Origin of the sequence: Rhodococcus sp. X156 (genome assembly GCF_004006015.1) — a bacterium.
Taxonomy (GTDB): domain Bacteria; phylum Actinomycetota; class Actinomycetes; order Mycobacteriales; family Mycobacteriaceae; genus X156.
The window spans coordinates 3384054-3441724 of record NZ_CP034766.1; the positions used below are offsets into that span (position 1 = coordinate 3384054).

Genomic DNA, 57671 nt, shown 5'->3' on the forward strand with positions numbered 1-57671 from the left:
GCCGGCGACGAGTTCGCGCTGCTCATGGTGGAGCCGCTGACCACCGAGCAGGCGCTGTCGGTGGCCGAGCGGGTGGTGCGGGCCGCGGCACAGCCGTTCCTGGTGGACACCCACCTCGTCACCATCGGCGCCTCGGTGGGTGTCACCACCGTGCCCACCGCGCACCAGGACCCGCCGCCGCTGGACGTGCTGCTGCACCAGGCGGACCTGGCGATGTACCGGGCCAAGTCGCGCGGCCGCGGACGGGCGGAGGTCTACACCGAGCGCATCAAGCCGCCGGTGAGCTCGCGCAACCGCCGCTGGGCCGACGACCCCGCCGCCGGCCGGCGCCTGCAGGACGCGCTGGACACCGATGCCCTGACGATGCAGTACCAGCCCAGCGTCGACCTGGTCAGCGGCCAGGTGCAGGGCGTGACTGCCGGCGCGTGCTGGCCGCAGCACCCGGGCCAGGCCATGCCCAGCGACCAGCTGGTGCCGCTGGCCGAGCGCACCGGGCTGATCGGCCCGCTGGGCGAGTGGGTGCTGCGCCAGGCCTGCGGCGACATCGCCGCGCGGGCCCGCCTGGACGACACCGAGGCCGCCGTGCTCAGCGTGCGGGTGCGCCCGACCCAGCTGGAGGACCCGGCGCTGCCCGCGCTGGTCATGGCGACGCTGGAGGAGACCGGGCTGCCCGCCGAGCGGTTGTGCCTGCTGGTCTCCGAGACCGGGACCAGCGCGCACCAGGAGACCGTCGCCGACACCCTGCACACGCTGCAGGCCCAGGGCGTGCTGATCGCGGTGGACGGCTACGGCGCCGGTCACTCCTCGGTCACCCTGCTGCGGCACCTGCCCCTGGACTGCGTGCACATCGGCGCCGACCTCGTCTCGCACGTGGACACCAGCCCCACCGACGCGGTGCTGACCCGGCTCATCATCGAGGCCGCCCACGCGCTGGGGCTGCGGGTGTGCGCCGAGGGCGTGGACCGTCACGCCCAGCTGGAGCAGCTGGCGGCGCTGGGCTGCGACGTCGCGCAGGGACACCTGCTCGGCGGGCCGGTCAGCGCCACCCTGCTGGACACGCGTGACCGGGCGGTGCGCCACCTCATCACCGCCGGGCCCACCCAGCGCCACGGTGCCGGCACCCTGACCACCCTGCTGGACGACCACGGCCTGATCACCTACGTCTCCGCCGACTGCGTGGAGCTGCTGGGCTACCAGCCCGCCGAGCTGATGGGCACCCGTGCCCTGGACCTGGTGCCCCAGCCGCACCGCGACCAGCTGGCCTCCGGCGACCTGGCCGCCGCCGAGCGCACCCGCACCCACCCGCTGGTGCGCAAGGACGGCAGCGTGGCCTGGGTGGACGTCGCCTTCCGGCCCATCCGCGAGCCGGGCACCGGCGGGCTGCGCCGGCTGTCCACCACCGCCGTCGACGTCACCGACCGGGTGCACGCCCAGACCGCGCTGGTCAACCGCGCCGAGCTGCTGCGCCGGGCGTTCGACGCCCTGCCGCACGGGGCGCTCGCGCTGTCCCCGCAAGGCACGGTGCTGCAGGCCAACACCGCGCTGGCCAGCCTGCTGGGCCGGGGCGCGGCGGAGCTGGTCGGCCTGCGGCTGCACGAGCTGGTGCACCCGGACACCCACGACGAGGTGGCCGCGCACCTGCGCCAGGCCCGCACCGGCGGCGGCACCGAGATCAGCGTCGGGCTGGTGCTGCTGCACGCCGACGGCAACTCGGTGCACGGCGAGCTGAGCCTGTACCACGTGGCCGACCAGCTGGGGCGGCCCTTCCTCGTGGGGCACCTGCGCCCCAGCGCCCAGGAGGTGAGCCGTGCCCCGCTGGCCTGACTCCGCGAGCGCCTGGCACCGGCGACAGCGCCGACACCCGGTGATCGCCACCCCGATGGTGATGGCCCGCGCCTTCGGCCTGCTCTTCTCCGCCGGTGGCCTGCTGGTCAGCCTGGCCGCGCTCGTCCCGCACAACCAGGCCGCCTCCCTCGGCACCCTGTACGTGGTGGCGGGGGTCGCGGTGGTGGTGGGTACCGCGCTGCTGCTGTGCGGCGACCGGCTGCGCCGAGCAGCGTTCAACCCGCTGGTCTCCCTGGGCGTGCTGCTGCTGGGCGTCGGGGCGCACACCAGCGGCGGCGGTGCACCCGCCATCTCCATCCTGTGCTGCAACGTCTTCGTGGCCGCGGTGGTGTTCTTCTTCTCCCGCTGGTGGGTGGTGGTGCACCTGCTCAGCGCGGTGGCCTCCTGCATCGGGGTGACCTGGGCCGACGGGGACACCCAGCGCTGGGCGGGGCTGGTGGTCGCGGCCATCGTGGTCATCATCGGGTACCTGCAGCACTGGCTGATGCGGCTGGCCGACCAGACCGACGTGGACACCCTCACCGGGTTGCACAACCGCCGCGGCTTCGACCGCTACCTGCGCGCCGCGGTGGACAAGGCCCGGCTCACCGGCCAGCCGCTCACCCTCGCGCTGCTGGACCTGGACCGCTTCTCGCTGGTCAACCTCACCGGTGGGCACGCCGCCGGCGACGCGGTGCTGCAGACCGTTGCGACCGTGCTGCGCGAGGTCGTCGGACCCGACCACGCCATCGCCCGCTTCGGCGGCGACGAGTTCGCCCTGCTGCTCGGCTGCGGCGAGGAGGAGGCCGCCGCGGTGGTCGAGCAGGTCCGCGCTGCACTCCCCCAGCACGCCTGCTCGGCGGGCGTCACCACCTGGCAGGCCGGGGAGTCGGCGTCGCTGCTGGTGGGCCGGGCCGATGCCGGGCTGTACCGGGCCAAGAAGGACGGCGGAAGCCGGGTGGTGGTGGAGCGCACCCGCCGCTCACCGGTGGCGGTGGAGCTGCGCGCCGCGGTGGAGACCGGGGCGCTGGACGTGCACTACCAGCCGGTCGTGGACCTGCGCACCGGCGTGGTGGTGGGCATGGAGGCGCTCGCCCGCTGGCGCAGCAGCAGCTACCCCGGCATCACCCCGGACCAGTTCATCGCCATCGCCGAGCGCGATGACTGCATCCACGCCCTGGGTCACCACGTGCTGCGCAAGTCCTGCTCCGACGCGGCCTGGATGCAGGACGCCACCGGGGTGGCGCTGCGGCTGAACGTCAACGTCTCCGGCCTGGAGCTGATGAGCTCGCGCTACCTGCACGGGGTGCAGGACGTCCTCGCCAGCACGGGCTGGCCGGCCGAGCAGCTGGTGCTGGAGGTGACCGAGAGCGTGCTGGTCCCCGACGCGGTGCACGCGGTCAACCTGCTCAAGCAGCTGCGCGCCCTCGGCGTGCGCGTGGCCATCGACGACTTCGGCACCGGGTACTCCTCGCTGAGCCGCCTGGACGACCTGCCACGGGACTTCCTCAAGCTGGACCGCGCCTTCGTCTCCACGCTGCAGCGCGGCGAGCCCGTCCCCGCCGTGCTCACCGCCATCGCCGCGCTGTCCAAGGCGCTGACGATCGAGGTCATCGCCGAGGGCGTGGAGGACGACTACCAGGCGGAGACGCTGGCGGAGCTGGGCTACCCGATGGCGCAGGGCTACTACTACGGCCGCCCGATGCCCGCCACCGAGCTGGTGGCCCTGCTCGGGCGCACCACCTCGGACGTGGCCACCCCGGTCTGACCTCCCGTGGCGAGCCCCGTCCCGGCCCGGCTGTCCCGGCCGGGTTGTCCGAGGTCATCCGTCGAGTGTGACCTGTCCCACCGAGCGGGAAGCGCCCCAGGCCCGCCCAGGCCCCGGCGTAGCGTCCGCCAGGGCCCGGCGAGCTCGCAGCCGGCACCTGCACCCGCCGTCTCGCGAAAGGTCTACCCCGCATGCCCTCGATGCAGCGCTTCACCGGCAAGGTCGCCTTCATCACCGGAGCCGCCCGCGGCCAGGGACGTGCCGAGGCGGTGCGGCTGGCCGAGGAGGGCGCCGACATCATCGGCATCGACATCTGCGAGAAGCTGCCTTCCACCATCTACGAGGGCGCCACCTCCGCCGACCTCAAGGAGACCGTGCGCCTGGTGGAGGCCACCGGGCGGCGGATGATCGCCACCGAGGCCGACGTCCGGGACTTCGACGGGCTGTCCGCGGCGCTGCAGGCCGGGGTCGCCGAGCTGGGCCGCCTGGACGTGGTGATCGCCAACGCCGGGGTCTGCTCCGCCGCCAACTCCTGGGAGATCACTGCCGAGCAGTGGAAGGAGACCATCGACATCAACCTCACCGGCGTCTTCCACACCGCCAAGGCCGCCATCCCGATCCTGCTCGAGCAGGGCACCGGCGGCAGCATGATCTTCACCAGCTCGGTGGCGGGCCTGCGCGGGCTGCCCTTCGTCGGGCACTACGTGGCCAGCAAGCACGGCATCGTCGGGCTGGCCCGGACCATGGCCAACGAGCTGGGCCAGCACAACATCCGGGTGAACACGGTGCACCCCAACGGCGTGGACAGCGGGATGCGGCCCACCGACATGACGCCCTACATCGCCGAGCACGCGCACACGCTGGCACCGATGTTCATGAACGCGCTGTCCGACCCGATCAGCCAGCCCGAGGACATCGCCAACGCGGTGGCGTGGCTCGCCTCCGACGAGGCCCGGCACGTCACCGGCATCCAGCTGCCCGTCGACCTCGGCCACCTGGTCCGCTAGCCCCGCACGCAGTCGGCCCCGCACCGTGGAGGGTGCGGGGCCGCCGTGCTGAGTAGGTGGTACTTGCAGACGCGCCAAGCGCGGGGATGGGCGTACTTGCAGACGCCCCCAGTCAGCGCTGGGTGCTGACCTTGTGGAAGTTCAGGTACGCCTTGGACGGGGTAGGGCCGCGCTGGTTCTGGTACCGGGAGCCGGCGGCGGCGCTGCCGTAGGGGTCCTGCGCGGCCGAGGACAGCTTGAGCAGGCACAGCTGGCCGATCTTCATGCCCGGCCACAGCGTGATGGGCAGGTTCGCCACGTTGGAGAGCTCCAGGGTGATGTGCCCGCTGAACCCCGGGTCGATGAAACCCGCGGTGGAGTGGGTGAGCAGGCCCAGCCGCCCCAGCGACGACTTGCCCTCCAGCCGCCCGGCCAGGTCGTCGGGCAGCGAGCACGTCTCCAGCGTCGACCCCAGCACGAACTCGCCCGGGTGCAGCACGAAGGGCTCGTCGCCCTCGGCCTCCACCAGCGAGGTCAGCTCGTCCTGCTGCTGGGCGGGATCGATGTGGGTGTACCGGGTGTTGTTGAAGACCCGGAAGAAGCGGTCCAGCCGCACGTCCACGCTGGAGGGCTGGACCATCGCCGGGTCGTAGGGGTCGAGCCCCAGACGCCCTGCGTCGATCTCGGCCCGGATGTCACGATCAGAGAGCAGCACGACGCGAGCGTAGTCGACGCCGGGTATCCCCCGGCCCACCGCCACGGGACCCGCCGTGGTGGCGAAAGTGCCTGGTCGGTGCCATTCTGGGCGCCGAATGCCCGCGGGACGTCGTCCATCCGGGTGCTCACCGTCTCTGGGGGGAGCAACACAGTCGCATGGACCTGATCATGCTCGCGGCACAGATCAGCGCCGAGCCCGACCATCCCGATGCCGAGCGCACCGACGCCGACGCCGGTGCCCCGACCGGGCCAGCCGAGGTGGGGCGGCTGCTGCAGGACTGCCGGGGGGCGGTGCTGGCGGTCAACCCGGCTGGGCGTCGGCTGCTGGGCCTGGCGCAGGGGGGCTCCGCCGAGCACGACCCGTCCACCCTGCTGTTCGCCGTGGTGGACCGCGACGACCAGCCGATCCGGCTGCGCGACCACCCGGCCGCCCAGGTCCTGCGCACGGCGGTGCCCGCCCACGACTTCGTGGTCGGCGTTCGCCGGCGGAGCCTGTCCGGGGAGCCCGAGGAGCTGTGGCTGCACAGCAGCTCCGAGCCGGTGCACGACGAGCACGGCACGCTGGTCGGGGCGCTCAGCACCGTCAGCCCGGTGCGGGGACAGCGCCTGCACCAGCTGCGCCGCCGCCAGACCGAGCGCGCCTCGCAGATGCTGCTGCAGCGGGCCGACAGCGTGGTGGCCCTGCACCTGCCCGACTCCACCATCACCTGGGTGTCCGGCTCGGCCCGCACCCACCTGGGCTACACCCCCGAGCAGCTGCTGGGGGTGCGCGCCATCGAGCTGGTCGAGCCCGGCGACCGCGACAGCCTGGTCGCCTCCTTCCGGCACGCCCGCATCGGCACCCCGGTCACCGAGGTGGTGTGCGCGCGGCACGCCGACGGCCGCCCCGTGTGGGTGGAGATCACCGGCCAGGCGATGTACGACCGCGCCCTGCGCCAGGTGCAGCTGCAGACCGTCACCCGCGAGATCACCGAGCGGGTGCTGGCCGAGCAGGCCCGCGACCAGGCGGTCAGCCTGTTCCACCTGACCATGGCCCACGCCCCCATCGGACTGGCCGTGGTCGACCGCAACGGACACTGGGTGCAGGTCAACCGCGCCCTGTGCGAGCTGACCGGCTACACCGAGGCCGAGCTGATGGCCAGGACCTTTCGCGACATCACCCACCCTGACGACCTCGACGAGTCGCAGTCGTTGTTCGAGGAGATGCTCGACGAGGACGGCACTCCCGGCCCCACCGAGACCGACAAGCGCTACGTGCGCGCCGACGGCACCGTGGTGTGGGTGCACCGGCACGCGGTGCCGGTGTGGGGCCACGACGGCGAGGTCAGCCACCTGGTGGTGCAGGTGCAGGACATCACCGCCCGCAAGCAGGCCCAGGCCGAGCTGGCCCGGCAGGCGTTGTCCGACCCGCTGACCGGGCTGCCCAACCGCCTGGTGCTGCTCGACCGGCTCACCCACGCCCTGGCGCTGGCCGACCGGCAGGGCACCTCGGTGGGAGTGTTGTTCCTGGACCTGGACGGGTTCAAGGAGGTCAACGACACCTACGGGCACGAGCGCGGCGACGAGGTGCTGCGGCAGGTGGCCGCGCGGCTGTCCGGCGCCGTCCGGGAGGGCGACACCGCGGTGCGCCTGGGCGGTGACGAGTTCGTCGTGGTCTGCGAGCAGGTGGCCGAGCCGGAGCAGGTCCGCGCCCTGCGCAAGCGGATCGGCACCCTCTTCCACGAACCGTTCCAGGTGGGCAGCGAGCAGCTCAGCATGCACGCCAGCATCGGCATGGCGGTGGGCAGCGGGGGGCCCGCCGAGGTGCTGCTGAGCCAGGCCGACGCCGCGATGTACCGGGTCAAGCGCCAGCGTGCCGGCGGAGCCGCCGGCGGGGTGCGCACCGACGAGGTCAGCGAGACCGCGGCGGTGGATCGGCTGCACCTCACCGCGGAGCTGGAGAGCGCGGTGCGCGGCGACCAGCTGCGCATCGACTACCAGCCGATCGTGCGGCTGGACGACGAGGAGGTGGTGGCCCGGGAGGCGCTGCTGCGGTGGGAGCACCCACGGCGCGGGCTGCTGCTGCCGGAGGCGTTCCTGTCCGCGGCGGAGAGCAGGCAGCGCGTGCCCGCGGTGGGACGCTGGGTGCTGCAGCGAGCCTGCGCCGACGCGCTCAGCTGGCCCGAGGACGTGCAGCTGTGCGTCAACGTCTCCGCGAACCACTTGGGCCGCAGCGGCTTCGCCGACATGGTGCAGGCCGAGCTGACCCGCAGCGGGCTGGCGCCAACCCGCCTGCGGCTGGAGATCACCGAGCACACGGCGCTGAGCTCCTCGCCGTCCACCCGCGCGGCCGCCACCCGGCTGAGCGCACTGGGAGTGCGGTTCACCCTGGACGACTTCGGCACCCAGCACTCCTCCATCGCCGCGCTGCACCGGCTGCCGATCAGCGCGGTCAAGATCGATCGCAGCGTCATTGCCGGGCTGCCGCACACCGGGGAGGCTCGCACCTTGGTCGACGGGCTGGTGGGGCTCGGCGCCGGCATGGCGCTGGACGTGGTGGCCGAGGGTGTGGAGACCGTCGAGCAGGCTCACTGGCTGCGCGAGCACGGCTGCCCGCAGGCGCAGGGCTTCCTGTTCGGGCGACCCGTGGCCGCACCCAGCCGCAGCGCGGTCGGCTAGCACCCCCTCGGGCGCCGCCCCGTGCAGCGCTAGCGCCCTCGAGCGCCGCCCCGTGCAGCGCTAGGGCCGGACGCCGACCACTGCCGGGTGCGCGTCCCGGACCGGCTCGGCCAGCCCGGCCAGCAGCTCGCCATAGGTGAGCAGCACCTGGCGGGAGCGGGCCGCGTCACCGTCCACCAGCCAGCCCAGCACCGCACCGTCCATGGCGCTGAGCACCATCCGGGCCACCACGTCCACCGGCAGGATCCAGCTGACGTTCGCCGCGCGGGCCACCGCGCCCAGCGTCTGCTCGCACTCCTGGTGGTAGAGCCGGTACTGCCACTGGGCCAGCTCCGCCAGGTCGGGCTCGCGCAGCGCGAACTGGGTGAGCTCGTAGGTGAGCCGCTGCCGCTTGGGCTCGCCCTCCACCACCTGCCACACCGCGTCGAGGTACTCCCGCACCAGCGTGGTCAGATCGCTGGTCTGCCGGGGCGGCTGCCGCACCGCCGTGGCCAGCTGACGCACCAGCGTGGTGATGACCTCGCGCAGCAGCGCCTGCTTGGACTCGAAGCAGTAGTGCACGGTGGCCAGCGTGGCCCCGGCCTCGCCCGCGATCCGGCGGGTGGTGGCCGCGGCCACCCCGTCCTCGACCATCACCCGGATCGTCGCGTCGATCAGCTGCTGACGTCGTTCTGCTACCGCAATGCGTGCCACCTGAGTCCCCCAACGCTGACGACCGCCCCGCGCCAGACTAGCCCTGAACAGCGCCTATGCCGGCCGAACGGCAATGCCCATGGCCGCCGGCCCGCTCGACGCGCTGTTGGACGAGCGACTAACTTTCGGGTCGCGACACGACCGGACGACAGAAGGGCCACGGACGTGACCTGGACGAACTGGGCGGGCAACCAGCACGCCGACCCGCACACGGTGGCCCGGCCCACCAGCACCGCGGAGCTGGCGGAGGTGGTCTGTGCCGCCGCTGCGGCCGGCGAGCGGGTCAAGCCCGTCGGGTCGGGACACTCCTTCACCGGCATCGCGCTGACCGACGGCGTCCAGGTCGACCTCGGCCTGCTGACCGGGCTGGTGTCGGCCGACCCGAGCAGCGGGCTGGTGACGGTGCGGGCCGGCACCACCCTGCGACGGCTGAACACGGTGCTGGCCCAGCTGGGCCTGGCGATGACCAACCTCGGCGACGTGGACGCCCAGACCCTGGCCGGGGCGCTGTCCACCGGCACCCACGGCACCGGCTGCCGCTTCGGTGGGCTGGCCACCCAGGTGCGGGCGCTGGAGCTGGTGCTGGCCGACGGCTCGGTGGTGACCGCCAGCCCCACCGAGAACCCCGAGCTGTTCAGCGCGGCACGAGTGGGTCTGGGCGCGCTGGGCGTGCTGAGCACGGTGACGCTGCAGACCGAGCCCACCTACACCCTGCACGCCCGGGAGGAGCCGATGCCGCTGCGCGAGGTGCTGGACAACCTCCCGGAGCTGGTGCGGGACAACGACCACTTCGAGCTGTACTGGTTCCCGCACACCACGGCCACGCTCACCAAGCGAAACAACCGGCTGCCCGCCGACGCCGTGCCCCAGCCGCTGCCCCGCGGTCGGGCGCTGCTGGAGGACGAGGTGCTCAGCAACGGGCTGTTCCAGCTCACCTGCCGGCTGGGCCGGTCCCGGCCGAGGCTGGTGCCCCGGATCAACCGCGTGGCCTCCCGGGTCCTGGGCGCCCGGGAGTACTCCGACGTCTCCCACCGGGTGCTGGTCTCCCCGCGCCGGGTCCGCTTCGTGGAGATGGAGTACGCGGTGCCCACGGCGGCGGTGGGCGAGGCGCTGGCGGGCATCGAGCGGGTGATCGCCGAGCACCACCTGCGGGTGTCCTTCCCGGTGGAGGTGCGCTTCGCCGCCGCCGACGACGTCCCGCTGTCCACCGCCAGCGGCCGCGACAGCGCCTACCTGGCCGTGCACGTGTTCCGCGGTGAGCCCTTCGAGCGGTACTTCCGCGCCGTGGAGGCGGTGATGGACCGCCTCCACGGCCGTCCGCACTGGGGCAAGATGCACTACCAGGACGCGGCCACCCTGCGGCAGCGCTATCCCCGCTTCGACGAGTTCACCGCGGTGCGCGCCGCGGTGGATCCCGAGCGGCGCTTCGGCAACGACTACCTGGAACGGGTGCTGGGATGAAGATCGACGAGCTGCAGACCCCCGCCCTGCTCGTGGAGCAGAGCGTCCTGCAGGCCAACCTGGACACCATGGCCGCCGCCCACCCCGGGGCGCGGCTGCGCCCGCACGTCAAGGCGCACAAGTGCACCGAGCTGGCCCGGCGCCAGGACGCGGTGGGCCACCACGGCTTCACCTGCGCCACCATCCGCGAGGTGGAGGGCATGGCCGCAGCCGGACTCGGCACGGACCTGCTGCTGGCCAACGAGGTGCTGGACGCCCGGCGCCTGGGGGTGCTGGTGGCGGCCGGGCACCGGGTGACCGTGGCGGTGGACTCCGCCGAGACCGTGGCGGCCGCGGCCGACGGCGGGGTGCGCGAGGTGGTGGTGGACGTCAACGTGGGCCTGCCCCGCTGCGGCTGCACCCCGGCCGAGGCCGGCCGCATCGCCGACCTGGCCCGTGGGCGGGGCCTGGCCGTGCGCGGGGCGATGGGCTACGAGGGCCACCTGATGATGGCCCAGCCCGCGGCGGAGCAGGCCCGGCTCACCGAGGAGGCGATGGCGCTGCTGCTGGCCGCGCACGCCGACGTCGGCGGGGAGCTGGTGAGCGCCGGAGGCACCGGCACCTACGCGGTGAACACCTGGGCCACCGAGATCCAGGCCGGCTCCTACGCGTTGATGGACACCGCCTACGCCGAGCTGGGCCTGCCCTTCGGCCACGCGCTGAGCCTGCTCGCCACCGTCCTGTCCACCGGGACGGCGGGCGAGACGCCGTACGCGGTGGCCGACGTCGGGCTGAAGTCGCTGGGCATGGACCACGGCAACCCCACCATCGCCGACGGGCAGGTGTGGTTCTGCAGCGACGAGCACACCACCTTCGGGGCGGCAGAACTGTCCGGCGCAGAGCTGCCGACCGTCGGCCAGCGGGTGCGGGTGCTGCCCGCGCACGTCGATCCCACGGTCGCTCTGCACGAGGCGATGTGGCTGGTGGACGGCGAGGAGGTGCTGCAGCGCTGGCCGGTGGACCTGCGCGGGTGGTGAGCCGCTATGCTGCCTCTCGACGCTGCCACCCGACCCGGGCCACGGCCTGAGCCAACCGGCAGCGTCACGCGGATGTAGTTCAATGGCAGAACATCAGCTTCCCAAGCTGAACACGCGGGTTCGATTCCCGTCATCCGCTCCACCACTGCCCTGCTAGCCGACGAGCACGTCCTCCGGCTGCGGTTCCGACCACAGGTAGCCCTGCCCGATCATGCAGCCCAGCTCCAGGGCCCGCTCCGCCTGGTCGACGGTCTCCAGCCCCTCCAGCACCACCGTCTTGCCCAGCTCCACGGCCAGCCCGGCGATGGCCCGCACCACCGCGGCGCCGGACCGGGTGTGCAGCGCCGCCGCCGTGCTCCGGTCGATCTTCACGCCGTCACAGGGCAGGTACACCAGGTGCTCCAGGGTGGACACCCCGCTGCCGAAGTCGTCCAGCACGATGCGGAAGCCGAGCGCGCGCAGCTGGTCCAGGAACGCCACGTTGGCCGGGCTGGCGGCGATGGCCGCGGTCTCGGTGAGCTCCAGCGACACTGCGCTGGGCGGCAGGCCGGACGCGGTCACCGCGTCGTGGATGCGGTCCACGCACCCGGGGTGCTCGAAGTGCCGACCGGAGACGTTCACGGTGATCCGCAGCTCCGGTGACGTCTGCCGCCACCGCTGGGCCACCACCGCGGCCTGCCGCAGCACGGCCAGGTCGAGGTCGATGATGAGCTCGCTGTCCTCGGCCAGCGGGATGAACTCCGCGGGCGGCAGCACGCCGCGCGTGGGGTGGTGCCAGCGGGCCAGCGCCTCGTAGGCCACCACCTCGCCGGTGGCCAGGTGCACCAGCGGCTGGAAGTAGGGCAAGATCTGGCCCTCGTCGATGGCCACCGCGAGCTGGTAGACGTCGGTCTGCGGCCGGCTCGGCCCCACCCGGCGCAGCAGGTCCAGCTGCTCCTCCAGCACCGAGCCGAACTGGACCAGTCGCCGCAGTGCCTGCTCGGTCGTGTGCCGCTCGGCCACGTCCACCAGCGCCAGGGTGCCCACCACCAGGCCCTCGCGGCCCACCAGCGGGATGCCGATGTAGGACCGCGCGGCCGCAGTGCCCACGCAGGGCTGCTGGGGGTAGCCGCGGGTCGGGAGGTCGCTGATCGCCAGCGGTTGCCCGGTCCGCACCACCACGTCGCAGGGGGTGGCCGAGCGGGGCTGGGGCGGTGGCGGCGCAGTGCCCACGCTGATCAGCGTGTGCTGCTCGTGCTCGTCCAGGATGTTCACCGCCGCCACCGGGTAGGTGACCGACTCCGCGGCGAGGAACAGCGTGGTGCGCAGGGCCGAGGAGGGAGCAGCGAGGTCGAGGTAGCGCCGGGCGGAGTCACTCTGCCGACGAACATCGAGCTCGCGCATCCGCTGCCTCTCCACCGTCAGCCACCACCAGGGGCTAACAGTATGTACACACCGTCACTCATACGGGCCGATTTGTGGGCGTGGTCGCCCTGGCGGTCAACCTAGGTCGTCCGAGCCAAAAGCCCTGAGCTGGTCCGCTCCGGCCCTCGACCGGTGGGCTCAGCCCACCCAGTACAGGCGCAGCTGCTGGCCGGGGCGCACCTGCGCGGCGCGGTCGACGTCGGCGTCGAGCACCACCGCCACCACCGGGTAGCCGCCGGTCACCGGGTGGTCGGCCAGGAACAGCACCGGCTCCCCACCCGGGGGCACCTGCACCGCCCCGCGCACCAGCCCCTCGCTGGGCAGCTCCTCGGTGCGCGAGCGGGTGAGCCGGTGGCCCTCCAGCCGCATGCCCACCCGGTTGCTGCGCGCCGACGCCGTCCACGCCCGGGTGGTGAGCGCGTCCACGTCGGCCACCCACCCGGCGCGGGGCCCACGCAGCGCCCGCAGCCGCACCAGCCCGCCGCCGGGCACCGCCACCGCGGCCTGGGCCACCTCCGGGTAGGCCTCCGGAGCGGGGCCCACCGGAAGCACCACGCCGACCGCCAGCGGGTCCGGCCCCAGCCCGGAGAGCACGTCGGTGCTGCGCGAGGACAGCACCGCCGGCACGGTGATCCCGCCGCGCACGGCCAGGTAGGTGCGCAGCCCGGCCGCCGGCGCACCCAGCCGCAGCACGCTGCCCGCAGGCAGGCGCAGCACCGCGTGGTGGCCCACCGGGGTGCCGTCCAGCACCGCCGGCGCCGCGGCCCCCGCCAGCGCCACCAGCAGGTCCGCCTCGGCGCGCACCTGCAGCCCACCCAGGGTGGCCTCGATGGCCGCGGCGTCCTCGGGGTTGGCCACCAGCCGGTTGGCCAGGCGCAGGGCGGCGCGGTCGGCGGCGCCGGAACGGCTCACCCCCTGGGCGGCCAGGCCCGGTCGGCCCAGGTCCTGCACCAGCGCCAGCGGTCCGGTGGCGAGCACCCGCAGCGCGGTCACGGCCGCTCCACCGCCACGAACCGCACCTGCCCGCCAGGGTGCAGCAGCGCGGGCGGATCGCGGTCGACGTCCCACAGCACCGCGTCGGTGCGGCCGATCAGCTGCCAGCCGCCGGGCGAGGACCGCGGGTAGACCCCGCTGTGCTCGCCGGCCAGCCCCACCGAGCCCGCCGGGACCCGCTCCCGGGGCTCGTCGCGGCGCGGCACGTGCAGCCGAGGGTCGCCACCCACCAGGTAGGCGAAGCCGGGCGCAAAGCCGCCGAAGCCCACCCGCCACAGCGAGCCGGTGTGCGCAGCCACCACCTCCGCCGGGCTCAGCCCGGTCAGCCGCGCCACCTCCGCCAGGTCGGGCCCGTCGTAGACCGTGGCCAGCTCCACCACGTCGCCGGCACGCGCCTGCGCCAGCGCGGGCTGCACCTGCAGCTGCTCCAGCCGCCCGCGCAGGGCGACCAGGGCGGCGGGACCGCGGGCGTGCAGCACCACCGTGCGCGCGCCGGGCACCACGTCCAGCACGTCGTCGAGCTCGCGCGCCGCGGCGGCGAGGGCGTGCACCACCTCGGCGTCGGCCGGCTCCAGCAGCAGCGCCGTGTCACCGAGGGCGTGCACCTGGAACACCACCGGCCTCCCCCCGCTCACGTCAGCCCCGCACGAAGGCCGCCACGTCGACCCCAGCCTCGCCCAGCGCCGCCCGCACCGCCACCGCCATCGCCACGGCCGCCGCCGAGTCCCCGTGCACGCACACCGACTCCGCGCTCACCCGCACGTCGGTGCCGTCCACCGCCCGCACCACACCCTCCTGCACCACCCGCACCACCCGCTCCGCGACGGCCGTCGGGTCGTCGAGCACCGCGCCCGGCGCGGTCCGCGGCACCAGCTGACCGTCGGGCAGGTAGCCGCGGTCGGCGAAGAACTCCGGCACCGCCCGCATCCCCGCGGCCTCGGCGGCGGCGAGCAGGGCGGAGCCGGGCAGCCCCAGGATCGGCAGGGCGGGGTCGTAGTCGCGGACGGCGGCCACCACCGCGGCGGCCTGGTCGGTGTGGTGCACCACGGCGTGGTAAAGCGCGCCGTGCGGCTTGACGTAGCGCACCTGGGTGCCGCTCACCCGGCACATGCCCTCCAGCGCGCCGATCTGGTAGAGCACGTCGTCGGCCAGCTCGGTGGCCGAGACGTCCATGAATCGGCGGCCGAACCCGGCCAGGTCGCGGTAGGCCACCTGGGCGCCCACCTCGACCCCGGCGGCCGCGGCCAGCGCGGCGGTCTGCCGCAGCGTGGAGGGGTCACCCGCGTGGAAACCGCAGGCGATGTTGGCGCTGGTGACCGCGGCCAGCACTGCCTCGTCGTCGCCCAGCACCCACCGGCCGAACGACTCACCCAGATCGCTGTTGAGGTCCATCCGCCCAGTCTCGCCGACCGTTGGTGTCGTCGACCGTTGGTGTCGCCCTGCTCCTAAGTAGATGCGTCCCGCATCACACGCATGGCACTATCAGGCAGGTGATGTCACTGCGGAAGCTCACCGTCCCCCTGACCGCGGTCCTCTGCGTCGGCCTCGTCGGCTGCGGCTCGAGCAGCGACGACGACGTGGCTCCAGCGCTGCCGCCGGCCTCCTCCACCGCCGCCGCCAGTCCCACCGCGGCCGACCCGGCCGCACCCGCTCCCGCCGCGGCCGACCCCGGAGCACCCGCTCCGGGTGCGCCTGCCCCGGGAGCGGCTCCGAGCGCGGCTCCGGGTGCCCCGGCGGCTCCTGGGGCACCGGCACCGGGCACCGGCGCTGGCGCGCCCACCGCGGCAGCCCCCGCACCAGCGCCCAACGGGGCCGCCCAGCCGCCGGCACAGGCCCCGTCCACGCTGCCCGCACCGGCTCCAGCCGGCGCCGGCGCCCTGCCGCAGGTGGACACCGATCCCGCCAAGGCCCTCGCCAACGCCGGCCCCAAGGGGCAGGCCTACCTGCAGGCCCTCGCGGCCGGTGGCGTTCCCGGCAACGAGGCCATCAACGGCGTCTACATCCTCTTCGCGCAGGCCACCTGCCAAGCCAAGGCGCGTGGCGACTCCCGCCAGTCGATCCTCACCCAGTTCGACCAGATCGGGACCATGCTGGCCCCCACCACCAAGAAGTCCTCCCGGGAGATCTCCGAGCTCTTCGTCGGCTCGGCCGAGCGGACCTACTGCTAGCCCCACCCTGCCGGCACGGGACAGGGCCGGTGGCGCGATAGCGTCGGGGCATGGATGCCGACGCCTGGGACGAGCGCTACGCCGACAGCGACCTGGTGTGGGGCGCTCCGCCCAACCGCTACGTGGTGGAGCACGCCACCGCGCTGCCCCGCGGGCGGGCGCTCGACCTCGCCTGTGGGGAGGGGCGCAACGCCCTGTGGCTGGCCACCCGGGGCTGGGACGTCACCGCGCTGGACTTCTCCCGGGTGGCGCTGACCAAGGCGGCCGAGGTCGCGGCGCGCTCCCCCCGCTCGGTGGTCTCCCGGCTGCACTGGCAGCAGGCCGACGTCACCGCCACGGAGCTGCGCGGTCCCGGCGAGGCGCCCTACGACCTGGTCCTGGTGGTCTACCTGCACCTGCCGCGCGAGCAGCGACGCGCGGTGCTGGCCGCGGCCTGCGCCGCCCTCGCCCCCGGCGGACACCTGCTGGTGGTCGCCCACGACTCCACCAACCTCACCGACGGCTACGGCGGCCCGCAGGACCCAGACATCCTGTTCATCCCCGCCGACGTGGCTGGGGAGCTGCCGGCAGACATGACCCTGGTCACTGCCGCCCAGCCCCACCGCGAGGTGGACACGCCTGACGGCCTGCGGATGGCGATCGATGCCGTGGTGGTCGCGCGCCGGAGCGCCCAGGGTTAGTGGTTGCCGTGGTTACCGGTCGGTAATATCCTCTTGTTACCGGCGGGTAGTGAATGCTGCTCCGTCGACGATCCATCCCACCTGGGCCGACGAAACGGGAAGAGCATCACGATGGGCCACTACAAGAGCAACCTCCGCGACATCGAGTTCAACCTCTTCGAGGTGCTCGGTCTCGGCGACCGTCTCGGCAAGGGGTTGTTCAGCGACCTCGACGAGGAGACCGTGCGCGACATGCTCGGCCAGGTCCGCGAGCTGGCCGAGGGTCCGCTCGGGGAGTCCTTCGCCGACGCCGACCGCAACCCGCCGGTGTTCGACCCGGCCACCCACTCGGTGACCCTGCCCGAGTCGTTCAAGAAGTCCTTCCAGGCGCTGTGGGACGGCGAGTGGTACCGGATGGGCCTGGCCGAGGACATCGGCGGCATCCCCGCTCCGCGCACCGTCGTGTGGGCCATCGGCGAGCTGGTGCTCGGCTCCAACCCCGCCGCCCACATGTACATGGCCGGCCCGAGCTTCGCCCAGGTGCTGTTCGAGGAGGGCACCGAGGAGCAGAAGAAGTGGGCGGCTCTCGCGGTGGACAAGGGCTGGGGCGCCACCATGGTGCTCACCGAGCCCGACGCCGGCTCCGACGTGGGCGCCGGCCGCACCAAGGCCATCCAGCAGGACGACGGCTCCTGGCACATCGAGGGTGTCAAGCGGTTCATCACCTCCGCCGACAACGACCTCTTCGACAACATCTACCACCTGGTCCTGGCGCGCCCCGAGGGCGCGAAGCCGGGCACCAAGGGCCTGTCGCTGTTCTTCGTCCCCAAGTTCCACTTCGACCCCGAGACCGGTGAGCTGGGCGAGCGCAACGGCGTCTACGTCACCAACGTCGAGCACAAGATGGGCCTGAAGGTCTCCGCCACCTGCGAGGTGACCTTCGGCGACACCGACGTGCCCGCCAAGGGCTGGCTGGTCGGCGAGGTGCACAACGGCATCGCGCAGATGTTCAAGGTCATCGAGAACGCCCGCATGATGGTCGGCACCAAGGCCATCGCCACGCTCTCCACCGGCTACCTCAACGCGCTGGACTACGCCAAGGAGCGCGTGCAGGGTGCCGACCTCACCCAGATGAGCAACAAGGCGGCGCCGCGCGTCACCATCACCCACCACCCCGACGTGCGTCGCAGCCTGATGATGCAGAAGGCCTACGCCGAGGGCCTGCGCGCGGTGTACCTCTACGCGGCCTCCTTCCAGGACGAGATCATCGCCGGCGACGGCAACGACACCGACGTCACGCTGGCGGAGCGGGTCAACGACCTGCTGCTGCCGATCGTCAAGGGCGTGGGCTCCGAGCGTGCCTACGAGCAGCTCGCGCAGAGCCTGCAGACCCTGGGTGGCTCCGGCTACCTGCAGGACTACCCGATCGAGCAGTACATCCGGGACGCCAAGATCGACACCCTCTACGAGGGCACCACGGCGATCCAGGCGCAGGACTTCTTCTTCCGCAAGATCATCCGCGACAAGGGCGCCGCGCTGGGCTTCGTCGCCGGGGAGATCCAGAAGTTCATTGAGTCGGAGTCCGGCAACGGCCGCCTCAAGGAGGAGCGGGCGCACCTGGCGACCGCGCTGGCCGACGTCCAGGCGATGCTCGCCGCGATGACGAGCAACCTGATGGCCGCCCAGGACGACGCCAAGAACCTCTACAAGGTGGGCCTGGCCAGCGTCCGGCTGCTCATGAGCGTGGGCGACCTGCTCATCGGCTGGCTGCTGCTGCGCCAGGCCGAGGTGGCCCTGGCCAAGCTGGACGGCACCATCAGCGCCAAGGACACCGCGTTCTACAACGGCAAGGTGGCCGTGGCCTCCTTCTTCGTCAAGAACGTGCTGCCCGAGCTGACCGCCAGCCGGCAGATCGTGGAGAACACCGACAACGACATCATGGAGCTCGACGAGGCCGCGTTCTGATCCCGCGCCTCCGCTAGCCCGCTAGCAAACCGCACTCAGGGCCCGCAACGTCCCGGCAGCCGCCGAAAGGACGTTGCGGGCCCTGAGGGCGTTGGCGACTAGATGCAGCGCTGGACTAGATGCAGCGGCGGATTAAATGCAGCGCACGATCGGGCTGGGGTCGTAGACCACGGTGCGGGTCTTGCGGGAGAGCTCCTTGCCCGTCCTGTCGCGCACCACGCGGGTGTCGGTGGTGGTGAAGCCCTTGGCTCCGGCCGAGGGGGCGCAGTCCTTGCCCTTGGGCAGCTCGATCACCTTGGGGTCGGTGTCGCTGCTCCGGCCGCCGTTGATCGACTCCACGTCCACCGTCTTGGTGCCCCACAGGCGCACCGTGATCGAGCTGGCGTCGCCGAAGGCCTCGATCAGCACGCCGGTGCTGGTGGGCACGCTGAACTTGAGGTCGATGGCGCCCTCGTAGACGGTGGCCTCGCGGCCCGCGGGGTAGCGCGAGATGTAGTAGCTGTGCTCGGTGTGGGCGACGTCGGTCATCCCGGCGAAGTAGGAGGCGTTGTACAGCGTGGTGGCGAACTGGCTGATGCCGCCACCCACCGCGTTGCCGGCGTGGCCGTCGATGATGACGCCGGAGTCGACGTAGCCCTGGGCGGTCCCGCGCGGCCCGGTGTGGCCGTTGAGGGAGAACGTCTCGCCCGGCTTGACCACCGCCCCGGTGACCTCCTTGGCCACCTGGCGGATGTTGACGCCGCTGGCGTAGGAGAAGCCGCCACTGCGGAACTCCCCGATCACCTCCTTGACGCCCAGCCCCTCGGCCTGGGCGGTGGTGAACGACGCCTGCTTGGGGGCGTAGACCGCCTGCAGGGGCTTGCGCTCGCCGACGACGACCTTCTCCAGCCCCGCCAGCGTCTGGGCCCAGTCGATGGCGACGCCGTCCGAGGACGGCACCACCCGCGGAGCCCCGTCGCGCAGCACCACGGTGGCGTCGGTGGGCTTGGTCTCCGTCTTGGCCAGCTGGGGTGCCAGCACCCGGGTGGCGCCCGCCACGTCGACCTTGGGCCGCAGCCCGCCGTCGCCGTCGGCCTCGAAGCTGAGCACGGTGGCGATGCCGTCGGGTCGCAGCGCCGCGCTGGCCCCTCTGCCCTCCACCACGACGCTGGTGGCGACCGCGGTGCGCGCCACGGCGAGGGCACTGTCGACCGCGGCCTGCGACACCGACACCTCCTGGCGCGTCACCGGCAGCGGCACGGGGGGCTCGTCCAGCCACCCGTCGACCAGCGCGGAGGCGGCCCCGGCCGCGTCGAGCTGCTGCCCGGCGCGCGGCGCCTCGGCCACCGGAGTGGCGCCGGCGAAGCGCACACCGCCCTCGGCGACCGGCCGGTCAGTCTGGCCGCGCAGGCCCTGCACCGCCCGGTCGAGCTGGGCCCGATCGGTGGTGGTGACGATGCCGACGTCGATGGTGCCCACCACCGAGCGAACCCGGGTGACGGGGCTGAGCGGCTGGGAGCCGGCCTGCTCCAGGGTGGCCGACCAGTCCACGCTGAGCCCGGCCGTGGTCGGGTCGAGCGTGGCGCTGACGTCCCCGGCCTGCACCGGCACGGGCTGGCCGGAGCGTGGGGTCAGCTCCCGGCGCAGCTTCTCCTCGGCGGCAGCGGTGTCCAGCCCGCCGACCTCGACGCCAGCCACCCGCACGCCGCGAGGCACCTCGCCGCGAGAGCTGAGCAGGTCGGCCGTGTAGGCGATGCCCAGGACCGCCAGCACGACGGCGGCGCCCAGCGCGACCTTGACGGCCACCCTGCCTCGAAGCTCGCTGCTGTCGGACACGCGGTACTCCCCAGATCAAACGGACACTTGACCTGATCAGCGTACGGGGGACAGGGCGCACAGACCGGCGTCCATCTCAGGAACACCGCGGAGCTGGCACTGGAAAGCTCCGCGCTGCTGCCAAGTCGGGGTAGGCAGCAGCGCGGAGCTATCAGGTACATCGAGGGCGGGTCTGCCTGCGTTACACATCAGTTGAATTTTCTTTTGTCGACGCGTGCGTCAGCGTGACGTGCCGGTCTGCGCCCGGTCAGGCAGCCCGGCCGGCCAGGAACCGGCCGAAGTGCGGGACGGTGAACGCGACGAAGCCCCGCTCGGTGGCGTAGACGAGCCCCTTCTTGAGCAGGCTGTCCCGCGCCGGAGACAGCGACGACGCCTTGCGGCCCAGGTGCTCGGCCACCTGCGCCGTGGGCACCGCCTCGTCGGGCGCGCCACGCAGGTCGGCCAGCTCGGCCATCGCGTAGAGGTACTCCCGCTCGGCGGGCGTGGCGCGCTCCAGCCGGGATCCGAAGAACCCGACCGCCAGCTCGGCCTCGGCCTCCGGCCCGGCGATGGCCACGTCGGCGGCGGTGATGCTGGCGCCGGGGGCGGCGTCCCAGGCGGCCTTGCCGTAGGCCTGGACGAAGTAGGGGTAGCCACCGGAGGTCTCGTACAGCGCGGCCAGGGCGTCGTCGTCGATGTCGGCGTCCTCGCGCTGGATGGGCGCGCGGATGGCCTGCTCGGCGGCGGCGGGGTCCAGGCGGTCGATGCGCAGGTAGCGGAACAGCCGCTCGGAGTAGGACTTGCTGGCGGCGAGCACGCTGGGCACGTGCGGCAGGCCCGCACCCACCACCACCAGCGGCGCCCCGGACTGGCTCAGCTCGTGGCAGGCGGCGCACATCGCCGAGACGTCGTCGATGCCCAGGTCCTGCATCTCGTCGAGCAGCAGGACCAGGCCGGTGCCCACGTCGGCGGCCAGCTCGGCCACGCAGGTGAACAGCTCCACCAGGTCGATCTCCATGTCCCCGGAGTCGGCACGCCCGCGGGTGGCGGGCACGTCGATGCCGGGCTGCCACTTGTCCCGCATCCCGGTGCCCTCCGGGTTGGCCTTGAGCGCGAACGCCTTGAGCACCCCGAGCACGTCGTCCACCCGGTCGGGCGCACGGTGGCGCACCGCCAGGTCGCGCACCGCCCGGTGCAGCGCGGCGCTGAGCGGGCGCCGCAACGGCGAGCCCGCCTTGACCTCCACCTTGCCGCTGGCCCAGCCGCGGTTGAGCGCCCGGGAGCGCAGCTCGCCGAGCATCACCGTCTTGCCCACCCCGCGCAGGCCGGTCAGCACCAGGCTGCGCTCGGGCTTGCCCCGCGAGACCCGCTCCAGCAGCACGTCGAAGGCTTGCAGCTCGCGGTCGCGTCCGGCCAGCTCGGGTGGGCGCTGGCCGGCGCCGGGCGCGAAGGGATTGCGTACGGGATCCACGCTCGGACAGTATCGGCCAATCTAGAGGCCCACCGATAGGCGCGCAGAAAGAGCACGCCCTGGACCTGGGGACGCCGAACGGCGCGGGCGGGACGGTGGTCACCGTCCCACCCGCGCCATTGGTGGAGTGGTCGCGCTCAGCGCTCCAGGATCGCGGTGACTCCCTGGCCGCCGGCGGCGCAGATGGAGATCAGGCCGCGGCCCGAGCCCTTCTCCGCCAGCAGCTTGGCCAGGCTGGCCACGATGCGCCCGCCGGTGGCGGCGAACGGGTGGCCCGCCGCCAGCGAGGAGCCGTTGACGTTGAGCTTGGCGCGGTCGATGGATCCGAGCGGACCGTCCAGGCCGAGCTTGGCCTGGCAGTACTCGGGGTCCTCCCAGGCGGCGAGGGTGGCCAGCACCTGCGAGGCGAACGCCTCGTGGATCTCGTAGAAGTCGAAGTCGCCCAGCTTCAGCCCGGCGCGGGCGAGCATCCGCGGCACCGCGTAGGTGGGGGCCATGAGCAGCCCGTCCTCGCCGTGCACGAAGTCCACCGCCGCGGTCTCGGAGTGGGTGATCCACGCCTGCACCGGCAGCGAGCGCGACGTGGCCCACTCCTCGCTGGCCAGCAGCACCGCGGACGCGCCGTCGGTGAGCGGGGTGGAGTTGCCCGCCGTCATCGTCTGCTTGGGCCCGTTGCCGAACACCGGGTTGAGCTTGGCCAGCTTCTCCACGCTGGAGTCCGGGCGCAGGTTCTGGTCGCGGGAGAGCCCCATGAACGGGGTGACCAGGTCGTCGAAGAAACCGCGGTCGTAGGCGGCCGCCATCTTGTGGTGGCTGGCCGCGGCGAGCGCGTCCTGGTCGGCGCGAGAGATGTTGAACTTCAGCGCGGTCTGCGCCGCGTGGTCACCCATCGACAGGCCCGTGCGGGGCTCACCGTTGCGGGGGATCTCCGGCACCACCTGGCCGGGGCGCAGCGAGCCGAGCAGCTTGAGCCGGCCGACCGTGCTGGGGGTGCGGTTGAACTCCAGCAGCACTCGCCGCAGGTCCTCGTTGACGGCGATGGGCGCGTCGCTGGTGGTGTCCACCCCGCCGGCGATGCCCACCTCCTGCTGTCCGAGGGCGATCTTGTTGGCCACCTGGATGGCCGCCTGCAGCCCCGTGCCACAGGCCTGCTGGATGTCGGTGGCCGGGGTCTCCGGCGAGAGCGCGCTGCCCAGCACCGACTCACGGGTGAGGTTGAAGTCGCGGCTGTGCTTGAGCACGGCACCGGCCACCACCTCGCCCAGGCGCTCACCCTGCAGGCCGAAGCGGCTCACCAGGCCGTCCAGGGTGGCGGTGAGCATGTCCTGGTTGGAGGCGCGGGAGTAGACGCCGTTGGAGCGGGCGAAGGGGATGCGGTTGCCGCCGAGCACGGCGACGGGGCGTCCGGCGTTTCCGGCCGGCGCCGTGGGGTTGCTGCGGGCAGGCTGTGTGGCCACGGTTCATCTCCATTGCTCGGCGCTGTGGGGGTTCGGCGCTGTGGGTTCGGCCCTGGTGGACTCGACGCTGTAGCTACTGATGGGTATTCTTACCCGCCAGTAAGTTCCTTGTCGACCCAAGCCTCACCCGAGCGAGAAGGTGCACCCTGTGACCTCGACCCAGTCCAGTCCCCGCCAGCCCTCCGACCGCTACTCGCAGCTGATGGCATCCGGACCGGGCAGCTTCCTCGCCGGCCAGCTCGGGCTGCCGCGCCCGGAGCAGCTGCGTCGTCACGACCCCAGCAAGCCCCCGCTGCCCGGCCCGGTGCTGCTGGGCGGGTCCGGCCGCCTGGTGGAGCCGCTGCGCGAGCTGTTCTCCGGCGCCGACTACGGGCTGGCCACCGACGCCGACAAGTACGGCGCCCTGGTGTTCGACGCCACCGGCATCACCCACATCGACCAGCTTGAGGAGCTCTACAGCTTCTTCCACCCGGTGATGCGCAAGGTCGCCCCGTCGGGTCGCCTGGTGGTCATCGGCACGCCGCCGGAGGAGACCGGCTCCACCCAGGAGCACATCGCCCAGCGCGCGCTGGAGGGCTTCACCCGCTCCGCCGGCAAGGAGGTCAAGCGAGGCGCCACCGTGCAGCTGGTCTACGCCGCACCCCAGGCTGACCCCTCCGCGCTGGAGTCCACCCTGCGCTTCCTGCTCTCGGGCAAGTCGGCCTACGTCTCCGGGCAGGTCATCCGGATCGGCGCGCACGGCTCCACCACCAACGCCGAGGCCGTGCCCCGCAGCTGGGACAGCCCGCTCGCCGGCAAGGTCGCCGTGGTCACCGGGGCCGCCCGGGGCATCGGTGCCGCCATCGCCGAGGTGCTCAGCCGCGACGGCGCGCACGTGGTGTGCGTGGACATGGCCGGCGCGGGCGAGGCGCTGTCCAAGACCGCCAACGCCGTGGGCGGCAGCTCGCTGGCCCTGGACGTCACCGCGGCCGACGCCGGCGCCACCCTGTCCGCGCACCTGCTGGAGCGCCACGGCGGTGCCGACGTCATCGTGCACAACGCGGGCATCACCCGGGACCGGACGCTGGCCAACATGGACGCCGACCGCTGGAACGCCGTCATCGGCGTGAACCTGGCCGCACCGGAGCGCCTCACCGCCGAGCTGCTGGAGTCCGGTGCGCTGAAGGACGGTGGCCGGGTGATCGGCGTGGCCTCCATCGCCGGCATCGCGGGCAACAACGGCCAGACCAACTACGGCACCTCCAAGGCCGGCGTCATCGGCCTGGTGGAGGCGCTGGCCCCGGAGCTGGGCAAGAAGGACATCACCATCAACGCCGTGGCACCGGGGTTCATCGAGACGCAGATGACCGCGGCCATCCCGCTGGTGGTCCGCGAGGCCGGCCGGCGGATGAACTCGATGACCCAGGGCGGGCTGCCCATCGACGTGGCGGAGACCGTGTCGTACTTCGCCAGCCCGGCCTCCTCGGCGGTCACCGGACAGGTCGTGCGCGTGTGCGGCCAGAGCCTGCTGGGGGCCTGACGTGCAGACCGAGACGCTCAGCTCCTCCCCTGGCCTGGCGCAGCCCTACCTCAAGGCCGCGCTGGCCGCGCTGCCGCTGCCCGGTGGTCGCCCGCAGGCCCTGCCCGAGCGAGAGCTTCGGCTGGACGGGGTGACCGTCGACCGCAACCACCTGGCCGAGTACGCGCAGGTGTGCGGCTTCCGGCTGAGCGAGACCCTGCCGGCCACCTACCTGCACATGCTGTCGTTCCCGATGAGCATGAAGCTGATGACGGCCGGTGACTTCCCGTTCCCGCTGCTCGGGCTGGTGCACGTGGCCAACCGCATCGAGACCACCCGGCCCGCGCTGGCCGGGGAGAGCTTCGACCTGAGGGTGCGCGCGACCAACCTGCGTCCGCACCGGCAGGGCCGCCAGCTCGACCTGGTCACCGAGGCCCGGGTGGGCGAGGAGCTGGTCTACACCGGCACCAGCACCTACCTGCGCAAGGGCGCCGGCAAGTCCGACACCGCCGCCCCCGCACCCAAGGTGGGCGTGGACGACGAGGTGGAGCCCTCTGCGATCTGGAAGCTCGACGACGGCCTGGGCCGGCGCTACGCCGCGGTGTCCGGCGACCGCAACCCCATCCACCTGCACGCCCTGAGCGCCAAGGCCTTCGGGTTCCCCCGAGCCATCGCCCACGGCATGTGGAGCGCGGCCCGCTGCCTGTCCGCGCTGGAGGGGCGCCTGCCCGAGGCGATGGACTACACGGTGGCCTTCCGCAAGCCGATCCTGCTGCCCTCCACCGTCGCCTTCGCGGCGGAGCAGACCAAGAACGGCTGGAACGTGGGACTGCGCAACGCCACCAAGGGCACCGCCCACCTGGGCGGGCAGATCACCCAGCGCTAGCGGGGGGCGGCGGCCCCGGTGCGCTCGGCCGGCTCGGTGCGGTCGGCCGACTCGGTGCGCCGCCGCCCGCCCAGGCCGTGCCAGGCGAAGTCCACCAGCAGCTCCGCGGTCACCACCGGATCGGCGGCCGGGTCGTCGAGCATCCGGTCGATCAGCGCCTCTGCGGCGCCGACCAGGGCGACGGCGAGGCTGTCGAAGTGTGCAGCGGGGTGGTTGCCCCACGCGGAGCGCTGCAGCAGCTGGGACACCGCCGCCGCCGCACCGTCGTGCACCTGGGACACCTGGGCGGCGAAGGGCTGCTGCAACCGGGCGCGCCGGTAGAGGACGAGCCAGCTGTCGCGGTGCTCGGCGGCGAAGGTGAACACCGAGGTGATGCCGTTGGCCAGCTGCTCGCGGGGCGGCAGGTCCGGGTCGACCGCGGTGAACACCGCGGCCAGGAAGCGTTCGGCCTCCCGAGTGATGCACGCGGCGAACAGGTCCTCCTTGGAGCCGAGGTAGAGGTAGAGCATGGGCTTGGAGATCGCCGCGGCCTCGGCGATGTCGTCCATGGCAGCATCGTGAAATCCTTTGCGGGCGAACACCGACACCGCAGCGTCGAGCATCTGCTGCTCCCGGACCGCGCGGGGCAGCCGCTTGCTCGCGCTCATCGCTCACCTCTCCCTGCGTGTCGCCAAAGACCTTACCCACAGGTAATGTTACTCCGCAGTAAGGTGTTCTCCGGTGCCGCACCGCTCCATCCCGCTGCCCCGGGTACCGCACGCCTCCGAAGGGACGAACGCCCATGTTCTCGCTCGAGCTCAGCCAGGAACAGACCGAGCTTCGCGACTGGGTGCACGGCTTCGCCGCCGATGTCGTCCGGCCGGCTGCCCACGAGTGGGACGAGCGGGAGGAGACTCCGTGGCCGATCCTGCAGGAGGCGGCCAAGATCGGCCTCTACGGCTACGAGACCATGGGCACCCTGCAGGCCGATCCCACCGGGCTGAGCATGCCGATCTTCAACGAGGAGCTCTTCTGGGGCGACGGCGGCATCGGTCTGGCCATCATGGGCACCGGCCTGGCCGCCGCGGGCATCGTGGCCGCGGGCACCCCCGAGCAGATGATCGAGTGGGTGCCGCAGTGCTTCGGTGACGTCAACGACCCCAAGGTCGGCGCGTTCTGCTCCTCCGAGCCCGAGGCGGGTTCGGACGTGGGCAACATGCGCACCCGCGCGGTCTACGACGCGGCCACCGACGAGTGGGTGCTCAACGGTCTCAAGGCCTGGGCCACCAACGGCGGAGTCGCCAGCGTGTTCGTGGTGCAGGCCGTGGTGGACAAGACCCTCGGCTCCCGCGGGCAGGCGGCGTTCGTGGTGCCCGCCGGCACCAAGGGCCTGGAGGTGGCCAAGAAGCTGAAGAAGCACGGGCTGCGCGCCTCCAACACCGCCGACGTGTTCCTGGACGACGTGCGCATCCCCGGCGCCAACCTGCTGGGCGGCAAGGAGAAGCTCGACGCCAGGCTGGCTCGGGCGCGGGAGGGCAAGAAGGGCGGTGGCCAGGCGGCCATGGCCACCTTCGAGCTCACCCGCCCGACCGTGGGCTCCATGGCGGTGGGCATCGCCCGCGCCGCCTACGACTACGCCCTGGAGTACGCCAAGGGCCGCGTGGTCTTTGGCCGGCCGATCATCGAGAACCAGGCGATCGCGTTCACCCTGGCCGACATGAAGACCGAGATCGACGCCGCTCGCCTGCTGGTGCACCGTGCGGCGTGGATGGCCAAGAACGGTGTGCCCTTCGCCGCGGCCGAGGGCTCGATGAGCAAGCTCAAGGCCGGTCGTGTGGCGGTCTGGTCCACCGAGCGCGCCATCCAGATCCTGGGCGGCGTCGGCTACACCCGCGAGTACCCGGTGGAGCGCATGCACCGCGACGCCAAGATCTTCGACATCTTCGAGGGCACCGAGCAGATCCAGCAGCTGGTGATCGCGCGCGCCATCTCCGGCGTGCACATCCGCTGACCCTCGCTCTCCTCCCCTCTCCTTGCGGGGAGGACGGTGTCCCGCTGGCTGCTGCTGCGGGGTTCAGCGGGTCCGGGCGGCACGGACGTCCGCCCGTCGTGGCACCAGCGCCCCGCATCACGGCCGTGAGGCGGGGCAATAATGGCCGGGTGGCGGATCCGGTGGAGGGCGACCTGCGGGTGACCGCGCGGCTGGCGGTACCTGCGGCCGAGCTCATCTGGCGGTTCTCCCGGTCGCAGGGTCCCGGCGGGCAGGGCGTCAACACCACCGACTCGCGGGTGGAGCTCAGCGTCGACCTGAGCACGCTGAGCACCGTGGACGCCCACCAGCGGGAGCGGCTGCTGCACCGGCTGCACACCCGCACCGTGGACGGCGTGCTCACCATCGCGGCGTCGGAGACCCGCTCCCAGCTGCGCAACCGCGAGGCCGCCCGGGCCCGGATGGCGATGCTGCTGGCGCAGGCGCTCGCCCCCGACGCCCCGCCGCGCCGCCCCACCAAGCCGAGCCGGCGGGCGCGGCAGCGGCGGGTGGACGCGAAGGTGGCGCGGGGACAGACCAAGCGGTTGCGCGGCCGGCCCGACTACTAGCCGCCCCGAGGGCTCAGAGGGCTGCCGTCGGCCGGTCGAACATCGCGTACTCGGCGAGGATCTCGGCACGCTTGTCCTCGCGCAGCAGCGCGTAGCAGTCCTCCTCGCGCACGTAGATCGGGTCGTCCACCAGCCAGCTCTCCCGGCGCAGCCGCATCTTGTCGATCTTGCGGGTGGCGGTCACCGGGACGTCCTCCACCAGCCGCACGTAGGTGGGCGCCCACTTGGTGCCCATGTCGGGCTGCTCGGTGAGGAACTGGTAGAAGGCCGCGGGCGAGAACTGCTCGCCGTCGGCCATGCTCAGCGTGGCCATCACCCGGTCGCCGGTGCGGCTGTCGGGCACGGGGTACACCGCCACCAGCAGCACCCCGGGGAATCGCGCCAGCACGCGCTCGATGGGGGCGCTGGCGAAGTTCTCGCTGTCCACCCGCATCCAGTCGCCGGCGCGACCGGCGAAGTAGAAGAAGCCGCCCTTGTCGCGGTAGCCGAGGTCGCCGGAGCGGTAGGCGGTGCCGTCGATCCGAGCCGCGGTGGCCTCAGGGTTCTTGTAGTAGCCCTCGAACATCATGGCGCCCTGGGTGTTCACGATCTCGCCGATGCACTCGGCGGAGTTCAGCAGCTTGCCGTCGACGTCGAACTCCGCCGGCGGGCACTCGTTGCCGTCGGGGTCCTGGATCTGCACGGGCATCACCGCCGGCGGCGTGCCCAGGGACCCGGGCGGGGCGTCGGGGCCGTGGCTGATCACCACCGCACCCTCGCTGGAGCCGTAGCTCTCCGTCGGCGCCACCCCGAAGCGCCGCTCGAACTCCGCCCGGTCCAGCGGCGCGGCCTCGGTGCCGAACGCGGCGCGCAGCCTGGTGCGCTTCTCGTCGGGGTTCTCGGGCTGGTGGAGGAGGTAGGCGAGCGAGCGGCCCACGTAGTTGAAGAAGGTGACGCCGTAGCGCAGCACGTCGGGCAGGAACCCGGAGGCGGAGAACTTCCGGCGCAGCACGAACGTCCCGCCCACCAGCGCCGCGGGGGCGAAGCAGGCCATGATCGCGTTGCCGTGGAACATCGGCATGGCGTTGTAGGAGACGTCGTCGCGGGTGATGTGCATGACGTTGGCCGACGCCAGCATCGCCATCCGGCCGGTGCTGCAGATGACGGCCTTGGGGTTGCCGGTGGAACCGGAGGTGAACAGCAGCATCAGCAGGGTGCGGGGGTCGCGCGCCTCGGCGGTGGGCTCCAGGGGTGCACCGCGGTGCCGCTCCAGCCGCGCCTGCCAGTCGGCGCCGTCGCACTCCAGCACCCGCTCGCTGGGCAGGCCCAGGTCGAGGCCCGCCAGCAGGGCCGCGCCGTGGGCGTCGGTCACCACCAGGTCGCAGTCGACGCCGCGGATGTCGGCGGCCAGCTCCTCGCCGCGGCGGGTGGAGTTGATCCCCACGACGGTGGCACCGCTGAGCGCGCCCGCGCCGATGAGGAAGAGGAACTCCGGCACGTTCTCCAGCAGCACACCCACGTGGAACGCGCGCTCCGGGCGCCGCAGCTCCTGCAGCACGGCGGAGCGGTCGGCGCACTCCTGCACCAGCTCCCGCCAGCTCCAGCGCGAGTCCTCGAAGAGCAGTCCGTCGTGCTCGTCGTCGGCGCGGCGCAGCAGAACGTCGGCGAAAGTGGCGGGCGTCTCAGTCATGCGCTGAGCGTGGCAACCCGAGGGGCGTGGGCCAACCACGATCCCGCTGACCGGGCGGCGCTGACCAGGGCCGTCACCGCTAGATCCCGGCATGGTCGGCCACCTCGCGGGCCTTGGCCACCAGCTGGTCGATCCGCGCCACGGTGGGCGTGCCGCTCGCGGCCGCGTTCTGCGGCTCGTCCCTGGCCCGCCGCATGACGCCCTCGGCGATGATCGCCACCTTCCACAGCCCCAGCGCGTGCCAGTACGCGAGCGCCGCGGCGTCGCGCCCGGTCTCGGCCAGGTAGATCTCGGCGATCTCCGCGCGGCTGGGGAAGCCCGGCAGCGCGGAGGCGGGGAAGTCACCGCCGGTGTCCTCACCGGGCTCGGGCCAGTAGGCCAGCAGGGTGCCCACGTCGGCCAGGGGCTCACCGAGGGTGCACAGCTCCCAGTCCAGCGCGGCCACCACCTCCCCGGTGTCGGCGGCGGCGATCACGTTGCGCAGGTGGAAGTCGCCGTGCACCAGGGTCAGCTCGTGCTGCTCCGGCACCGCGGCCGCCAGCCGGGCGGTGAGGTCGTCCAGCTCGGGCAGCTCCCGGGTGCGCGACTGCTCCCACTGCCCGCCCCAGCGCTTGAGCTGGCGGGCGGCGTAGGGCTTGTGGCTGGCCAGGTCCGCCAGGCCGGTGGCGTCCAGGTCCACGGCGTGGATCGTGGCCAGGGTGCGCGGCAGCGACACCCCGATGGCACGGCGCTGCTCCGGGGTGAGCGCCTCGGCCACCGACATGCGGTCCACCACCCGGCCGTCGACGAACTCCATCAGCAGCAGCGGCACCTCGCTCACCGCCGGGCCGGAGCCCGCCCCGGGGGTGTACAGCCCGTGCACGCGCGGGGTGGGCACCGCGGTGTCCTGCAGGGCCGAGAGGATGCGCCCCTCCCGGGCCACGTCGTGCGCCGACGCCAGCAGGTGGCCCAGCGGCGGGCGGCGCAGCACCCACCGCCCCCGGCCCTCGTCCTGCACCAGGAACACCAGGTTGGACTGGCCCAGGCCCACCCGCTCGAAGCTCAGCCGTCCCTGCCGCTGCAGGCCCAGGCTGTCGAACCACTCCGTGACCGCGTGGGGGTCCAGCCCCACCACCTGCGCGTTGGTCACTCAGCGCACCACGGCCTCGTGGCCGTTGCTCGCCGCGGTGACGTCGCGGTACTTCCGCAGCTCCTGGCGGGCGATGGCGCGCTGGTGCACCTCGTCGGGGCCGTCGGCCAGGCGCAGGGTGCGCATGTGCGCGTAGGCCATCGCCAGCGGGAAGTCGTCGGTGACGCCGGCTCCACCGTGCACCTGGATGGCGCGGTCGATGATCTTCAGCGCCATCTTGGGGGCAGCGACCTTGATGGCCGCGATCTCGGTGCGTGCCTCCTTGTTGCCCACGGTGTCCATCAGGTGCGCCGCCTTCAGGGTGAGCAGGCGCACCATCTCGATCTCGATGCGCGCCTCGGCGATCCAGTCCTGGATGTTGGCGCGCTCGGACAGCGGCTGGCCGAAGGTCACCCGGGACTGGGCCCGGCGGCACATCAGCTCCAGGGCACGCTCAGCCATGCCGATCGCCCGCATGCAGTGGTGGATGCGGCCCGGGCCCAGCCGGGCCTGGCTGATGGCGAAGCCCTCGCCCTCCCCGGAGAGCAGGTCGCTCACCGGCACGCGCACGTCCTGGAAGTCGATCTCGGCGTGGCCCTCCCGGTCCTGGTAGCCGAACACCGGCAACCCGCGCAGCACGGTCACGCCGGGGGCGTCCATCGGCACCACCATCATCGACTGCTGCTTGTGCGTGGCCGCGGTGGGATCGGTCTTGCCCATCACGATCATCACCTTGCAGTTCTGGTGCAGGGCGTTGGAGGCGAACCACTTGCGGCCGTTGAGCACGTACTCGTCACCGTGGCGCTCCATGCGCAGCTGGATGTTGGTGGCGTCGGAGCTGGCGACGGCCGGCTCGGTCATCGCGAACGCCGAGCGGATCTCCCCGTCCAGCAGTGGCCGCAGCCACTTCTGCTTGTGCTCGTCGGTGCCGAAGAGGGTGAACACCTCCATGTTTCCGGTGTCCGGGGCGTTGCAGTTGCAGGCCTCCGGGGCCAGGTGGCTGCGGCCCATGATCTCTGCCAGCGGCGCGTAGTCGAGGTTGCTCAGCCCCGGGCCCCACTCCGGGTGCGGGTGGAAGAGGTTCCACAGCCCGCGCCGCCTGGCCTCCACCTTGAGCTCCTCCAGCACCGGCGGCTGGAAGTGCGGGTTGCCCGAGGCGCGCATCTGCTCCTCGTACACCGCCTCGGCCGGGTAGACGTGGGAGTCCATGAACGCCAGCAGCTCGTCCTGCAGCTCGAGCGAACGGTCGGAGAAGCTAAACATCGACATGGCTGGTCCTCATCGGTAGGGGCGGGAACTCGGGGGGACGGCGCTGCAGGAAGCTGGAGACGCCCTCGCTGACGTCGGGGCCGCGGAAGGCGTCGAGCATCAGCTCCTCGGAGCGGCGCAGCGCCTCGGCGTAGGGCACGTCGGCCCGCAGCTGCTGCTTCATCACCGCCATGGAGGTGGGCGAGCAGGTGGTGGCCAGGGTGGTGGCGTAGTCGACGGCCGCGGCCAGCACGTCACCGTCCACCAGGTGGTCCACCAGGCCGATGCTGTGGGCTTCGGCGGCGTCCACCATCCGGCTGGACAGCAGCAGGTCGGTGGCCCGGCTGTGGCCGACCAGGCGGGGCAGCAGCACGGAGCTGCCGTACTCCGCGATCAGCCCGCGCTGGGAGAACGCGGCGGTGAACCGGGCAGCGGTCGAGGCGAACCGGACGTCGAAGTACAGCGCCTCCACCAGGCCCAGGCCCGCGGCGACACCGTTGATGGCCCCGACCAGCGGCTTGCGCAGGGTCAGCGGGAGGTCACGGGGCCGGGCGCGGGCGAGGTCCTCGGGCCGGGCATCGCCGACGTTGCGCAGCCCTGCCAGGTCGGCACCGGCGCAGAAGCCGCGGCCGGCGCCGGTGACCACCACGGCGCGCACGTCAGGGTCGTCCTCGGCGGCCAGCAGCAGGTCGAAGTACTCGTCCTCCATGGCGTTGGTCCAGGCGTTGAGCCGCTCCGGCCGGTTGAAGGTGAGCACCGCCACCGCGCCCCGGCGCTCGGCCAGCACCAGCCCGCCCTGGGTGTCCGCAACCGGCACAGCAGCTCCTCGGGGTCTCGCCACCCTGGAGAGATCCGCCGGTACAGGGGCCGGGGCCTGGGTGAACCTATGTATAGGTGAATCCGGCTTCAGTTTCAATAGCAGGCTGGATCAGCCCCGGTCGGGATCCGGCGGCACCGGGATGCCCAGGGCATGCGCCCACAGCTGGGTGAGCGTGTGCACCAGCTCGTCGAAGTCGGTGGGCCGCTCGGCGTCCTCACCCTCCCCGATGGTGAAGACGCTGTAGGCCAGGCGGCTGACCATTCCGGACAGTGCCCGCGAGGCCAGCAGCGGATCCACCCGCGTGGTGGCCACCCCGCGCCGCTGCAGCTCCGCGATCCCCCGAGCGTTGCGCTGGATGAACGCAGCCGCCCGCTCCGCGCGGAAGGCGCGGAACGCCGGGTCGATGTGCGCCACCTGCTCCAGCAGCCCCATCAGCCGGGCGTTGCGCCGGTAGGCCTCCAGGTAGGCCCGGTTGCTCGCCTCCAGCACCGCGTAGGCGTCGTCGCCGTCCACCTCGCGGTCCACGCCGGGGTGCAGCATGTCCTCCTGCGCCACCTCGAGCACCGCGGCGAAGACTTCCTCCTTGTTGGCGAAGTAGGTGTAGAACGAGCCGGTGGCGCAGCCGGCCTCCCGGGTGATGTCCACCAGCCGGGCGTCGAGGTAGCCGGCCCGCTCGAACACCACCCGCGCCGCCTGCACCAGCGCGGCCCGGGTGCGCACGCCGCGACTGGTGGCCGGGGGCTCCCGCCGCGCGGGCGCGGCGGCGGCGTTGGTGGTCATGGGCCGATGTATATCTGAATCCGGTGTCGACTTCAATGAGGTCGTTCGGACAGGGCATCGCTGCCCTGAGCGAGTGGATCCGGGACGGCAAGCTGGTGCTGCGGGTCGGCGCCAGCCAGGAATGAGCACCGACCAGGGCTGACGCGCTAGTCCGCCGCCACGATCCCGAACCGCTCGGCCAGCTGGCGCCGGGTCTCGGCGGCACTGGTGTGCAGCACCCCGGCGATGCCCAGCCGCGCCGCGCCGTCCAGGTTCTGCTGCAGGTCGTCGATCAGCACGGCCGTCTCTGGGGACACCCCGAGCCGCTCGCAGGCCAGCGCGTAGATCTTGCGCGAGGGCTTGCGCACGCCCACCTCGGAGGACACCACCACCTGGTCGGCCATGGACGCCAGGTCGAAGCCTGCGTAGCCACCGCGGCCGAAGGCGTTGGTCACCAGGGCCACCGGGTAACCCGCCGCCCGCAGCCCGGCCACCAGGGCGATGGTGTCCTCGTCGCGGGTCAGGCCCGCCTGCATGCGGGCGATCAGCCCCTCCGCGCTCACCGGTGCACCGTGGGCGGTGAGCCGCTCGGCAAAACCGCGCTCGAACTCCTCGGCGCTGGTGCGACCGGACTCGTGCTCGGAGATCAGCCGTCGGGCCACCTCGTCCTCGCTGAGCAGTCGCAGCGGCAGGCCCGGGTCGCCACCGAGCGTGGCACCGAAGTCCGCGAACGAGCGCATCACGCTGGAGGTGAGCACGCCACCGAAGTCCACCAGCACTGCGTCGCGCCCGGGTTCTGCCACGTCGCTCCTGCCCACTGCGCTCATGGCCCCATCAGACCACCCCGCACCGTCACGGTAGGGACGGGGCCGGTGCCCTGCGCGCGTCGGCAAAGACCTGACAGCGCCCACTCGGATCGTCAGCCTCGAGGACTGACCGCACCGTCCAGCAGATCGTGGACGCGCACGCCTGAGGCCGCGCCGGCAGGGCCTGCGGACTAGAAGCCGAACCAGTGGAACTGGCGGGCCAGGTCGATGAGGTAGTTCAGCAGCAGCTGGAACAGAAACGCGAACGGGTCCTGCGCCGCCACCGGGGGCCGGATGGTGCCGGCGTGCAGCAGGGCGCGGGCCTGCTCGGTGACCACGCCCGCGATCGGCGCACCGTAGCCCGGCCCCTCGGTGAGGATGACGGTCGCGAAGCGGTCACCGGGGCCGACGTAGCCGGTGGAGTTGAAGGTGGGCAGCCCACTGGCGCTGTCGGCACCCCAGCCCTGCTTGACGGCCCAGGTGACCGTGGCGCTGGGTAGGCCGAAGTGCTGGAACGTGCCGTCGGAGCCGTGGACGGTGGTGTTGCGCATGGCGTTGCTCAGCCACGGCCACACCCGGGGGTCGTGCGCCACGGCGTTGTAGAACACCGCCATCCCGTGCGCGGTGATGCGGGTGCCGCCCCACCAACCCGAGCGCGGTGGCGGAGCACCCAGGAACGGGATGTTGTAGTGCTGGGCGGCCCAGGTCACCACGCTGTCGCCGCCGGTTCGGTAGTACAGCGCGTTGGCGGAGGCGTCGTCGGACTGGGTGATCATCTTCCAGGCGGTGGTCTCGTTCCAGCCGCTCATCTGGCCCTGGACGAGCAGTCGCGTGGCGATGAAGACCTTCATCACCGACTCCGAGGCGTACTGCAGGTCGAAGTCACCGCCACCCCAGAACTGGCCGTTGGTGGTGTCCACGACGCCGATCGCCGAGCGGTATCCGCGGGCGTTGGCGTAGCCAACCGCGGCTGCCGCGTCGTCGGCGCCCTCGGCGGCCGCCGAGGGGGCGGTGACGACCGCCCCGAACAACACCTGCGCCAGCAGGACCAGCGACGCAACGACAACTCTGGGGCGCATCGATCTGGGGCGCATGGTGCTCCGAGGGCTCGACCAGTGGTGCGCGTCATCTAACACGAAAACCGTTACGTGTGGTGATCTTTCAACCACTGCACGTAACCACCGGCCTCAGCATCACCGCTCTCAGCGCACCACGAGCCCGGTGACCCAGGTGGCGCCGTCCGCCAGGCGGGACACCGTCACGAGCACGGTCCTGCCGTCGCCGCGGTAGGTGAACACCGGCCCCTCGCCGCCACCGACCGGCGCGTACCCGGCCGTCTGCCGCTGCTGACCGGCCAGGCTGGCCACCAGCTCGGCCGGCACCGCCCCGGGCGCCACGCACTTGCTGGCCTCGGCCACCTGCCCGGCGCTGAGGGAACCCATGAAGGCGTCCGCGGTGTCCTGCGCGCGGTCGGTGGCGGCGCACAGGTTCGGCGGCAGCGACACCGCCGCCGCCCGTGAGGTGGGTGCCGCCGGCGTGGGCGCCGCCGTCGTGGGGGTCACGGGCCGGGTGGTGGCCGAGGGGGCGAGCGTCGGGGGCGCCAGGGTGGTGCGCGGGGCGGGCTCGGCCGGCACCGGCGGCGGTGTGCTCGGCGGCGCGGACACGGAGCTGGCGGGGGGCGCCACGGTCGTCTGCGGGGCCGGTTGCGCGGGAGAACCACCGCAGCCGGCCAGCACGCCGATGGCACCCAGTAGTCCGGCAGTCACCAGGAGTCGCGTCACGGGGTGAGCATGCCAGCCCCGGCCGCCGCTCAGCTCACGCGCAGAGCGGAACCTGCTTGGCCAGCACCACGCGGCGCAGCGACTGCTGCACCTGCGCGGCCGGCAGCCGCCCGTCGGCCACCGCCGCCTCCAGGTAGTCGAGCACCGCGGGCAGCCGAGTGGCGGTGATGAACACCGCCACGTCGCTGCCGGCCCGCAGCGCACGCAGCGACGCCTCTCGCACGTCGAACCGGTCGCTGATGGCGGCCATGCCCGCGAGGTCGTCGCTGAACACCACCCCCTCGAACGGCGGGGCGCCGTAGCCGCTGCCAGCACGCAGCAACCCGACCGCGGCCGGGCTGAGGCTCGCGGGCAGGCCCGGCTCGGTGAGCCCGGGAACGGCCAGGTGACCCACCATCACGCCGGTGCCCGCCGGTGACGACTCCGCGACCAGCGCGCGAAAGGGCACCAGGTCACGCTGCTGCAGGGCAGGCAGGGCGGGCGTGGTCACCGTGCCCCGGTGCGAGTCGCCGCTGGAGGCGCCGTGGCCGGGGAAGTGCTTGAGCACGGGCAGCACACCGGCGGCGCGGAGGCCGTCGGCGAACGCCCGGGCGTAGCTGGTCACCACCTGCGGGTCCGGGCTGAACGAGCGGTCCCCGATGACGGTGGTGCTCGCCTGGGCGGAGACGTCGGTGTCGGGGGCAAAGTCCACGGTGATGCCGTAGCCGCGCAGCTGCTGGCCACGGGTGAGGGCGAGCTGGCGCACCTGGGCGGGGCTCATCCCGGACTGCACCATGGCCCGCGCCGAGGGGATGCTGCCGTCCAGGGCGTCGATGCGCTGCACCCGACCGCCCTCCTCGTCGGCCGCCACCATCACTCCGAGGCCTGCCGGGGACTGGGCGTCGAGCCGGGACAGCGCGCCGCTGGTGAGCAACCCGGTGGCGTTGCCGCCGACGAAGACGCCGCCGACACCCTGGCGGACCACGTCGGTGACCTGACCGGGTCCGGACGAGTCCACCCCGACCATCAGCAGCTGTCCCAGCTGCTGGCGCAGCGGCAGGGTGGCCAGGTAGTCGGTGGGCACACAGCCGGGGACCGGCGCAGCAGCCGGCACCGAGGTGGTTGGTGGCTCGGGAGACGACGGCCCGGGAACGGGTGCGGTGGTGGGTCCGGTCGGCTCGCTCGGACCAGGACTCGACGGGGCGGCACTGGCCGGGGGCAGCGCAGCGCTGGGCGGCGGCCCAGGGGAGCTGCAGCCGACCACCATCGTCGCGCCCAGCACGCCGGCGAGCAGGCCACGACGCACCGACCGGAACGCGCGGGAGCCCGTGCAGTCCGTCTTCACCATCGCGCCAGTCAAGCACGGTGGACCAGGGCGGAGCCACCGGCCTCAGCTGCCGTAGGCGCTGACTCCCGACCTGTCGTCGCAGCGCAGCCGGCCTTGGTGCACAAGCAGATCCAGGTGAGCGGCGGTCTCGCCGATGGCCAGCACCTGGTTGAAGATGTCCAGGTCGGCGTAGCTGCGCTTGTGCCGGGTCCACCGCAGGATGCGGGCCACGTCGAGCACCGTGCTGCCCTGGGTCACCGCGGCGAGCGTGTCGGCCAGCCGGGTGTCGTGGTGCTCCAGCAGCTCGTCGATGCGCTTGTGCGCGCTGTCGGTCACGGCCCCGTGCGCGGGCAGCAGCATCCGGTCGGGCATTGCCCGCACCACGCGCAGCGACTGCAGGTAGTCGCCCAGGGCCAGTCGGGGCGGTCCGGGCTCCACGGCGATGGACGGCGTGATGCTGGGCAGCACGTGGTCGCCGGCGAAGAGCAGGTCGGCGGCGGCGTCGACGAACACCACGTGGCCGCGGGTGTGGCCCGGGGTGGGCACCGAGTCCAGGCTGCGGCTGCCGAGGGCGATGGTGTCGCCCTCCTCCAGCCACTGGTCGGGGGCTTCCCACGGGCCGCCCTCGCTGGGCGGGGCGTTGCGGATGAGGTCGGCCAGCTGCTGCGCCCCGTAGCGGGCCATCCGGTCGGCGTTGAGGACGTTGGCCTCGGCGGCGCGGTGCAGCAGCAGGTCCATGGACGGCTTCTCCCCGGCGCCCAGCGCGACGTCGGAGCCCACTCGGCGGCGGATGGTGACCGCCTGCGTGTAGTGGTCGCGGTGCACGTGGGTGACCAGGATCCGGCTGACGTCGCCGAGGTCCGCGCCCAGCGTGGCCAGGCCGCGCTCCAGCTGCTCCATGGACTCCGGGATCGCCCAGCCGGAATCCACCAGCACCAGCGAGTCGCCGTCGGTGATGGCGTAGACGTTGACCGCGCGCAGCCCGTCGTTGGGCAGGGGCAGCGGGATGCGGTGCACGCCCTCGGCCACGGGGTACACGCCAGGTGTGGTCCAGTCGCTCATCCGTGGGAGTCTGGCACGCAGGTGTGACGGCCGTCTCGCCCGGTCCCACACCGGCACTCGCCGCCAGCAGTGCCGCCGGTGCTGACCCTGCTGCGCAGCCGCGCACCGCCCGGGCGGCCCACCGCCCCGTCGGAGCCAGTGCGCGCCAGCACGGGGTCGGGCAGTCGCGTGCCGGCGATGACGGCGGCCTGCTGGTAGTGCTCCATGCTGCGCGCCAGCATGTGGCCCCAGGTCATCTCCGGCGTGGTGGCCACGTTGTGCTCCCGGATGGCCCGCAGCCGCTCCGGTGCGGTGAGCAGCCCGGCGGTGGCGGCGGCCATGTCGGCGTCGGAGCCCACCAGCAGCCCCTCCACGCCGTCGCGCACGAACTCCACCACCCCGCCGCAGGACATCGCCACCACCGGCAGGCCCGCGCTGCGGGCCTCCAGCGCAGCGATGCCGAAGGACTCCAGCCGCGCCGGCGCCAGGTACACGTCGGCGGTGCGGTAGACCTGCCGGATCTCCTCGCGGGTGCGGGCGCCGGGCAGGCTGACCCAGTCCTGCATGCCGCGCCGGCGCAGTGCCTTCTCCATGTCGGCGCGCCGGGGGCCCTCGCCCATGATCACCGCGCGCAGGCGGACGTCGGTCGGCACCTGTGCCCGGATGGCCTGCAGCGTGCGGATCAGCGGCATCGGGCGCTTGCGCTGGGCCAGCCGCATCACGCTGACGATGGTGAGCTCGCGCGGGTCGGCGTGGTGGGCGGGCAGCTGCCACGCCGCGGCGTCCACCCCGTTGCCGAGCACGGCCACCTCCTGGCCGGCCAGCATGTAGCGCATCGGCTTCGCCGCCACCTGGCTCACCGCGGTCCAGCGGGCCTTCCAGCGGGTCCAGCCCGCCGCGGTGCCCGCCACCCGCAGGATCGCCCCCGGCGGCGGGACCGAGTGCATGGTGACCACCATGGGCACCCCCGCGGCCGAGGTGATCGCCCCGGCCGTCCACACCAGCGGGGACACCAGCGACGCGTGCGCGTGCACCACGTCCACCTCCCCCGGTGCGAGCAGCCGGTGCAGCGCCGCACGGGTGCTCACCCCGGGCACCCCCTGCCGGAAGCCCGGCACCCGGTGCACGGTGGGCCCGGCGGGGTCCTCCGGCGCCTCGGCGGCGGTGCGGGTGATGACGCGGACCTCGTGGCCCTGGGCGCGCTGGCGCCGGGCGAGGTCGTGCACCTGCATCTCGATGCCGCCCAGGCGGGGCAGGTAGCAGTCGGTGACGTGGGTGATCCTCACGCGGTGGTCACCGGCACCAGTGCGCGACGGCGCCGCGACTGCTGCACCAACCAGGCGACGATGCCCAGCCCGCCCACCGGGATCTCCAGCAGGAAGGTGAACCCGCGGTACAGCAGCACTGCCGCGGCCACCCCCACCGCTCCCCCGCCCAGCGCGATGAGCATGCCGGCGCAGGCGGTCTCCGCGAAGCCCGCGCCGTTGGGCGTGATGGGGACCAGCGTCAGCAGCCGCTCCACGGCGAAGCCGGCCGCGATCACCCCCACGGGCAGGTCCTCACCCAGCAGGTGCAGGCAGCTGCCGAGCAGCAGCACCTGCAGCAGCAGGTACCCGGTGACGGCGACGCTCATCTGCAGCCACGCCGTCTGGATCACCTCCACCGTGGACGACCTCAGCTGCGGCAGCACGTCGACCATGCGGGAGCGCCGCGGGGAGCGGACCAGGCGCATGCCGCCGGCGACCGCCTGGTCCAGCACGGTGCCGCAGCCGCGGGCCACGCGGTGGCTGCTCAGCGCCGACAGCAGCGCCACCAGCACCAGCGCGAGCACCACCACGGCCGTGCGCACCGCGCTGAGCACAGGACCGGAGGTGAGCGTGCCGGTGGACAACAGCCAGGCCAGCACCGCGCCGGCGAACACCAGCTTGCCCAGCCAGTCCCACAGGTTGCTCACCGCGGTGAAGGTGGCGAAGGCGGACCGGGTGAACCGCCAGGAGCGGATCATCGCGAAGTTCAGCCCCACCCCGGCCGCCCCGCCGAAGGGCGCCACGTTCGCCACGGCGCTGCCGGTGAGGTTCAGCATCAGCGCCTGGCGGTGGGTGAGTCCGGGCAGGGCCGCGGTGAGCACCCAGGTGTAGGACCACAGTCCCGCCAGCCACAGCGCGGCGAGCAGCAGCAGGGCGGTGAGCGGCACCCCGGCCAGCACCTTGCTCACCGGGTCCCACGAGGTGCCCAGCACCCGGGGCAGCACCAGCAGCAGCCCGACGACGGTGGCCAGCGCGGCGACGGAGGCGAGCGCGCGCAGCCCCACCCAGCCGCGCCGGGGCGCGGCGGCAGGGGTCTCCTCAGCCGGAGTGGTGGTCATCGTGTGCGGGTCCTCGTGCGTCGTAGGGCTCAGGTGAAGTACAAGCAGTCCGCACAATGTAAGCACCAACCGCGCTCAGGTGTAGCACGCGTCACGGCTGAGCGAGCCGGCTGCCATGCTGAGCCCGTGGCCCGCACCCTCGTCTCCTTCCACGCCCACCCCGACGACGAGGTCCTGCTGACCGGGGGAACGCTCGCCCGCGCCGCCGCCGAGGGCCACCGCGTGGTGCTGGTGGTGGCCACCAACGGGGAGGCCGGGCTGGCTGCGACGCACCTGCGCGCCGACGGCGGGCTGGGCACCCGGCGAGTGGCTGAGCTGGAGCGCTCGGCAGGGGCGCTGGGCTGTGCCCGCCTGGTCCTGCTGGGCTACCGCGACTCCGGCTGGCGCGACAGCGCGACCCCGGGCGGCTTCTCCGACGTGGACCGGGCGAGCGCGGCGCGACGGGTGGCGCGGGTGCTGGAGCAGGAGCGGGCGGAGGTCCTCACCACCTACGACCCCGCCGGCGGCTACGGCCACCCCGACCACGTGCAGGTGCACCACGTGGGAGCGCTGGCGGCTCGGCTGGCGGGCACTCCACGGGTGCTCGAGGCCACGCTGGACCGGCGGCTCGTCCAGCGCGCCGTGCGGCTGGTCGAGGCGGTGCCCGGCGTGCTGCCAGGGGTGCGCGCCGCCGCCTTCGCCGACGCCTACAGCGACGTGGTGACCCACCGCGTGGACGTCCGCGCGCACGCCGCCGCCAAGCGCGCCGCGATGGCCGCCCACGCCAGCCAGGCCACCGCCGACTCCGACCAGCGCACCCTCGCCCTGCTGCTGCGCCTGCCGCGCCCGGTGTTCCGCCAGGCGCTGGGCCGCGAGTGGTTCCTCCAGCGCGATGCTGCCCCGGGCCCCCTGCGCGACGACGTCTTCGCCGGCCTCGACCGAGGCTGACCGCCACGGGTCCACCCCTCGCGGAACCGGCGCGCACGGCGCACAATCGGCGGGGAACCAGGCGGACGCCAGCCCACGGACCGGACGTGCGCCCGGCGCCCGCAGGTCAGGAGCCCACCATGGCGGCACCCCGCACCGACCGCGCACGACCGGCCGCCACCAGCACCGACGTGGTCCTGGTGGCCTACGACGGCTCCGCCTGCGCCCGCGGGGCGCTGGAGCACGTCGCGCGCTGCCTGCGCTCCACGCACGTGGTGGTGGTGAGCGTGTGGGCGCCACTGGTGGTGCAGACCGCCCAGCTGGCCACCATGTGGGGTGAGCTGTCCGTCGTGGGCTGGGCTGGGGAGGACCACCCCGCCGACCGCTACGCCGAGACCCAGGCCCGCCTGCTCGCCGAGGAGGGCGCCGGCGTGGCCACCGCGCTGGGGCTGCAGGCCACCGCCGCCACCCAGCCGGCCGCCGGCGGGGTGTGGACCGGCATCGTGGACGCCGCCGAGGAGCACCAGGCCGACATCATCGTCACCGGGACTCGGAGCCTGCACGGGCTGCGCTCGCTGCTGCACGCCAGCGTCTCCCAGCAGGTGCTGCACAACAGCACCCGCCCGGTGCTGGTGGTTCCCGCCGGCTGCCCCTGAGGGGCTACCAGTTGGTCAGCACCAGGTGCACCACCCCGAGCGCCAGCAGCGCCTGCACGGTCAGCCAGCCGCGCTGCCAGCGCACCGGCAGCGCCGCGGTGGCGGCCAGCAGCCACACCGCGAAGGGCAACCAGATCCGCTCGGTCTCGGCCTTGCTCAGCGCGCTCAGGTCCGCCGCCGCCACCGCCAGCCCGGCGCCGAGCACCAGCAGGCTCAGCCCGTCCCTGGTCCGCAGCCGTGCCGGTGCGAGCACCCGGTGCAGCGCCGCGGCGGTGGCCAGGCCCACCGCGCACAGCAACGACGCCAGGTTGGCCCAGCCCCAGTAGCTGAACGGGCGCTCGGTGGCGATGCCCTGGTAGTACCGGTCGACCACCAGGTGGTAGCCGTCGAGCCACCAGAAGCCGGCCGCGGCGAACGCGGCCACCACCGCCAGCGCCCCGGCCACGGCGGGCAGCAACGGCCGCACGGTGCGCGCGGCGACCAGCACCGCCACCGCCACCAGGCCCATCAGCACCAGGCCGTAGGACAGGAAGATGCCGTAGCCCAGCAGCAGCCCCGACGCCAGCGCGGCAACAGTGGGCCAGCGCACCGCCCGCGTGGCGGCCAGCGCCAGCAGGGCGATCCCCCAGGCCACCACCCCCGCGAACAGGGCGTCGGCGGAGACCGCCACCCAGATGGCCGCCGGGGCCAGGGCCAGGAACGGTGCCGCGCGGCGGGCGGTCTGCTCGTCGGCCAGCACCCGCACCGTCACCAGCACCGCCACCACCGCCGAGCAGCCCACGAGCACCTCGGCCAGCCCCGCCGGGACCTCGCCGTCCAGGCCCAGGCGGTCCAGCGCCACGTAGCTCAGCAGGGCTCCCGGTGGGTGGCCGGAGACGTGGGTGGGCCAGGAACCGGGCACCCCCTCCAGGATCCGGCTGCTGAAGTCCTGCACCATCGCGGGCACGTCGGCGATGGTGCGAACCGTGGGCAGGTACTCGTTCGAATCCTCCAGGTGATCGACGAACCCGCGCTGCCACCCGTCCACCAGGAGCAGCGCCATCGCCCAGCCGACTGCGACCGCGGCCGTGCCGGCCAGCAGCCAGGGCCAGCGCAGCCGCTGCGCCAGGCGGGGGCCCCAGCCGACCACCAGCACCGCCAGCACCACGGCCAGCGGCGTGCCCACCCCCACGTGCGGCTCCCAGATGCCGTAGAGCGGGGCGGTCTCGGCGTGCAGCGCGTCCCGCTCCGCCGGCGCCATGCGGCGTGGCACCACGATCGCCGCGACCAGCAGCGCCACCGCCAGCACCGCGCTGGCGAGGTCACCCAGCAGCGACCGGTCGGGGTGGCGCCGCGCGGCGGTGGCAGGCGGTGCGAGGTTCACCCGCCAAACCCTAGGCACAGCGCCGTGACCAGGCCTGACGGTCGCCGCAGGCCCGGCCACAGCCCCCTGTGCTCGTGCTGCGCGCGGGGCGCTGGTCAGCTTCACTCGATGCGGTGAGCAGCATCGACGTCGTCATCCCGTGCCGGGACGAGGCGGGCTCGTTGCCCGGGGTGCTGGCCGCGCTGCCCACCGGTTACCGGGCCGTGGTGGTGGACAACGGGTCCGGTGACGACACTGCCGGTGTCGCGACCGCCGGTGGCGCGCGGGTGGTGCACGAGCCGGTCGCGGGGTACGGCAGCGCGGTGCACGCCGGGGTGCTGGCCAGCGACGCCGAGGTGGTCTGCGTGCTCGACGGCGACGGCTCCATGGACCCCGCCGAGCTGCCCCGCCTGGTCGCCCGGCTCGACGCCGGTGCCGACCTGGTGGTGGGGCGGAGACGCGCGGTGCGGGGCAGCGGCTGGCCCTGGCACGCCCGGCTGGGCAACGCCCTCGTCGCGGCCCGGCTGCGGCAGAGGCACGGGCTGGCGGTGCACGACATCGGACCGGTCCGCGCGGTGCGCCGCGGCGACCTGCTGCAGCTCGGGGTGCGGGACCGCCGGTCGGGCTACCCGTTGGAGCTGCTGGTGCGGGCGGCGCGCGCCGGCTGGTCGGTGGCCGAGGTCGACGTCACCTACTCCCCGCGGACCGCGGGGCGCTCCAAGGTCTCCGGCTCGGTGCGGGGCACGGTGCACGCGGTCCGCGACTTCGGGGCCGTGCTGCGGTGAGCACGCTGCTGGTGGTGGCGAAGGCACCGGTGCCGGGCCGGGCCAAGACCCGCCTCAGCCCCTGGGTGGCGCCCGAGGAGGCGGCCGACCTGGCTGCGGCCGCGCTGCTGGACACCCTCGCCGCGGTGGCCGCCACGCCCGCCGCCTGCCACGTGGTGGCGCTGGCCGGGGAGCTGCACCAGGCGTGCCGCAGCGCGGAGATCGGCCACGCCCTGTGCGACTTCGTGGTGCTGCCCCAGCGGGGCCCGAGCTTCGCCGCCCGGCTCTGTGCCGCCCACACCGATGCGGCAGCGGCCGGTCCGGGCACGGGCGTGCTGCAGATCGGGATGGACACCCCGCAGGTCACGCCGGCGCTGCTGGGGGCCGCCCTGGCGGTGCTGCGGGAGGCCGATGCCGCGCTGGGGCTGGCCACCGACGGGGGCTGGTGGGCGCTGGGCGTCGGCCGGCCTGCGCTGGCCCAGTGCCTGGCCGGGGTGCCGATGTCGCAGCCTGACACCGGCGCGCGCACGGCGGCGGCCCTGCGCGCGGCCGGAGCCCCTGCGCGGTCGTTGCCCGAGCTGCGCGACGTCGACCGGCCCGCCGACGTGCTGGCGGTGGCGGAGCTGGCCCCGGACACCCTGTTCGCGGCTGCGGCGCGGTGCCACCAGCAGCGGGAGGCGGGCCGGTGACGGCCGTGGAGGGCAGCGGCACCGTCTCTGCCGACGAGCTCTACCAGCGGGCCGCGCGAGGCCAGCCCTGCTGGGTGGGCGACACCGCGGGGCGGCGCATCGAGCTGCCGATGACCCGCTGGATGGGAGGGCCCGGCATGAGCACCGCCGAGCGCACGGCCGACGCCGCCCTGCTCGCCCGCTGTGTCGGCGCGACCCTCGACCTGGGCTGCGGGCCGGGTCGGCTCACCGCCGCGCTGGTGGGGCGGGGGGCCTGCGCGCTGGGGGTGGACTCCTCGGCGGAGGCGGTGCGCCTGACCACCGCCCGTGGTGCCCCGGCCCTGCAGCGCGACCTCTTCGACTCGCTGCCCGGCGCCGGCGGCTGGTCCAGCGTGCTGCTGGCCGACGGCAACATCGGCATCGGTGGCGACCCGGTGCGGGTGCTGCGCCGCGCCGCCGCGCTGCTGCAGCCCGGCGGGCTCGCCGTGGTCGAGGTGGACGGCCCCGGGGTGGGCACCCCCTGCACGCGGCTGCGGATGGAGACGGAGACCGCCGTCGGGGAGTGGTTCCACTGGGCCCGGCTGGGGGTGGACGCGGTCCAGCACGTCGCGATGGCCGCAGGCCTGCGGCTGCACGACGTGCAGGAGGCTGCCGGCCACTTCATCGCCATCCTCGCCGCCCCGGTGCTGGCTGACCCCGGCGAGAGCTAGCCGTCCAGGCCTAGGTCGGGTTCTGCCCGGTCATCTTGCGGTAGCCCTTGGCGCTGGCCCGGTCGACCGCCGCCCGCACCAGGGCGAAGATGGCGCCCTGCAGCACCGCGGCGAGAAGCACCTCGCGGGTCGAGTGGCGCAGGTCGTCCGGCTTGGGCGCCTTTTTCTCGTCGTCGCCGATGCGGCCCCACAGCTTGCCGAAGATCGCACTGGCCGCCAGCCCGCCGAGAACGCTGGCCAGCAGGCTCAGCGGCTTGTAGAGAACCTTGTTGACCGCGCTCATCGCCGGTGCCGCCACATCAGCAGCCCGACCACCATGACCACCACGGCCCCACAGGCCGCGCCGGCCACCTTGGGGTCGACCCGGCTGCTGGCCTCGGACCAGGTCTGCTGCGCCTCGGACCAGGTCTGCTGCGCCTTCGCCCTGGCTCGTCCCTTGACGTCGGCCTTGTGCGCCAGGGCGTCAAGGGTCTCAGCCAGCTCCGCCCGGGTCTGCTCCCGGCTCTGCTGCGTCTTGTCCACGCTCATCGCTTCAGGTTCTCCTTCACCGTCTGCACGTCGCGCTGGACGCTGTTGAGGGTCTCTTGTGGCACCGGGGGAACGGCCTTGCGAGCACGCTGGGCGCCGAACAGGCCCATCAGCGCGCCGAGGACGACGAGCGCGGCACCGATGATCAGGGCGGCGAGCCAGGCGTCCAGCACCAGCGTCAGCGCCAGGATCGCGCAGGCCACCAGCGCCCCGAGGCCGTAGAGGGCCACCACCGCTCCGGCACCGGAGATGCCGATGCCCACGCCGAGGCGGGCGCCCTTCTGCTTCACCTCGGCAGTGGCGTGCTGGACCTCCTGCTTGACCAGGGTGGACACCTGGTCGGTGAGCCGCTCTAGCAGCTGCGGGGTGGAGAGGTCGTCGGGGTCGTGGGGCGCTGCGTGCGTCATCTCGGTCTCCCTCTTTGCGCTCGGAACCAGCAGCACCGGCACGGCACCGCGGCCGCGAGGTGACGCCTGGGCGCAGCGTTCTGCACACCGTGGTGCCAGTGTGCCGATGTTGGGCCGGCGGCGCAGAACCAGACGACGAAGGGGTGGACGCGAACCCACTGGTCAGGGGACCGCGGAGACCTCGACCGGCATGGCCAGGCGGGTCGGCTCGAGCCGGCCCCGCAGGGTGACCTCCTCGCAGGTGGCCCACAGCTGGCGCTCCTCGACGGTCGCCGCGAGCAGGGCCCGCTCCGACGCCAGCACGCGGCAGTCCCGGTTCTTGGCCAGCTCGGTCAGCCGGGCCGCCTCGTTCACCGGGTCACCGATCACGGTGTACTCGAACCGGCGGGCCGCCCCGATGTTGCCGGCCACCGCCATGCCCGCCGACACCCCGATGCCCAGGTCCACCCCGGTGGCCCGCTCCAGCTCGCGGCGCAGCTGGCGGGCGGCGGCCAGCGCGGCGGTGGCCACGTCGCTGTGCTCCAGCGGGGCGCCGAAGATCACCAGGGCGGCGTCGCCCTCGAACTTGTTCACCAGCCCACCGTGCTCGGTGACCACGTCCACCACCACCCGGAAGAAGTCGTTGAGCAGGGCCACCACCTCGGCGGGAGGGTGGCTGGCGGCCATCCGGGTCGAGCCCACCATGTCCACGAACAGCACGCCGACCTCGCGCAGCTCCCCGCCCAGGTCGGTGCCGGTCTCCAGCGCCCGCCGTGCCACGTCCACCCCGACGTGCCGGCCGAACAGGTCGCGCAGCAGCTCCCGCTCGGCCACCCCGGAGACCATCTCGTTGAAGCCCTTCTGCAGCAGGCCCACCTCGCTGCTGTCGTACACCTCCACCGACACCTCGGTCTGGCCGCGCCCGACCTCGCCCAGCGCCCAGCGCACCTGCTCGATGGGGTCGGCGATGGAGCGCGCCGTCAGCCCCGTGCCGAGCAGGCCGACCAGGAAGGACAGGCCGCCGACGAAGATGATCGCGCCGACCACCCGCTGGGGGTCGTCCACCAGCGAGCCGGTCAGCTGGGCCACGCAGATCACCAGAATCCCCGACGTGGGCAGGGCCGAGGTCAGCCCCCAGGTGAGCAGCACCCGGCTGGCCACGCCGGGCCCGGTCGGGTTGTCCGGCATGTTCGCCTTCAGCGCGTCGGCTGCCACCGGCCGCAGGCAGCGCTCCGCCAGCAGGTAGCCCACCGCACAGGTGGCCGCCGCGCCCAGCACCACGCTGAAGGCGATGACCACCGCGAGGCGGTGCGAGGCGGCCACGTTCAGCGCCACGAAGATCACCCCGCCCACCGTCCACATCCCGGCGTGCACCACGGTCTGCCAGAACGGGGCGCGCAGCACCGCTGCTTGCTCGTCCGCGGTGGGCGGACCGCCGCGGCGTCGCCAGAGCAGCACCGGCTTGAGGATCCGCAGCCCCAGGACGACGTCAGCGACCAGCGCCAGGGCCAGGTAGGTGCCGAAGATCAGCCGGTTGAGGCCCTGCGCGTACTGCATGTCCTCCGGCGGCAGCGGCAGCACGTAGCGGACGAAGGCCCACAGGATGAGCGCACCAGCCAGGTTGGCCAGCAACATGCTTGCCGCGTAGCCCGGCCATGGACTGGTGCGCATCCGCTGGAGAATCTCGACGCGGGTGGGCACGCGCTCACCGTAGTGCGCCCAGCGTCACTAGGCTCACGCCCCGTGACCAGATCCGCCGCAGTCCCAGAAGCTCCCGCACGCAGGGACAGCAAGGAAGCCGTCACGTGGGGCGTCCGCGTCGCCGCGTCGTGGTCCGCCCGCCTGCTCGTCATCGGCGCCCTCGTCTACGTGGTCTTCCAGCTGGTCAGCAACTTCGGCGTGGTGACGGTGCCGGTGGCGCTGGCGCTGCTGGGGTCGGCCCTGATGTCGCCGGCCGTGGCGTGGATGGAGCGCGCAGGTCTGCCCCGTGCCCTCGCCACGGCCATCGCGATGGTCGGTGGGCTCGCCCTGGTGGGCGGCGTGCTGACGTTCGTGGTGCAGCAGTTCATCAACGGCCTGCCGGAGATGCAGGACAAGGTCGGCTCCAGCGTCACCGAGGTGCAGGAATGGCTGGTGACCGGGCCGTTCCACCTCCGCCAGGAGGAGATCAACAACGCCGGCACCACCTTCACCGACGCGCTGAAGTCGCACAGCGACGCGCTGACCACCAGCGCCCTGAGCACCGCCAGCACGCTGGGGGAGGTGCTCACCGGCGGGCTGCTCACGCTCTTCACCCTCATCTTCTTCCTGCAGAACGGCCGCCAGATCTGGGAGTTCTGCATCCAGGTCATCCCCCGCGAGAACCGCGACGCGGTGGACGTCGCCGGCCACCGTGGCTTCGCCTCCCTGGTCGGTTACGTCCGGGCCACCATCGCGGTGGCCGGGGTGGACGCGATCGGCATCGGCGTGGGGCTGGCGGTGCTGCAGGTCCCGCTGGCCCTGCCCCTGTCCGCGCTGGTGTTCCTGGGCGCGTTCGTCCCGATCATCGGAGCGGTGCTCACCGGGATCGTCGCCGTGCTGGTCGCCCTGGTCACCAAGGGCTTCGTGGTGGCGCTCATCGTGCTGGGCGTGGTGCTGGCCGTGCAGCAGCTCGAGGGCCACGTGCTGCAGCCGCTGCTGCTGGGGCGCGCCGTGGCGCTGCACCCGGTGGCGGTGGTGCTGGCCATCGCGGCGGGCACCGTGCTCGGCGGCATCCTCGGTGCCGTCCTGGCCGTGCCCATGGTGGCGGTGCTCAACTCGGCCGTGCGGTCGCTGTTCTCCGACGAGGAGCCCGCGGACGCGGCGGGGCTGAGCGGGTCCGATCCCGCGGAGGCGAAGGTGCCGAGCGGCCAGCCGCAGCCTCGTGACACCGACGCCGACACCGACACCAGCGCCGATGCCGACACCAGCGCCGATGCCGATGCCGATGCCGATGCCGATGCCGACCGTCCGGGCTCGTCGGGCCCCGGCCCCGGACCGGCCTGACCCGGTGACCGCCACGGGGGGCGGCCGTCGGCGTGAGCACGCGCGCTCGTCGGCCGGCACACGGATCGACCCGGCCACGCCGCTGTGGCAGGGCGCCACCGTCTTCCGGGTGCTCACCTTCCTCTTCGCCCTCGGGGTGCAGGTCGCCTTCTCCCCCGGCTACGCCCACCCCGTGCTGAGCTGGGTGCTGGTGGGTGTGATGGGCGCCTGGACCGTGGTCACCGGTTTGGGTCACACGCAGGGCTGGGGCCGCACCCTCGCCATGGTGGCCGCCGACGTGGGCGTGGTCCTGGCGCTGCTGGCCCTGTCCCGCCTGGCGCTGACCACCGACCAGCTCGCCTCCCCCGACCCGCTGGTCACCACCATCTGGGCGGCCAACCCGGTGGTGGCCGCCGCGGTGCTCGCGGGCCCGGCGCTGGGCTTCGGGGTGGGACTGGTGGTCGCGGTGGCCACCGCGCTGGTGAATGGCTACGTGGACACCGACATCAGCCGGGACGGGGTGCTGCTGCTGTGCACCGGGCTGGTGCTCGGGGTGGCCGCCGACACCGCACGACGCTCGCACGCCCAGCTCGAGCGCGCGCTGCGGGTGCAGGCCGCGATCGCCGAGCGGGACCGACTGGCCCGCGAGGTGCACGACAGCGTGCTGCAGGTGCTCGCCTACATCCGTCGCCAGGGCAGCGAGCTCGGCGGTGACGCCGCGTCGCTGGCGGCGATGGCCGGGGAGCAGGAGGTGGCCCTGCGGGCGATGGTCTCGGCCGCGCCCGTCGACCCGACCGACGATCGCCAGCTGCCCAGCATCGACCTGCGCACGCTGCTGCAGGCCCAGGCGAGCTCGACGGTGTCGGTGTCCGTGCCTGGCACCAGCGTCCCGCTGCCGGGAGCGGTGGCGACCGAGCTGGCTGCCGTCACCCGCACCGCGCTGTCCAACGTCGCGGTGCACGCCGGGGTGGGGGCCAAGGCCTTCGTCCTGCTGGAGGACCTGGGCAGCGAGGTGGTGCTCAGCATTCGCGACGACGGCTGCGGCATCGCCGAGGGCCGCCTGGAGGAGGCCGAGCGCGAGGGCCGGATGGGGGTCGCGCGGTCGATCCGCGGCCGGGTCGCCGACCTCGGCGGTGAGCTGGTGCTGGAGACCGCGCCGGGCGAGGGAACCGAGTGGGAGGTCCGGGTGGCGCGGCCGAGCACGCCCCGCAGGAGCGACGAGACCGTCATGATGTCTGTGCGTCGGTGGGCGCACCGGCGCGGCCGGTAGCCGAGATCAGCAGCGCCCAGCTTCAGCGGGCCCGAGGTTCCACACTGCCAACGGGGGGCACCATGCAGGAGAGCACGACCGAGCCGGCTCGGGACACCGTGGTCCGGGTGATGGTGGTCGACGACCACCCGATGTGGCGGGACGGGGTCGCCCGCGACCTCACCGCTCGCGGCTTCGACGTGGTGGCCACCGCCGACGGCGTGGACTCCGCCGAGCGCATCGCCAGTGCCGTGCAGCCGGACGTCGTGCTGATGGACATGCAGCTGGGCAGCGGCTCCGGTGTCGACGCCACTGCCCGGGTGCTGCAGGTGTCGCCGGGCACGCGGGTGCTGGTGCTGTCGGCCTCCGGCGAGCAGTCCGACGTGCTCGACGCCGTCAAGGCAGGCGCCTCGGGCTACCTGGTCAAGAGCGCGTCCGTCACCGAGCTGGTCGACGCGGTGAGCGCCACTGCCGCGGGGCAGGCGGTGTTCACCCCGGGCCTGGCTGGGCTGGTGCTCGGTGAGTACCGGCGCATGTCCGCCGAGCCGGCGGCTGCAGGACCGTCCACCCCGCAGCTGTCCGAGCGGGAGACGGAGGTGCTGCGACTGGTGGCCAAGGGCCTCAGCGCCAAGCAGATCGCCGCCCGGCTGGTGATCAGCCACCGCACCGTGGAGAACCACGTGCAGTCGACGCTGCGCAAGCTGCAGCTGGCCAACCGCGTCGAGCTGGCCCGCTACGCCATCGAGCACGGCCTCGAGTAGTGAACGCGCAGAACACTTCTGCCCGACACAAGTAGCAATACTCAGGACACGGCCGCGGCATTTGGCCACGATGGGTTCATGACTCAGCACCCCGACCATGACGACGCCGTGGCACAGCTCGCCGACGAGGTCCGTTCGCTGCGCAAGCGGCTGGACGAGGTCGGTGCTGAACCCCCACAGACTCCGGCGCCACCCACCGAGCCTGCGCCTGGCCGACCGGGCCCCAGCTGGGCCCCGGTGCCCCCGCCCGCCCCGGTCCGTCCCCCCCAGCCGGCCTTCCGCGCCGGCCCCCTGGGGCCCGCGCCTCGCCCGCCCCAGGTCGCCCAGCTGCCCAGCGGGCCGATCCCCCCGGCCGCCCGCGGTCCCCGCCCGCCCAGTGGCCCGCCCCGCCCGCCGGCGGGCCCACCGCCGTGGTCCGGCTCACCCCCGGGTTACCCCCCGCCGTCGGCCCCGGTCGCCCAGCCCGGGTGGTGGGCCCGGGAGAACACCACCAGCCGCGTGCTGGCGGTCGCCGGCTCCGTCATCACCCTGCTCGGCGTGGTGATGCTGCTCGTCCTCGCGGTGCAGAACGGCTTCCTGGGGGTCGTCCCCCGCGTCGTGGGCGGCGCCGTGCTGGCCACTGCGCTGCTGGGCCTGTCCTTCTGGGTGCGCAACCGGCCGGGTGGGCAGATCGGCTCGGTCACGCTGGCCGCCACCGGAGCGGTCGGGCTGTACCTGGACGTCGTGGTGGTCACCAGCACCTACCACTGGGTGCCGGTGCCCGTCGGTCTCGTGCTCGGCTTCGCCATCACCGCAGCCGGGCTGGGCATCGCCTACTGGTGGCGCTCCCAGCTGATGGCCCTGCTCGCCGTGCTGGCCTCGTGCGCCCTCTCCCCGTTCCTCATCCAGGACGGCGGTCCTGAGCTCACTGGCTTCGTCCTGGCGGTGTGCGTCGCCGCCGGCGTGCTGCACCTGCTGCGACCCTGGCAGGGCCTCTACGTGGTGCAGACCGTGGCTCCGGTGCTCGCAGCGGCGATCTCCATCGTCGTGGCAGCCGATCGCGACACCCTCGTCTGGACCACCGCCGGCGCCTGCGTCCTGGTGACCGTGACGGGCCTGGTCTTCGCGCTGCTGGCCGTCCACCGTGATCGCACCGACAGCGTGGCGCCGGGCCTGCTGCCGCTGTCGGTGGTGCCCACCCTGCTGACTCCCACGATCCTGTCGCAGTGGTCGGCGGTCGCCGTGGTCTCCGGCGCGGCTGCCGTGCTCATCGCCCTGCGCTTCTCCCTGCCGTGGCTGCCCCGATCGGTGCAGATGGTCCTCACCGGCGCCGGCTGCGTCGCGGCGTTCGAGGCCATGTGCCTGGCCGCCACCGTGGAGTCGCGGGCTTCGCTCATGCTGACGGCCACCATCGTGCTCGTGGTGATCGCCCACCAGCTGCGCTCGCGGCTGGCGCTGGGCCTGGCCACCGGTTTCGGTGCTCTGGGCCTCGCGATGCTGATGGAGCTCGCCCCGCCCGAGCTCGCGCTGTCCGACTCCTGGGCCTCGGCGCACGCCGGCTGGCCCGCCGTGGTCGCCGGCACGCTGCTCGTCGTGGCGGCCGGCGCCCTCGCCTACGAGGTGCACTGGTCCCGGGTGCTCGGTGCCGACCCGATCAGTTGGCTCGTCGGCGGAGCGGCGATGCTCTACGGCGCCAGCACCGCGCTCGTCGCCGCCGGCGTGCTGATCTCCCCGGAGCACGGCTACATGGGGGGCCACACCGCAGCCACAGTGACCTGGATGATTGCCGCACTGGTGCTGCTGAGCCTGGGCCTGTCCACCACGAGGCAGTCGCTGGTGGCCCGGGTGGCTGGGCTGATCCTGGCCGGGTCGGCCGTGGCCAAGCTGCTGCTGTTCGACCTGGCCGCGGTCAGCGGCATCGCCCGGGTGATCGGGTTCATCGTGGTGGGCCTGATGCTCATCGCCGCTGGCATGCGCTACGCCAGGGCCATCGGCAGCCAGCCCGAGTCGCAGCAGCAGCCGGGTGGCCCGCAGGTGCCCTCGGCACACCACCTGGGCTGACCGCCCGGTCCCGGCGCCCCGCGCTGCCTCCCCCCACTACCAGCGGGGGACGGGGTAGCCGGGGCGCTCCGGCGTCGAGCGGTGCTTGCCCGGGGCGCTGCGCTGCCGTGATCCACGACGTCCGCCCGAGGACGGCGGGCCCGAGCGGTCGGGATGGTCCTCGCCCGGCTCGCTCGGCTCGTGCTCGGACAGCCCGATGCGCTGCTGCAGCCGCAGCAGTGCCGGCGGGGCCCACCACGTCCGGTCCCCGATCAGCGCGATCACCGCGGGCACCAGCAGCAGCCGCACCACGGTGGCGTCCAGCGCCAGGGCGAAGATCAGGCCCAGACCCAGGAAGCGCATCGTGGACACCTCGGAGAACGCGAACGCCCCGGTGACCACCACCAGCAGCAGCGCAGCGGCACTGATCACCCCGCCCGTCCGGGCGGTGCCCGCGCGCACGGCGTCCCGGGTGCTGGCCCCGTTTGCCCGCGCCTCGACCATCCGGGAGAGCAGGAACACCTCGTAGTCGGTGGACAGGCCGAAGACAATGGCCGCCATCAGCACCACCACGCCGGCCTCCATCGGACCGGGGGTGATGCCCACCAGCCCCGCACCGTGGCCGTCCACGAAGATCCAGGTCAGGAAGCCCAGCGTCGAGCCGAGCCCGAGGGCGCTCATCAGGACCGCCTTCAGCGGCAGGATCACCGACCCGAAGGCCAGGAACATCAGCACGAAGGTGGCCACCGCCAGCAGCAGCGCCATCCAGGGCAGCGTCGACTGCAGCGCGGACAGGCTGTCCGTGCTGCTGGCGGTCTTGCCGCCCACCAGCACGTTCGTGCCCTCCGGGACCGGCAGGGCACGCAGCTCGTCCACCACCTGCTGCCGGCTAGGGGCGCCCTCGGCCCCCTCGCCCAGGGGCACCGTGAGCACGGTGACGCCCTCGCCGCTGGCCCCCGGCTGCGCCGGGCCGGCGCCACGCACGCCGCTCACGGCGGCGACCACCTGCTGCGTCTGCTCGGGCGTGGCGCCGCTGATCGCCACGGTCGCTGACTCCGAGGCCAGCGCGGGGAACTGCTGGGCGACCTGCTCGGTCGCGGTGCGGGCCGCAGAGTCGGCGGGCAGCGCACGCTCGCTGACGTCGCCGAAGGAGGCTCCGGCGAAGGGCAGGGTGAGCGCGGCCAGCACCGCCACGATGGGGACGGCCACCAGGGCGGGGCGGCGCATCACCGTGCTCGCGACCTGCCCCCAGAAGCCGTCCAGCTGCGCCGCGCCCACCTTGCGGCGAGCCCGACCGGGCACGCTCAGGGCGTCGATGCGCGGACCCAGCACCGACAGCAGCGCGGGCAGCACGGTCAGTGCCAGGAACGCGGCCATGCCCACTGCGGCCATGCCGCCGTAGCCCAGTGACTTGAGGAAGTTCTGCGGGAACAGCAGCAGCCCGGACATCGCCACCGCCAGCAGCGTCGCCGAGAACGCCACGGTGCGCCCGGCGGTGGCCACGGTGCGTGCGACCGCGTCGGCCACGGTGCGTCCACCGGCCAGCTCCTCGCGGAAGCGGCTGACGGTGAACAGCCCGTAGTCGATGGCCAGGCCCAGCCCGATGAGGGTCACCACGTTGACCGCGAAGGAGTTGACCGGCACCACCAGGCTCAGCAGCCGCAGCAGGCCCAGCGAGCTGAGGATGGTGAGCACTCCCACCACCAGCGGCAGCGACGCGGCCACCAGCCCGCCGAAGATGAACAGCAGCAGCACCAGCACCACCGGCAGCGAGATGCTCTCCGCCCGCACCAGGTCGGCTGCGGTGCGCTCGTTCACCTCGGTGCCCACCGGGGCTGATCCCGCCAGCGCCAGCTCCACCCCGTCGACCGCGAAGGCGTCCTGCACCTGGGTGTAGCTGTCCAGCACCGCGGAGTCGTCCTGCCCGGCCAGGGTGATCACGGCCAGGCCGCGGGTGCCGGTCGCGTCCATCAGCTGCGGAGCCGGGGTGGTCCACAGCGAGACCACGGACGCGACGTGCTCCGGCGGCAGCGTCGTCAGGCGGTCGCGGATCTGCTGGCCCAGCACGGGGTCGTCGATGCGCGTGCCCGCCGGCGCGGTGTAGACGGCGAGCACGTCCCCGCCGGTGCGGCCGAAGCGCTCCTCCACCAGCTGCGCGGCCCGCGCCGACTCCGACTCCGGATCGTCAAATCCGCCCTGCGCCAAGCGATCGAACAGGCCCGCGCCGAAGACGCCGGCCAGCACCGCCGCGAGCACCACCAGCCCCAGCACCCACCGGCGGCGGCGGTGCACGAGGTAACCCCAGCTGGCGAACACGGACGGGACTCCTGACGGTGGGGAGAAGGGCCGCGGACAGTCTGCCTAACGGGCGCCGAAGGGCGACTGACCGGCCCGACCCCAGCGCGTCGACCGTGGCAAACTCGAAGGTGGGCCCGTCGCGCCAACCCCCCGTGCGCGACGGGCCCCCTCGCGCGTACCGGTGGCCCGTCCGCGGCTCAGCGGTGTGCGAGCAGCGCCGACAGCGGGCGCAGGGGCTGCAGCCAGGCACCGTCGTCGGGCAGGTTCTCCAGGTTGATCCGCGGCAGCGGCTCCCGGAAGACCCCGGGGATGTCCTCCAGGTCCACGAAGTTCACCAGCGGATCAGCGACCGCCCAGCTGGCGTGCTCCCGGAAGCCCAGCACCTGCACGGCCACGCCCTCGGCGGCCAGCTCCTCCAGCGGCTCCCGGAAGGCCTGACCGTCGGCGGAGGCCACGATGATCCCGGCCAAGCCGCAGGTGTGCTGGCGCAGCGCGATGTGGTCGAGCATGTCTGCGTCCACGTCGCTGTACTCGTCCAGCTTGGGCTTGGCGAACACCGCGAAGCCGACGTTGCGCAGGGCCTCCACCCACGGGCGGACGACCTCCGCGGTGCCCTGGGCGATGTTGGTGAACACCGTCGCCTCGGGCTCCAGCGGGCCGCCCGAGCCGTTCTCGCGCTGCAGGTCCTCCGTGCGGGTCAGCAACCAGCGACCCAGCGCGTCGAAGCGGGGCCGGAAGGCCGCTGTCGGTCGGCCGCCGAGGATGGACCCCAGACCCATGTCCAGGTTTGGGGCGTCCCACACCAGCAGGACCCGACGGCTCTGCTCAGGCTGGGAGGAGATCGCGGGTGAGGCGCTCGCAGTGCTGGTGCTCATGCTGTGATGATGCCTCAGGCGACCATCGCTCGCGCGACGTTCATCGCTTTCGCCACAGCAGCTCGGTGACCGCCGTGCCCGCCTGCTCGGCCCGGTTCTCGAACTTGGTGACGGGGCGACGCAGCAGCATCGGTGACTCCGCAGCCAGGTCGACGCGGGTCAGCAGCGGTTCCGCGTCGCCCACCTCCGCCACCTCCTCGGCGTAGGGCAGGTGGTCGGTGGCGACGTGCAGCACGCCCCCCGAGCGCAGCCGGGTCGCGATCAGCTGCACCACCGGCTGCTTGAGCAGGCGGCGCTTGTGGTGCTTGTGCTTGGGCCAGGGGTCGGGGAAGAACACCCGCACCCCGGCCAGCGACTCCTCGGCGAGCTGGTGGGTGAACACCTGCACCGCGTCGCCACGCACCGCCCGCACGTTGGTCACGCCCGCGGCCCTGCAGTGCTGCACCAGCTGGGCCAGGCCCGGCCGGTAGACCTCGATGGCCAGCAGGTTCACCTCCGGCTCCGCGGCAGCCATCGCGGCGGTGGCCGTGCCGGTGCCGGACCCGATCTCCACCACCAGCGGGGCCTCGCGGCCGAACCACGCGGCCAGGTCCAGCGGCTCGTCGCCC

At 73.3% G+C, this 57671-nt stretch carries 52 protein-coding genes and 1 tRNA gene (2 of these 53 cut by a window edge); 23 read left to right on the forward strand and 30 right to left on the reverse strand.

Annotated elements, in window-relative coordinates; genetic code table 11:
- The 3 genes from ELX43_RS15970 to ELX43_RS15980 all read left to right on the forward strand — a co-directional run.
- Positions 1-1824, forward strand: the 3' portion of a protein-coding gene (locus ELX43_RS15970; RefSeq protein WP_127784273.1) for an EAL domain-containing protein. The gene continues 1302 nt to the left of window position 1, outside the view; 1824 of the gene's 3126 nt are visible here — the last part of the coding sequence; the start codon falls outside the window, past its left edge; the stop codon is at positions 1822-1824.
- The gene (locus tag ELX43_RS15975; protein WP_127784274.1) at positions 1808-3592 is read left to right on the forward strand and encodes a bifunctional diguanylate cyclase/phosphodiesterase; all 1785 of its coding nucleotides are present in this window, start codon (positions 1808-1810) and stop codon (positions 3590-3592) included. Before ELX43_RS15970 ends, ELX43_RS15975 begins: the two co-directional genes overlap by 17 nt.
- 191 nt (positions 3593-3783) lie before the next feature.
- Positions 3784-4599: a mycofactocin-coupled SDR family oxidoreductase gene (locus ELX43_RS15980; RefSeq protein ID WP_127784275.1), complete on the forward strand. Its 816-nt coding sequence runs from the start codon at positions 3784-3786 to the stop codon at positions 4597-4599.
- Positions 4600-4711: 112 nt separating this feature from the next.
- Here the strand turns inward: ELX43_RS15980 and dcd are convergent, their stop codons facing one another.
- Complete coding sequence (gene dcd, locus ELX43_RS15985; RefSeq protein WP_127784276.1) at positions 4712-5293, reverse strand: dCTP deaminase; 582 nt, start codon at positions 5291-5293, stop codon at positions 4712-4714.
- A 158-nt stretch (positions 5294-5451) separates the two neighbouring features.
- Between dcd and ELX43_RS15990 the strand changes: the two genes are divergently transcribed.
- Positions 5452-7953: an EAL domain-containing protein gene (locus tag ELX43_RS15990; RefSeq protein ID WP_127784277.1), complete on the forward strand. Its 2502-nt coding sequence runs from the start codon at positions 5452-5454 to the stop codon at positions 7951-7953.
- A gap of 60 nt (positions 7954-8013) precedes the next feature.
- Here ELX43_RS15990 and ELX43_RS15995 read toward each other — a convergent pair whose 3' ends face one another.
- Positions 8014-8646, reverse strand: a complete 633-nt coding sequence (locus tag ELX43_RS15995) for a TetR/AcrR family transcriptional regulator (protein WP_127784278.1) — start codon at positions 8644-8646, stop codon at positions 8014-8016.
- A gap of 165 nt (positions 8647-8811) precedes the next feature.
- Between ELX43_RS15995 and ELX43_RS16000 the strand changes: the two genes are divergently transcribed.
- The 3 genes from ELX43_RS16000 to ELX43_RS16010 all read left to right on the forward strand — a co-directional run bounded on the left by ELX43_RS16000 (position 8812) and on the right by ELX43_RS16010 (position 11265).
- Complete coding sequence (locus ELX43_RS16000) at positions 8812-10107, forward strand: D-arabinono-1,4-lactone oxidase (protein ID WP_127784279.1); 1296 nt, start codon at positions 8812-8814, stop codon at positions 10105-10107.
- Positions 10104-11123, forward strand: coding sequence for an alanine racemase (locus ELX43_RS16005; protein WP_127784280.1), 1020 nt, complete (start codon positions 10104-10106; stop codon positions 11121-11123). The genes ELX43_RS16000 and ELX43_RS16005 overlap by 4 nt, the downstream gene beginning before the upstream one ends.
- A gap of 68 nt (positions 11124-11191) precedes the next feature.
- Positions 11192-11265 (forward strand) — tRNA-Gly (locus ELX43_RS16010).
- Between the two features lie 11 nt (positions 11266-11276).
- Here the strand turns inward: ELX43_RS16010 and ELX43_RS16015 are convergent.
- The 4 genes from ELX43_RS16015 to ELX43_RS16030 form a co-directional block, all read right to left on the reverse strand.
- Complete coding sequence (locus tag ELX43_RS16015; protein WP_127784281.1) at positions 11277-12506, reverse strand: EAL domain-containing protein; 1230 nt, start codon at positions 12504-12506, stop codon at positions 11277-11279.
- Between the two features lie 159 nt (positions 12507-12665).
- Positions 12666-13520, reverse strand: a complete 855-nt coding sequence (locus tag ELX43_RS16020; RefSeq protein ID WP_127784282.1) for a biotin-dependent carboxyltransferase family protein — start codon at positions 13518-13520, stop codon at positions 12666-12668.
- Positions 13517-14155 carry a 5-oxoprolinase subunit PxpB gene (gene pxpB / locus ELX43_RS16025; RefSeq protein ID WP_241249322.1) on the reverse strand — a complete coding sequence of 213 codons (639 nt, stop codon included), beginning with the start codon at positions 14153-14155 and terminating at the stop codon, positions 13517-13519. Before pxpB ends, ELX43_RS16020 begins: the two co-directional genes overlap by 4 nt.
- Position 14156: 1 nt before the next feature.
- Complete coding sequence (locus ELX43_RS16030; protein ID WP_127784283.1) at positions 14157-14912, reverse strand: 5-oxoprolinase subunit PxpA; 756 nt, start codon at positions 14910-14912, stop codon at positions 14157-14159.
- 101 nt (positions 14913-15013) lie between these two features.
- Between ELX43_RS16030 and ELX43_RS16035 the strand changes: the two genes are divergently transcribed.
- From ELX43_RS16035 to ELX43_RS16045, 3 genes are all read left to right on the forward strand, one after another.
- Entirely contained in the window at positions 15014-15688 is a 675-nt protein-coding gene (locus ELX43_RS16035) for a hypothetical protein (protein ID WP_127784284.1), read from the forward strand.
- Positions 15689-15738: 50 nt separating this feature from the next.
- Positions 15739-16368, forward strand: a complete 630-nt coding sequence (locus ELX43_RS16040; RefSeq protein ID WP_127784285.1) for a class I SAM-dependent methyltransferase — start codon at positions 15739-15741, stop codon at positions 16366-16368.
- A 111-nt stretch (positions 16369-16479) separates the two neighbouring features.
- On the forward strand, positions 16480-18312 hold the full coding sequence (locus ELX43_RS16045; protein WP_127784286.1) for an acyl-CoA dehydrogenase: 1833 nt from the start codon (positions 16480-16482) through the stop codon (positions 18310-18312).
- Positions 18313-18444: 132 nt separating this feature from the next.
- Here ELX43_RS16045 and ELX43_RS16050 read toward each other — a convergent pair whose 3' ends face one another.
- From ELX43_RS16050 to ELX43_RS16060, 3 genes are all read right to left on the reverse strand, one after another.
- Complete coding sequence (locus ELX43_RS16050) at positions 18445-20127, reverse strand: VanW family protein (protein ID WP_127784287.1); 1683 nt, start codon at positions 20125-20127, stop codon at positions 18445-18447.
- Between the two features lie 247 nt (positions 20128-20374).
- The gene (locus tag ELX43_RS16055; RefSeq protein ID WP_127784288.1) at positions 20375-21577 is read right to left on the reverse strand and encodes an ATP-binding protein; all 1203 of its coding nucleotides are present in this window, start codon (positions 21575-21577) and stop codon (positions 20375-20377) included.
- A 137-nt stretch (positions 21578-21714) separates the two neighbouring features.
- Entirely contained in the window at positions 21715-23034 is a 1320-nt protein-coding gene (locus ELX43_RS16060; protein WP_127784289.1) for an acetyl-CoA C-acetyltransferase, read from the reverse strand.
- Between the two features lie 148 nt (positions 23035-23182).
- Between ELX43_RS16060 and ELX43_RS16065 the strand changes: the two genes are divergently transcribed.
- Both ELX43_RS16065 and ELX43_RS16070 read left to right on the forward strand, forming a co-directional pair.
- Positions 23183-24553 carry a 3-oxoacyl-ACP reductase gene (locus ELX43_RS16065; protein WP_277601706.1) on the forward strand — a complete coding sequence of 457 codons (1371 nt, stop codon included), beginning with the start codon at positions 23183-23185 and terminating at the stop codon, positions 24551-24553.
- A gap of 1 nt (position 24554) precedes the next feature.
- Positions 24555-25418 (forward strand): MaoC/PaaZ C-terminal domain-containing protein, encoded by an 864-nt coding sequence (locus ELX43_RS16070; protein ID WP_127784290.1) that lies wholly within the window; start codon positions 24555-24557, stop codon positions 25416-25418.
- On the opposite strand, the gene ELX43_RS16075 is transcribed toward ELX43_RS16070, so the two are convergent.
- Complete coding sequence (locus tag ELX43_RS16075; RefSeq protein ID WP_127784291.1) at positions 25415-26065, reverse strand: TetR/AcrR family transcriptional regulator; 651 nt, start codon at positions 26063-26065, stop codon at positions 25415-25417. The two genes, ELX43_RS16070 and ELX43_RS16075, sit on opposite strands and share 4 nt — an antisense overlap.
- A gap of 134 nt (positions 26066-26199) precedes the next feature.
- On the opposite strand from ELX43_RS16075, the gene ELX43_RS16080 reads away from it, so the two are divergent.
- Positions 26200-27408, forward strand: coding sequence for an acyl-CoA dehydrogenase family protein (locus tag ELX43_RS16080; protein ID WP_127784292.1), 1209 nt, complete (start codon positions 26200-26202; stop codon positions 27406-27408).
- A 149-nt stretch (positions 27409-27557) separates the two neighbouring features.
- Entirely contained in the window at positions 27558-27995 is a 438-nt protein-coding gene (gene arfB, locus ELX43_RS16085; protein WP_127784293.1) for an alternative ribosome rescue aminoacyl-tRNA hydrolase ArfB, read from the forward strand.
- Positions 27996-28008: 13 nt separating this feature from the next.
- Here arfB and ELX43_RS16090 read toward each other — a convergent pair whose 3' ends face one another.
- The 12 genes from ELX43_RS16090 to ELX43_RS16145 form a co-directional block, all read right to left on the reverse strand.
- Entirely contained in the window at positions 28009-29664 is a 1656-nt protein-coding gene (locus tag ELX43_RS16090) for an AMP-binding protein (protein ID WP_127784294.1), read from the reverse strand.
- A gap of 79 nt (positions 29665-29743) precedes the next feature.
- Positions 29744-30793 carry a phosphotransferase family protein gene (locus ELX43_RS16095; protein WP_127784295.1) on the reverse strand — a complete coding sequence of 350 codons (1050 nt, stop codon included), beginning with the start codon at positions 30791-30793 and terminating at the stop codon, positions 29744-29746.
- Positions 30794-32041 (reverse strand): acyl-CoA dehydrogenase family protein, encoded by a 1248-nt coding sequence (locus tag ELX43_RS16100; protein WP_127784296.1) that lies wholly within the window; start codon positions 32039-32041, stop codon positions 30794-30796.
- Entirely contained in the window at positions 32028-32837 is an 810-nt protein-coding gene (locus ELX43_RS16105) for an enoyl-CoA hydratase-related protein (RefSeq protein WP_127784297.1), read from the reverse strand. The genes ELX43_RS16100 and ELX43_RS16105 overlap by 14 nt, the downstream gene beginning before the upstream one ends.
- Positions 32838-32948: 111 nt before the next feature.
- Entirely contained in the window at positions 32949-33620 is a 672-nt protein-coding gene (locus tag ELX43_RS16110) for a TetR/AcrR family transcriptional regulator (RefSeq protein ID WP_127784298.1), read from the reverse strand.
- A 146-nt stretch (positions 33621-33766) separates the two neighbouring features.
- Complete coding sequence (locus ELX43_RS16115; protein WP_127784299.1) at positions 33767-34426, reverse strand: HAD family phosphatase; 660 nt, start codon at positions 34424-34426, stop codon at positions 33767-33769.
- Positions 34427-34596: 170 nt separating this feature from the next.
- Positions 34597-35484: a serine hydrolase gene (locus ELX43_RS16120; RefSeq protein ID WP_164860675.1), complete on the reverse strand. Its 888-nt coding sequence runs from the start codon at positions 35482-35484 to the stop codon at positions 34597-34599.
- A 123-nt stretch (positions 35485-35607) separates the two neighbouring features.
- Positions 35608-36186: a hypothetical protein gene (locus ELX43_RS16125; RefSeq protein WP_127784301.1), complete on the reverse strand. Its 579-nt coding sequence runs from the start codon at positions 36184-36186 to the stop codon at positions 35608-35610.
- Positions 36187-36220: 34 nt separating this feature from the next.
- Positions 36221-37513 (reverse strand): glycoside hydrolase family 3 N-terminal domain-containing protein, encoded by a 1293-nt coding sequence (locus tag ELX43_RS16130; protein ID WP_127784302.1) that lies wholly within the window; start codon positions 37511-37513, stop codon positions 36221-36223.
- Between the two features lie 42 nt (positions 37514-37555).
- Positions 37556-38554 carry an MBL fold metallo-hydrolase gene (locus tag ELX43_RS16135; protein WP_127784303.1) on the reverse strand — a complete coding sequence of 333 codons (999 nt, stop codon included), beginning with the start codon at positions 38552-38554 and terminating at the stop codon, positions 37556-37558.
- On the reverse strand, positions 38551-39819 hold the full coding sequence (locus tag ELX43_RS16140; RefSeq protein ID WP_127784304.1) for a glycosyltransferase family 4 protein: 1269 nt from the start codon (positions 39817-39819) through the stop codon (positions 38551-38553). Before ELX43_RS16140 ends, ELX43_RS16135 begins: the two co-directional genes overlap by 4 nt.
- Positions 39816-40898 (reverse strand): lysylphosphatidylglycerol synthase domain-containing protein, encoded by a 1083-nt coding sequence (locus tag ELX43_RS16145; protein ID WP_127784305.1) that lies wholly within the window; start codon positions 40896-40898, stop codon positions 39816-39818. The genes ELX43_RS16140 and ELX43_RS16145 overlap by 4 nt, the downstream gene beginning before the upstream one ends.
- Before the next feature lie 126 nt (positions 40899-41024).
- Here ELX43_RS16145 and ELX43_RS16150 point away from each other — a divergent pair, with 126 nt between their 5' ends.
- Together ELX43_RS16150 and ELX43_RS16155 are read left to right on the forward strand one after the other, a co-directional pair.
- Positions 41025-41825 carry a PIG-L family deacetylase gene (locus tag ELX43_RS16150; RefSeq protein WP_127784306.1) on the forward strand — a complete coding sequence of 267 codons (801 nt, stop codon included), beginning with the start codon at positions 41025-41027 and terminating at the stop codon, positions 41823-41825.
- A gap of 119 nt (positions 41826-41944) precedes the next feature.
- Positions 41945-42460, forward strand: a complete 516-nt coding sequence (locus tag ELX43_RS16155) for a universal stress protein (RefSeq protein ID WP_127784307.1) — start codon at positions 41945-41947, stop codon at positions 42458-42460.
- A gap of 4 nt (positions 42461-42464) precedes the next feature.
- Here ELX43_RS16155 and ELX43_RS16160 read toward each other — a convergent pair whose 3' ends face one another.
- Positions 42465-43823, reverse strand: coding sequence for a hypothetical protein (locus ELX43_RS16160; RefSeq protein ID WP_241249324.1), 1359 nt, complete (start codon positions 43821-43823; stop codon positions 42465-42467).
- A gap of 113 nt (positions 43824-43936) precedes the next feature.
- On the opposite strand from ELX43_RS16160, the gene ELX43_RS16165 reads away from it, so the two are divergent.
- From ELX43_RS16165 to ELX43_RS16175, 3 genes are read left to right on the forward strand one after another with little or no spacing between them, the layout of a single operon-like run.
- A complete protein-coding gene (locus ELX43_RS16165) occupies positions 43937-44587 on the forward strand; it encodes a glycosyltransferase family 2 protein (protein ID WP_127784308.1) in 651 nt (216 codons plus the stop codon).
- Positions 44584-45255 (forward strand): DUF2064 domain-containing protein, encoded by a 672-nt coding sequence (locus ELX43_RS16170; RefSeq protein WP_127784309.1) that lies wholly within the window; start codon positions 44584-44586, stop codon positions 45253-45255. Before ELX43_RS16165 ends, ELX43_RS16170 begins: the two co-directional genes overlap by 4 nt.
- Positions 45252-45944, forward strand: coding sequence for a class I SAM-dependent methyltransferase (locus ELX43_RS16175; RefSeq protein WP_241249326.1), 693 nt, complete (start codon positions 45252-45254; stop codon positions 45942-45944). Before ELX43_RS16170 ends, ELX43_RS16175 begins: the two co-directional genes overlap by 4 nt.
- Before the next feature lie 10 nt (positions 45945-45954).
- On the opposite strand, the gene ELX43_RS16180 is transcribed toward ELX43_RS16175, so the two are convergent.
- The 4 genes from ELX43_RS16180 to ELX43_RS16195 all read right to left on the reverse strand — a co-directional run bounded on the left by ELX43_RS16180 (position 45955) and on the right by ELX43_RS16195 (position 48529).
- A complete protein-coding gene (locus tag ELX43_RS16180; protein WP_127784310.1) occupies positions 45955-46227 on the reverse strand; it encodes a DUF4235 domain-containing protein in 273 nt (90 codons plus the stop codon).
- Positions 46224-46472: a DUF3618 domain-containing protein gene (locus ELX43_RS16185; protein ID WP_127784311.1), complete on the reverse strand. Its 249-nt coding sequence runs from the start codon at positions 46470-46472 to the stop codon at positions 46224-46226. The genes ELX43_RS16180 and ELX43_RS16185 overlap by 4 nt, the downstream gene beginning before the upstream one ends.
- A complete protein-coding gene (locus ELX43_RS16190) occupies positions 46469-46879 on the reverse strand; it encodes a phage holin family protein (protein ID WP_127784312.1) in 411 nt (136 codons plus the stop codon). Before ELX43_RS16190 ends, ELX43_RS16185 begins: the two co-directional genes overlap by 4 nt.
- 162 nt (positions 46880-47041) lie before the next feature.
- Positions 47042-48529, reverse strand: coding sequence for an adenylate/guanylate cyclase domain-containing protein (locus ELX43_RS16195; RefSeq protein WP_241249976.1), 1488 nt, complete (start codon positions 48527-48529; stop codon positions 47042-47044).
- 72 nt (positions 48530-48601) lie between these two features.
- Between ELX43_RS16195 and ELX43_RS16200 the strand changes: the two genes are divergently transcribed.
- The 4 genes from ELX43_RS16200 (at position 48602) to ELX43_RS16215 (ending at position 53911) form a co-directional block, all read left to right on the forward strand.
- Positions 48602-49882: an AI-2E family transporter gene (locus ELX43_RS16200; RefSeq protein ID WP_127784313.1), complete on the forward strand. Its 1281-nt coding sequence runs from the start codon at positions 48602-48604 to the stop codon at positions 49880-49882.
- Between the two features lie 4 nt (positions 49883-49886).
- The gene (locus ELX43_RS16205) at positions 49887-51131 is read left to right on the forward strand and encodes a DUF5931 domain-containing protein (RefSeq protein WP_241249328.1); all 1245 of its coding nucleotides are present in this window, start codon (positions 49887-49889) and stop codon (positions 51129-51131) included.
- Positions 51132-51193: 62 nt separating this feature from the next.
- Positions 51194-51871 (forward strand): response regulator transcription factor, encoded by a 678-nt coding sequence (locus tag ELX43_RS16210; RefSeq protein WP_127784314.1) that lies wholly within the window; start codon positions 51194-51196, stop codon positions 51869-51871.
- Between the two features lie 78 nt (positions 51872-51949).
- Complete coding sequence (locus ELX43_RS16215; RefSeq protein WP_127784315.1) at positions 51950-53911, forward strand: DUF2339 domain-containing protein; 1962 nt, start codon at positions 51950-51952, stop codon at positions 53909-53911.
- Positions 53912-53947: 36 nt separating this feature from the next.
- Here the strand turns inward: ELX43_RS16215 and ELX43_RS16220 are convergent, their stop codons facing one another.
- The 3 genes from ELX43_RS16220 to trmB all read right to left on the reverse strand — a co-directional run.
- Complete coding sequence (locus tag ELX43_RS16220) at positions 53948-56206, reverse strand: MMPL family transporter (protein ID WP_127784316.1); 2259 nt, start codon at positions 56204-56206, stop codon at positions 53948-53950.
- 179 nt (positions 56207-56385) lie between these two features.
- Complete coding sequence (locus tag ELX43_RS16225; RefSeq protein WP_127784317.1) at positions 56386-57063, reverse strand: NYN domain-containing protein; 678 nt, start codon at positions 57061-57063, stop codon at positions 56386-56388.
- Positions 57064-57103: 40 nt separating this feature from the next.
- On the reverse strand, positions 57104-57671 hold the 3' portion of the coding sequence (gene trmB, locus ELX43_RS16230) for a tRNA (guanosine(46)-N7)-methyltransferase TrmB (RefSeq protein WP_127784318.1). Its footprint extends 131 nt past the window's final position; 568 of the gene's 699 nt are visible here — the last part of the coding sequence; the start codon falls outside the window, past its right edge — the gene reads right to left on this strand; it ends in the stop codon at positions 57104-57106.

Coding starts and splice junctions, on each gene's coding strand:
- ELX43_RS16005 (WP_127784280.1), top strand. CDS start 10,104: ATGAAGATCGACGAGCTGCAGACCCCCGCCCTGCTCGTGGAGCAGAGC.
- ELX43_RS16045 (WP_127784286.1), top strand. CDS start 16,480: ATGGGCCACTACAAGAGCAACCTCCGCGACATCGAGTTCAACCTCTTC.
- ELX43_RS16030 (WP_127784283.1), bottom strand. CDS start 14,912: ATGGACCTCAACAGCGATCTGGGTGAGTCGTTCGGCCGGTGGGTGCTG.
- ELX43_RS16180 (WP_127784310.1), bottom strand. CDS start 46,227: ATGAGCGCGGTCAACAAGGTTCTCTACAAGCCGCTGAGCCTGCTGGCC.
- ELX43_RS16035 (WP_127784284.1), top strand. CDS start 15,014: ATGTCACTGCGGAAGCTCACCGTCCCCCTGACCGCGGTCCTCTGCGTC.
- ELX43_RS16190 (WP_127784312.1), bottom strand. CDS start 46,879: ATGACGCACGCAGCGCCCCACGACCCCGACGACCTCTCCACCCCGCAG.
- ELX43_RS16145 (WP_127784305.1), bottom strand. CDS start 40,898: ATGACCACCACTCCGGCTGAGGAGACCCCTGCCGCCGCGCCCCGGCGC.
- ELX43_RS16215 (WP_127784315.1), top strand. CDS start 51,950: ATGACTCAGCACCCCGACCATGACGACGCCGTGGCACAGCTCGCCGAC.
- ELX43_RS16120 (WP_164860675.1), bottom strand. CDS start 35,484: ATGCGCCCCAGAGTTGTCGTTGCGTCGCTGGTCCTGCTGGCGCAGGTG.
- ELX43_RS16155 (WP_127784307.1), top strand. CDS start 41,945: ATGGCGGCACCCCGCACCGACCGCGCACGACCGGCCGCCACCAGCACC.
- ELX43_RS15980 (WP_127784275.1), top strand. CDS start 3,784: ATGCCCTCGATGCAGCGCTTCACCGGCAAGGTCGCCTTCATCACCGGA.
- ELX43_RS15990 (WP_127784277.1), top strand. CDS start 5,452: ATGGACCTGATCATGCTCGCGGCACAGATCAGCGCCGAGCCCGACCAT.
- ELX43_RS16195 (WP_241249976.1), bottom strand. CDS start 48,529: ATGCGCACCAGTCCATGGCCGGGCTACGCGGCAAGCATGTTGCTGGCC.
- ELX43_RS16110 (WP_127784298.1), bottom strand. CDS start 33,620: ATGACCACCAACGCCGCCGCCGCGCCCGCGCGGCGGGAGCCCCCGGCC.
- ELX43_RS16090 (WP_127784294.1), bottom strand. CDS start 29,664: ATGACTGAGACGCCCGCCACTTTCGCCGACGTTCTGCTGCGCCGCGCC.
- ELX43_RS16115 (WP_127784299.1), bottom strand. CDS start 34,426: ATGAGCGCAGTGGGCAGGAGCGACGTGGCAGAACCCGGGCGCGACGCA.
- ELX43_RS16130 (WP_127784302.1), bottom strand. CDS start 37,513: ATGGTGAAGACGGACTGCACGGGCTCCCGCGCGTTCCGGTCGGTGCGT.
- ELX43_RS16100 (WP_127784296.1), bottom strand. CDS start 32,041: ATGTCGATGTTTAGCTTCTCCGACCGTTCGCTCGAGCTGCAGGACGAG.
- ELX43_RS16210 (WP_127784314.1), top strand. CDS start 51,194: ATGCAGGAGAGCACGACCGAGCCGGCTCGGGACACCGTGGTCCGGGTG.
- ELX43_RS16225 (WP_127784317.1), bottom strand. CDS start 57,063: ATGAGCACCAGCACTGCGAGCGCCTCACCCGCGATCTCCTCCCAGCCT.
- ELX43_RS16080 (WP_127784292.1), top strand. CDS start 26,200: ATGTTCTCGCTCGAGCTCAGCCAGGAACAGACCGAGCTTCGCGACTGG.
- ELX43_RS16135 (WP_127784303.1), bottom strand. CDS start 38,554: ATGAGCGACTGGACCACACCTGGCGTGTACCCCGTGGCCGAGGGCGTG.
- ELX43_RS16040 (WP_127784285.1), top strand. CDS start 15,739: ATGGATGCCGACGCCTGGGACGAGCGCTACGCCGACAGCGACCTGGTG.
- ELX43_RS16185 (WP_127784311.1), bottom strand. CDS start 46,472: ATGAGCGTGGACAAGACGCAGCAGAGCCGGGAGCAGACCCGGGCGGAG.
- ELX43_RS16015 (WP_127784281.1), bottom strand. CDS start 12,506: ATGCGCGAGCTCGATGTTCGTCGGCAGAGTGACTCCGCCCGGCGCTAC.
- ELX43_RS16075 (WP_127784291.1), bottom strand. CDS start 26,065: ATGAGCGCGAGCAAGCGGCTGCCCCGCGCGGTCCGGGAGCAGCAGATG.